Source organism: Pseudomonas sp. NPDC098740, from assembly GCF_044760065.1.
GTDB lineage: Bacteria > Pseudomonadota > Gammaproteobacteria > Pseudomonadales > Pseudomonadaceae > Aquipseudomonas > Aquipseudomonas rossensis.
In genome coordinates this window covers 173,014-230,684 of record NZ_JBIWAM010000008.1, presented here as the reverse complement: position 1 = coordinate 230,684, position 57,671 = coordinate 173,014, and the positions used below count along the sequence as shown (strand labels likewise).

Sequence of the window (57,671 nt, the reverse complement as noted above, 5' to 3'; positions counted from 1 at the left end):
GGCTTCGAAGCGGCAGTGGTTTTCCAGGGCTTCGCCAGCAGCGTGGCGGAAGCTGCTGAAGTCGGCATGCAACGGGTGTTCGCCCTGCACAAAGCCTTCGTACAACGCCTGCAACAGGCGATGTTTGGCTTCGGCCGCCACCGGCCAATCAATCAACGGTAATGCTTCGAGGTGCTTGAGTTCTTCAGCGAGGCCGGTTGCATCAATCGCGGTGCGCAACGCTCGTTCACCCAGTATGGCGCCCGGTGCGGCGTACAGACTGTTGAGAAACAAACGGCTGGACGGCGAATACGGGCTGTAACGCTGGGTGTCGCTGCCGAACATGGCATGCAGCGGACTGATCGCCAATGCTTCGGCACCGCGTTCGCCGGCGACTCGGGCCAGGTCTTCCAGCGCCTGGGTATCGCCGAAACCGCCATCGCCCGGACGGCGCAGCGAGTACAGCTGCACGCTCAGGCCCCAGGTGCGAGGGATCGGACTGCCTACGGCATCGCCGACGCTGTAGCAGCGCGTCGGTGCAACGGCCAAGGTAAATTCCTGTCCGTCGATGCTGACGTGTTGATAACCGACCGGGATCAGGCCGGGCAGTATCGCCTCGGCATCCAGTTTCAAATGAAGTCGCGAGCCATCTTCAAGGTGGATTTCGCACGGTGTTTCGGGCTCAAAGTAATGCGCCAGGCTGAGGCCGACACCGAAGTCTGCGGTGAGTAGCGGTGGCAGGTGCCGGGTCTGTTGCACTTCCTGCAATTGCAGCAGGCTGGCGTCGATTTCCTGGGCGCTGCTGGCGGGGTGGCCGAGTCCGGTGAGGACGTTGCGTAACACTGATGGAGCGACTTTTTGTGGGCGGCCGTTGGCGTCGATCCAGTCGACAGCCAGGCCAGCTCGGCTGGCCAGTATTTCCAGTTGCGCATCGCTCATTGGCGCTCTCCATCCGGGGTTAGCAAAGGGGCTGCGGCCGTGAGGCTGACTAGCGCGCAATACGGGGCAAGCGTGCCCTGATCCAACAGACCGGCTGACTGTGGCGGGTATTCGAACAACAACGAAGCGTCGGCCTGTGGGGAGTGGACCACAGGTGTATCGCTGAGGTTCAGGTCGATGCACAGCAGGCTGCCGTCGCCCAGTCGCCAGCGCGCCGTTATTGCGCCGGCGGCCAGCACCTCGGCGCCCAGTGCTTGAGCACCGGGGAGGCGGGGAATGATCTGCTGATGGCGGATCTGCAACAGTTTGCGATACAGATCGTGCACGGTGGATTGTCGGGTTGATGTCAGATCGGGGCGTGAAGCCTCGAAGGTCTGGCGCGCGTTGGGGTCGGGAATCTGCTCGCGTTTGTGCGGATCAGCAAACGCGCTGAACGCTGCAAACTCGTTACGTCGCCCTTCGCGGACCAGCTCCGCCAGTTCACCGTGATGGCTGGTGAAGAACAGGAACGGTTGCTCGGCGGCGAACTCGTCGCCCATGAACATCAGCGGGATCATCGGTGACAACAGCAGTAATGCGGTGGCTGCCTTGAGCGCATCGGGGTTGGCCAGTTGATGCAGCCGTTCGCCGAAGGCGCGATTGCCGATCTGGTCGTGGTTTTGCAGAAACAGCACGAAAGCACTAGGCGGCAAATGACCGCTGGGCTCGCCACGGGTTGTACCGTGACGGGTCACGTGGCCTTGAAACACGAAGCCCTGGCTCAGGCAGCGGGCCAGTTGTTCGGTGGGGTTTTGCGCATAGTCGGCGTAATAGGCGTCGGTTTCGCCGGTCAGCAGCACGTGCAAGGCGTTGTGGCCGTCGTCGTTCCACTGCGCGTCGAAGCCTTCTTCCAGCAGACTGGCCTGGTTGTGTTCGTTTTCAACGGTCAGCCACACATGCCTGGCTGGATCGGTTTGCTGGCGAACCTTTTGCGCCAGTTCCTGAAGAAAGTCCGGGTCTTCGATGGCGTGCACCGCGTCCAGGCGCAAACCATCGAAGCGGTACTCGAGCAACCACATCAGCGCATTGTCGATGAAGAAGTCCCGCACCTCGCGCCGCCGGAAGTCGATGGCTGCACCCCAGGGGGTGTGCTTGTCTTCGCGGAAGAAGCCCTTGGCGTAGCGATGCAGGTAATTGCCGTCCGGGCCGAAGTGGTTGTAGACCACGTCGAGAATCACCGCCAGGCCATGGCCGTGGGCGGTGTCGATCAGGTGTTTGAGTTGTTCGGGAGTGCCGTAGGAGGCTTGGGGCGCGTAGGGCAGAACCCCGTCGTAACCCCAATTGCGATCACCGGGGAACTGCGCCAGCGGCATCAATTCGATCGCGCTGATGCCCAGCTCCACCAGGCGCGCCAGGTGCTGCTCGACTTCGCTGAAGCCGCCGAGCGCACCGACGTGCAACTCGTAGATCACCGCCTCATTCCACGGGCGCCCGCGCCAGGCGCTGTGTTGCCATTGATAGGCAAGTGGATCGACCACCACGCTGTGGCGGTCGATATCACCGGCCTGCGCGCGGGAGGCCGGGTCGGGCACCTCCAGCTCACCGTCGATGTTGTAGCGGTAACGCGTGCCGGCGGGGCAGCGGGTGTTGATCACGAACCAGCCATCTGCTTGGGGCAGGAGCGGCAAGGACTGTCCATCTTCCAGTTCGACACTGACGTAAAACGCATCTGGCGCCCACAAGGCAAAACGCGTGTGCTCTGCGTCCAGCATGATTGCGCCGTGGGGCCAGGTCTCAAGGGTCCGTAACGGCATCGTTGAAAACCTCTTAATGTTTGCCCGATTTACCCAGCGCCTTGGTCACCAGTTTTTCGTAGAGTTCGGCGTACGGTTCGACCGCCTTGCACCAGTTGAAAGGCGCGGCCATGGCCCGGCAGCGCATGGCATTGAGCAGGTCGGGGAAGGCAAACACCTTGAAGGCCCGGCTCAGGGCTTCCTGATAACTCTCGGCCGTGGATTCGTCGAACAGGAAACCGGTCACGCCGTTTTCAATGGTGTCGGCCAACCCGCCGGTATTGCGAGCCACCGGCAAGGAACCGAAGCGCTGGGCGTACATCTGGCTCAGGCCGCAAGGCTCGTAACGCGAAGGCATCAGCAGAAAATCACTGCCGGCGAACATGCGACGGGCGTCGGTCTCGTTGAAACCGATGCGCACGCCGATCTGGCCTGGAAAACGCAGGGCCAGTTCACGCATGGCTTGTTCTTCTTCCGGCTCGCCACGACCGATGATCGCGATCTGCCCGCCGGATTTGACGATGTACTCGGAGACGGCTTCGGTCAGGTCCAGGCCTTTCTGATAGACCAGTCGCGAAACCACAGCGAACAGCGGACCTTCGCAGGCGTCCAGGCCGAACAGCTTACGCACGTGGGCGGCGTTGACCGCTTTGCCTTCCCAATCGCCAATTTTGAACGGGCAGAACAGGTGGGGGTCGGTAGCCGCGTCCCAGCTTTCATCGATGCCATTGGGAATACCACTGAGCAGGCCTTGCTGGGTCTTGGCGGCAAGAAAACCGTCGAGACCGCAGCCGAAGGCCGGGGTGGTGATTTCCTGGGCATAGGTGGCGCTGACGGTGGTGATGTGGCTCGAATAAGCCATGCCGGCCTTGAGGAACGACATTTTGCCGTAGAACTCCATGCCTTCCTGTTGCAAGGCATGCATGGGAATACCCAGTTCCGGGCACGAGCCAAGACTGGTCACGCCCTGGTAGGCGAGGTTATGAATGGTGAACAGCGTCGGGGTGCGCTGTCCACGCCAGTGCATGTAAGCGGGCGCCAGACCGGCAGGCCAGTCATGGGCGTGCACCAGGTCCGGGCACCAGTGAATTTGTGCAAGGTTGGCGGCGATATCGGCGGCTGCCAGGCCCAGACGGGCGAAACGAATGTGGTTGTCCGGCCAGTCGCGGCCGTTGTTGGCACCGTAAGGCGAACCTTCGCGCTCGTAGAGTTCGGGGCAGATCAACACGTAAATGACCAGACCGTCGGGCATGTCCATGCGCCCGATCTTGCAGGGGGGCAACGCGGCGTGACCACCGAGCTCACCAATGATATGAATTGGGTTTTCGCTATTCAGCACTTGCGGGTAACCTGGGATCAACACGCGCACATCGTGCAAATGCGCCATGGCTCGCGGCAGCGCTGCGGAAACGTCGCCCAGACCACCGGTTTTCACCAGATCGGCGATCTCCGAGGTGACGAACAGCACTTTCTTCTTGTTGGGATTCTGACTGGCCACCGGTGCCAGCGTCTTGGTGCCTGGGACGCTGATCGATTGGTGACTGAGGGCGCTCACGGCGCTCGTTTCGCCGACCTGCTGATGAGCACGTTCTCCCTGAATATCTAAAGCCGCACTGATCATATGAATCTCCCGTGTTGTTGATCTAATTCTTAGGTCTGGCAAACGGTTGTTCGTGGCCAATCCCTGTGGCCGGGCGCAAACGCGCTACGCATCGGTGAGCAAACGCTGCCAACGCGTTGAAGCAGAATGGCTGAAGTGGACATTGCAAGGATTGCACCAGTCGCAACGCACCTCCCTTTAACCTGACCCGTCACCAGCGGCAAAAGTTTCGACTTTCTTTCCGCTTTGTGACCCGCCGGTTTCGCCCCGCGGAACTGAGTCTAGGCCAGAACTTAGAGCGGGGGAGGCCAGATGGAAAAATTGTTCGACAATCGGTTTAAAGAGGTACGGACGTACCGCTTGGAGAGAGAAACGCACCGACGGAGGGCATGTTTTTTTACCGTTTTGCCTCAAAAAAAAGTCGAAATGTCACATGAATGTGCGAAGCGCGGCAATGCTCATGCACCGTTGTGGTGCGCGGCGGTTAGTCCCGTCTTTGGCCGAACCGCTGCCTTACAGCCGGCCATGTTGCCTTGTTATAGTCCGGGCCTCATTTTCTGCCCGGTAAAAGGATCACTGCCATGTCTCAGTACACTGCGTTCACCGTCGAACTGGCCGATAAAATCGCCCATGTGCAGATCAACCGGCCGGAAAAGATCAATTCGATGAATGTCGCGTTCTGGAGCGAGATCATCGAGATTTTCCAGTGGGTCGACGACACCGACGAAGTCCGGGTGGTGGTGCTCAGTGGTGCGGGCAAGCATTTTTCTTCCGGCATCGACCTGATGATGCTGGCCGGCGTGGCCAATGAGCTGGGCAAGGACGTGGGGCGCAACGCGCGCCTGCTGCGCCGGAAAATCCTCGCCCTGCAAGCGTCTTTCAATGCCGTCGACAATTGCCGCAAACCGGTACTGGCGGCGGTTCAGGGTTATTGCCTGGGCGGCGCCATCGACCTGATATCCGCCTGCGACATGCGTTACGCCGCCGAAGATGCGCAATTCTCGATCAAGGAAATCGACATCGGCATGGCTGCCGACGTTGGCACCTTGCAACGCTTGCCGCGGATCATCGGTGACGGCATGCTGCGTGAACTGGCTTACACTGGTCGCGCGTTCGGTGCCGAAGAAGCGCGTGGCATGGGCCTGGTCAATCGCGTTTACAGCGACACGGCCAGCCTGTTCGACGGAGTCATGGGCATAGCCCGCGAGATCGCCAGCAAGTCGCCGATTGCGATCACCGGCACCAAAGAGATGATCAGCTACATGCGCGACCATCGCATCGATGACGGCCTCGAATACGTCGCCACCTGGAACGCCGCCATGCTGCAATCCACCGATCTGCGCGTGGCCATGGCCGCCCATATGAGCAAACAGAAACCCGAATTTCTGGATTGATTAAAAATGACTTCACGCTGGACCACTGCAGTACTGGACACCGACCAGCCCGGCGGCTGGGCCGTGGCGCGCAGCCCCGAAGGCTTTCTGTTCGATGACAATGGCGCGCTGTTTTCGCGCGAATGGCTCAAGCGCCAGGACCTGTCGATCCTTGCTGAACATGGCATCGGTCACCTGGACGGCGAACCGGTCTATTTGTTGGAACTGCGCAGTCACAGCGATGTGCCGGGCTGCAACTGGAAAGGCCTGCGGGCGTTCATGCTCGAAGGCGACCATACGATCTACAAGGTGCTCGGTTATGCCGCGCAAATCGGCACCTGGGCCCGCGAACACCGCTTTTGCGGTAACTGTGGGCAGGCGATGACCCAAGTGACCCGGGAACGGGCGATGTATTGCGAGCCGTGTGATTTACGCAGCTACCCGCGCATTTCGCCGAGCATGATTGTGCTGGTGACCCGGGGCGATGAAGTCCTGCTGGCCCGTTCGCCACGCTTTGTCAGCGGGGTCTACAGCACGTTGGCGGGGTTTGCCGAACCGGGCGAGTCGGCCGAAGACTGCCTGATTCGCGAAGTCCGCGAAGAAGTGCAGATCGAGGTCAAGAACATCCAGTACATGGGCAGCCAGTGCTGGCCGTTCCCGCATTCGATGATGCTGGGTTTCCATGCCGAATACGCCGGTGGCGAGATTGTGTGTCAGGAAGACGAGATCGAAGACGCCCAGTGGTTCAACGTACGCGACATGCCGCCGTTGCCGGCGTCACGCTCGATTGCCCGTTACCTGATCGACGTCTATGTAGCGCGGCGCTTAGGCCACGCTGAACCAGTGTTGCCAAGCTAACCGCACGGTCAAGCCCAGCACCACTGTGATGAACACCGGGCGAATGAACTTCGCGCCGCCGCTGATGGCGGTGCGAGCCCCGAAGAACGCCCCGACCATCACCGACAGGCCCATGCTCAGGCCGATGATCCAGTCCACCTGCCCGGAAAACACGAACACCGACAGTGCGGCAATGTTGCTGACGAAGTTCATGCTGCGCGCCACGCCGCTGGCCTTCACCAAGTCGATGGGGTACATCAGCATCGTGCTGACGGTCCAGAACGCACCCGTGCCGGGACCGGCCACGCCGTCGTAAAACCCGAGGCCGAAGCCTTGGGTCGATTGCCACTTTTTCTTGATCGGTGCGTCGCTGTCCAGCGGCGCTTTCGGCGTGCCGCCAAACAACAGATAGACGCCGCAGCCGAAAACGATCACCGGGAGCATCTTGTTCAGCCATTCCGCCGGCAGGTAGTGAGCGACCACGGCACCGGTCAGCGCGCCCACCAAGGTGCCGACAATCGCGTGCATCCACTGCCTTGGATGGAACAGCTTGCGTCGGTAGAAGGTGAAACTGGCCGTGGCCGAGCCGAACGTCGAACTGAGTTTGTTGGTGCCCAGCACCAGATGCGGCGGCAGGCCTGCGGTCAGCAGCGCCGGAGTGGTCAACAGACCACCACCGCCGGCAATGGCGTCGATGAAACCGGCAATGAATGCGACGAGGGCCAGAATGGCCAGGGTGGTGAGGTCAACGCTGAGTTCGAAAGGCATGGAATCGGCTTATTCGGCGGGGCGCAGGACAGGGCTGCGGGGAAGGGCCGATATCTTACCTATAACCGTTCTTGCGGGCGACCGGTCAAGCGCTATCCATTGTTCGACAGGCAGCTCCTACGTTGGTGTTATGTGTGTCAGTCAGATTTGCGCTCAGGTCCATTCCCGATCTGCCACACAAACGGTGGCTCGGTCCCGTTGATCGCCCAATCCCCGACAATCCGTGCCTTGTAGATCACCGGATTGTGCGACGACACCGTCCGCGCATTGCGCCAGTGCCGGTCCAGCGATTTACCCACGCGCGTATCCGAAGCCCCCAGTGCATTGAACAGCTCTGTGGTCGCTCGCTGGATCAGCTCCGACACCACCACCTGAGCCTTGGCCGATTCGATTTCCGCCGCGACATTCGCTTCTTGTTCCAAGGCTTCATCACCCGAAAATCGCGCCAGATACGCCCGCTGCGCCGGTTGTGCAGCCCTCAAGGCGCTGGCCTCGGCCGCATACACCAGTGCCGCGATTTCACCGACCACTTGCTGCACTTGCGAATCCTGGCTGACGTGCTGCGCATTGCCATGGCTGTAGATGCGTTTGCGTTCACGTACCTGGTGAGCCACATCGCGCAACGCCGCACGACCGATCCCGGCCAGTGTCGCCAGCAGCACCAACTGATAAAACGCGGTCTGGTATTTGAAACGGGTGGCGAAGTCGATGATGTTCTCGGCCTCCACGTCGGCATCGATAAACCGTGAGGTGCCACTGCCGGTGGTGCGCTGGCCGAAACCGTCCCAGTCATCGCTCTGCACGATGCCCGGCTGGCGGGTCCGGACCGCAGCAATCACATCGCCGCCAGTGTCGCTGCGTTGCGCGTAGACGTCGATCCAGTCGGAAAACAGGCTGCCGGTGCTGTAGAACTTCTCACCGTTGAGCCGCCACTGATCACCGTGAGGCGAGACTTTGGTGATGACGTCGCCAATCGCCACGCTGCCGATTTCGGTCCAGGCATTGCCGGCGATGTCACCGTCGACGAAGCGCTTGAACCACAGATCCCGCGCCGGCCCGGGCGCCGAGTTCAAGCGATCCTCGGCAAATGCGAAGTGCCCGCGCAAGGCCTGAGGGACGTTGGAATCGGCTTCGGCCAATTCGATCAGCAGCTCAAACAGTTGTGGCAGGGAGGCGCCGCCACCGCCATATTCAATCGGAACCCGCACCGCGCCAAACCCGGCTTCCTTGAGCCACTGAATCGGTTCGTACGGAAGGCTGCGGGACTGTTCGCGCTCAACGGCACCGGCGGCGATGCGTTGGAAAATCGGCCGGAACCTTGCGGCCAGCGCTTCATAGTCAGTGCCAGTGGACAGCGGATTGATTACCTGGTGTTCGGTCATGGGACGGCTCCTTGGATCAGCAGTGGATGTCACTGGGGATTGCACGGTCCATGCCGGGTAGAGATAGCCAGGATTTGCTGGCGAGTGTGATCTTCGATGAGGCCTGAACTGTTGCTGTAGCAACAACAAAGCAGCAAATTGCCCCGACGCACCGCAAATCACTGTGGGAGCGAGCCGGCTCCGGGCGGCGTTCCGACGAAAGCGGTGGGTCAGTCAACATAGATGTTGAACTTCATAGGCCCTTCGCGAGCAGGCTCGCTCCCACAGGGTGCTCGCCAGGCTTAAGACAGTCGTTCCGCAAGCCACGTTTCAGTGCTGGCACGGTTGCTGCTCTCACCCCAGGACTTCCCTAACGTCCCGAGGACATGCCAATGAGTCAGCAAGCCGTCAAATTTGCCTACTGGGTGCCGAACGTCAGCGGCGGGCTGGTGGTCAGCAAAATCGAGCAACGCACCCACTGGGGCATCGACTACAACCGCAAACTGGCGCAACTGGCCGAGGAGGCGGGGTTTGAATACGCCCTGACGCAGATCCGCTTCACCGCCGGTTACGGCGCCGAGTACCAGCACGAATCCGTCGCCTTCAGCCATGCGCTACTGGCCGCCACCACCAACCTGAAAGTGATCGCCGCCATCCTTCCTGGCCCTTGGCAACCGGCACTGGCGACCATCGACCAACTGACTAACGGACGGGTGGCGGTGAACATTGTCAGTGGATGGTTCAAGGGTGAATTCCAGGCGATTGGCGAACATTGGCTGGAACACGACGAGCGTTATCGCCGTTCCGAAGAATTCATCCGCTCGCTGAAGGGCATCTGGAGCCAGGACAACTTCACCTTTCGCGGTGACTTCTACCGCTTCGACAACTACAGCCTTAAACCCAAACCGCTGGGTCAGCCGGAAATCTTCCAGGGTGGCAGTTCCCGCGCGGCTCGGGACATGGCGGCACGGGTTTCGGACTGGTACTTCACCAACGGCAACACCCCGGAAGGCATCAAGGCCCAGGTCGATGACATCCGCGCCAAGGCTGCGGTGAACAACCATTCGGTGAAAGTCGGCGTGAACGCGTTTGTCATTGCCCGCGACACCGAAGAAGAAGCGCGAGCCGTGCTGGCGCAAATCATCGATCAGGCAGACCCCGAGGCGGTGAATGCGTTTGGCGATGCGGCGAAGCAGGCGGGCAGGGCTTCACCTGAGGGCGAGGGCAACTGGGCCAAGTCGACGTTCGAGGATCTGGTGCAGTACAACGACGGCTTCAAGACCAACCTGATCGGTACGCCGCAGCAGATTGCCGAGCGGATCGTTGCGCTGAAAGCAGTGGGCGTGGATCTGGTGTTGGCGGGGTTTCTGCATTTTCAGGAAGAGGTGGAGTATTTCGGTCAGCGGGTGTTGCCGTTGGTGCGTGAGCTGGAAGCTAAAGCGCAGGTCACGCACACCGCTGCAGTAGCCTGATTTCCTCGGTCTCCCTGTAGGAGCTGCCGAAGGCTGCGATCTTTTGATCTTGCCCTTGAAAAGCAAACTCAAAAGATCGCAGCCTTCGGCAGCTCCTACAGGGGGGATATCATTTCAAGTCAGAAGTTATAGGCCCAGGTCGGACAAGCTTGGATGATCATCCGGGCGACGGCCCAGCGGCCAGTGGAACTTGCGGTCGCTTTCCTTGATCGGCATGTCGTTGATGCAGGCAAACCGATTGGCCATCAAACCGTTCTCGTCGAACTCCCAGTTTTCGTTGCCGTACGAGCGGAACCAGTTGCCCGAGTCGTCGTGCCATTCGTAGGCATAACGCACGGCGATGCGGTTGCCGGTAAAGGCCCAAAGTTCTTTGATCAGGCGGTAATCCAGTTCCTTGGCCCATTTGCGCGTCAGGAAACCTTTGGCTTCTTCGCGGTTGTAGGCAAACTCGGCGCGGTTGCGCCATTTGGTGTCCAGGGTGTAGGCCAGCGACACCCGTTCCGGGTCGCGGGAGTTCCAGCCGTCTTCGGCCAGGCGTACTTTTTCGATGGCCGATTCACGGGTGAATGGCGGCAATGGCGGACGAACTTCGGCATTAAACATTAATAGTCTTCCTATCAAAGTAAAGTTCTAGCAAGTTGTCGGGCTTGGTTAAAGTGTTACAGGTCCAATAACTTTCGCGCCATGCATTGCGCATTATCGGCGGCACTGTGATCACCCATGACAAGCGCCACGGTGATGGCACCGTCGATCAGGATCAGCAGCTGTTTGGCCAGCGTCTCCGGGTCTGTGGCGCCATGTTCGGTGCAGAGCTCGCGCACATAGTCGAGCAGCTTCTGTTTGTGGTCTTTGGCAACCAGGCGAACCGGGTCTTGCGGGTCGCCGGTTTCGCCGCTGGTGTTGATGAATGCACAGCCACGGAAGCCTCCGGAGGCGAACCAGGCCTTGAGCACGGTAAACAGGTTGAGCAGCCGGTCGGCCGGGGTTTCGGCCTGGTCGACTTCGCTTCTGTACCAGTGCATCCAGCGCACATCTCGGCGTTGCAGGGCCGCGACGGTGAGCTCCTCCTTGTTGGCGAAGTAGCGGTAAATACTCTTTCTGGAGACGCCGGCGGTTTTCACCAGAAGATCCATCCCGGTGGCAGCGATGCCACTTTTGTAGATCAACTTTTCGGTGACATCCAGAATGATGTCGCGTGTGTCGTTGCTGGTTATTTCGTTCATGTTGCGAACAGTAGAATGATCGTTCTCCTTGGTCAAGCAGGTATTTCCGTCGCCTACAAAATTGCTATCGCGAGCAAGCTCGCTCCCACAGGGGAACGTATTTCAAATGTGGGAGCGAGCTTGTCTCCGGGCGGCGTTCCGACGATGGGGCCATTACAGTCAGTAACAAGACCCGAACCCATCCATGGTGTAAGCTCTCGGGTTCTTCGGATTCGACCTTTTTGCGAGCCCTATGCCGTCGCTTTTCAAACGCTCTCTGCTGCCCAAACTGCGCAGTTTTCCGCTGACCGCCGATGCCGTCACCATTCTTTCCGGCGCTGCCGAGTTCCGCCGGTGCCTGCTGGAAAAGATCGCCAGCGCCACCCAGCGCATTTACATCGTCGCGCTCTATCTGCAACAGGATGAAGCCGGCCAGGAAATTCTCGATGCCTTGCACGCGGCCAAGCTGGCGCGTCCGGAACTGGACGTGGTGGTGGTCGTTGACTGGTTGCGCGCCCAGCGCGGCTTGATCGGCGCCGGCAAGCAGCCGGGCAACTCGGCCTGGTATCAGGAAACCACCCGGACTCATGCCAGTGAAGTGCCGGTGTATGGCGTTCCCGTGCAGACCCGAGAGCTGTTCGGCGTGCTGCATTTGAAAGGCTTCGTGATCGATGACTGTGTGATCTACAGCGGCGCGAGTCTGAACAACGTTTACCTGCACAAGTTCGACAAATACCGCTACGACCGTTATCACCTGCTGCAGAACAGCGCCCTGGCCGATTCAATGCAGCACCTGATTCAGCACGGTCTGATCGCTTCCAAAGCGGTGCATCGTCTTGATTTGCCGAACCTGCCAACCACCCGCAGCCTGCGCAACGACATCGGCGACTTGCGCAGCCGCCTCAAGCACGCGGCGTATGACACCACGACAGGCACCACGGAAAAGGGCGGTTTATCGGTCAGTCCATTGCTCGGTGTAGGCAAGAACAACCCGCTGAGTCGGGTGATTTGTGAGTTGATCGCCAGCGCTCAGCATCAACTGACCATCTGCACGCCATACTTCAACCTGCCGCTGACAGTGACCCGGGAAATCAATCGGGCACTGGCGCGGGGCGTGAAGATCGACATCATCGTCGGCGACAAGACGGCCAACGACTTCTACATCCCGCCGAGCGAGCCGTTCAAGGTGATTTCGGCGCTGCCGTACCTTTACGAGATCAGCCTGCGGCGTTTCGCCAAGCGTCATCATCGCAGTGTCGACAGCGGCCAGTTGAACCTGCATCTGTGGCGTGACGGCGACAACACCTATCACCTCAAGGGCATGTGGATCGATCAGCGCTACACCTTGCTGACCGGCAACAACCTCAACCCGCGGGCGTTCCGACTCGACCTGGAAAACGCCTTGCTGATTGATGATCCGAAAGGCGAACTGCTGGAGCCGCGTCGTAAAGAGCTGGCGGAGATTTTCGAGAACACTCGCCGCATCGAGCGTTACCAGGAACTGGAAACGCTGCTGGAATACCCGGCGGGGGTGGCCAAGTTTCTCAAGCGCGTGAGTCGTGTGCGGATCGAGCGGTTGCTCTATCGCATTCTGTAAGGCTTAAAGCAAAAGATCGCAGCCTCCGGCAGCTCCTACAGTGGGACGACGTACACCCGTAGGAGCTGTCGAAGGCTGCGATCTTTTCGCAGACAACGCCGACGTTTAGTTCAGCCCCAACTTCCCACGCAACGTCGACAAATCCTCAGCCAGTGTATTCACCGGCCCGACCAGCGCCTTGCGGTCGTTTTCCTTCACCTTGTCATACGTCTCGAAACCGCCGTCTTTGGTTTTGTACTTGGCCAGCGTCTTGTTCACCGTCGCGAAGTTCTTGTCGACTTTGGCAATGAAGGCCGCGTCCTGCTTTTCGATCTGCGGACGGAACAAATCGACGATTTTCTTCGCACCGTCGATGTTACCCTGGAAGTCATAAAGGTCGGTGTGGCTGTAACGATCCTCTTCACCGGAGATCTTGGTCGCAGTGACTTCTTCAAGCAGGGCGGCGGCGCCGCCAACCACTTTTTCCGGGGCGTCGAGCTTGGTCAACTTGCCTTCAGGGTCCTTGGCATAGTCCGGGACCTGGGTTTCATGCTCGCCGCCCATCGCCGCACCGGTGTTCTTGACCCGGCCGAGAATGCTTTGCTGTTCCTGCAGCGGCGTGCGGTCCCAGCGCTCGACGAAGTTGCGGATGATCCGCACGGCCTGTTAGCTGCCATTGGCCGCCCAGGTTGGTTCGTCGCTGCCGGGCTGAAACCAGACGATGCTGTCCATTGACTTGGCATTGTTGGAATCGGGGTTGGCTGAGCCGTCGCGAAAACCGAGAAAGTTGCGCGCACTTTGCGCAGGCATTCCGGGTTTTGCCGGGGCCTGGGGCGGCACGCAGCCTTCCTGTTTCCAACGCACCAGCAGTAAGTCCGGTAGGTTTTTCACGATGTCGCGCAGGGCGTGGATGTTGGTGTCGGTGGTGTTGGAGCAGAACTGCACACTGAGGTCGCCGTGGCGGCAATCGGTTTGGAACCGGTCAGCGCCTGATCGATAGAAACATGCAGCGACTGTTTGATTGAACGCGCGACTTTGCGCATCCAGAACACCATGGAGCTGAGAATGCCCACGGCGACCAGGCCGACCACCCCTTCAAACAGTTCCTGTTGCTTCTGCGGGAACTCGGCACTGACCAGCTCCAGGCCACCGCCCACCAGCAGGGCCAGGGCCGCGGCGAGGAATACGCCGATCCACACCGCCGGCATCCACTGGCCTCGACCGGTCTGCTTGAGGTAGCTGGCGATGATGCCAACGATCAGCGCGGCTTCAATGCCTTCGCGCAGCATGATCAGAAAAGGAACAAGCATTCAGCACCGCGGCGTCATTAGATGGGGTGCTAATTTGCAACATAATGACACTCATTCCCAAATGGCATTCATTGGTATTTACCTGAGCCTAACCTGAACGCATTGTTCAATGCGTCGTCAAAACAGCGGATTCACCCGATCGTTGTACACCTCGATCAACTGATCATAGCGGCGGCCGATCCGCTCGAAGTCATCACTCAGCTGTTGTGGCGAGGCGTTGGCCGCCCAGTCGACTCGCAGCCTGTTAACGGCATCCAGATAGTTCTTGCCGGGTGAACGCACATAGTTCCAGATGTTTTCCGGGTAATCGGCGTTGCTGGTTGCCGGGTTGGCTTGCATGTAACGGGTGCCGTCGTCCCAGGCCTGTTGCAGCATGAGTGTCGCGTCGCTCAGATCACTGGCGGTGAAGGTACGCTCACGCACACGGCTGTCGAGCTTGCGCATGAGGGTTCGTGCTTCCAGCATGTAGGTGAGGATGTGCGCGTACTTGAGTTGATCCCGGGTCTTGAGTTGCTCGAGCTGAATCTGCCGCAAACCGACGTCCTCGGCATCAAGCTCGCGACGCAGTTGGTCAGAAGCATTGAGGTAGTCATTGACTAACGGGATAAACAGGCCGTCGCGCTCGGCCTTGTCCGCAGGGCTGGGCGAATAGGTCGGCCTGGGACTGAAAAAATCGAAGCGCCCGGCTGCTTCGTTGGCGGCCCGCAGAGACGTTTCGAAGCGATTTTGCATCGCTAGCAACTCAGGTACCGTTTTCTGAAGGCTGTTTTTTTGCAACGCGTTCAACTGACAGGAATAAGCATCGTGGACGCTCGGGTAATTGAGCCGTTCGCGGATGCCGATCATCTGGTCGAAGTCCTCGGGAAAGCGTTCTTTCAGGGTCGGGTCGACTTTGCGGTCCCGGTTCAAGTAGTTGGCGTAGGCGTGACGCCAGCGGCTGTCGACTGAATTGAGGCAGGCAATCAGCGGGCGAAGGGCGATGGACTTTTCTCGCTCGGCGAGGTCGGGTTCATGGATCCAGCGCTGAATTGGGGTCAGGAGGGTGCTTTGATGCTCTCTCAACATACCGAGAAAGGTGACTGTCAGCACGGCGGTAATTGCGATTGCCTTAACGCGTTTGTTCATCGATGACCCTCCTGCGCGCGTGATTGCCCATACCATTGCTCCTGCGTGGGGGCGATCCGGCATTCCTGACGGCTGTCGAGGGGCCCACTGCAACTGCGTTTGGAAAAAGGTTGTAATCCTTGATCCGGGCCCATCAACTGACTGCTGGCAATGGTGTAAAACAGGAGCGTCAGACCAATGACCCCAATCATCAGAGCAATCGACGGTGCGCGTTCCAAAGCGGGCAGCCGAACCTTGGGAGGCTTGATGTGCAGCGTTTCCGGCCAGGCGATACGACTCAATCCTCCTAGCGCTAGCAGCACCACGGTGTAGCTGGCAAATGCCGCCGCGCCACAACAGGCCCATGTCAGCGCCCCCATCAACCAGCAGGGCAGCAACTCGCGCAGCACCAGCGGGGCAGGGCGTCTGAAGCTGAGTCGAGGCGAAACAGCGCGACTCAAACGCACGTCCAATGACCAGAACCGGTCCGCCATCGGGCACCAGACCCACAACAATGCCGCGCTCGGCGTAGCCAACACGCACAGCCAGAACAGCATCGCGGCGAAGCTTGCGCCGATACCCGATTTATCACTGAGGTATTCACCGGCTGCCCAGGTAAGTGATGCCCCCAGCAACCCGGCAAACATGGGCCAGGCCTGGCGGGGCTGCACAAGGGGCTTCCAGAAAAATGGATCGCCGTTTGGCATTTGGCGGCATCGGGCCGGGCCCAGGCGCTGGAGCTTCTCGCTGAGGGTGCGGCAGGCATTCCAGTCCGCTTCAAAAAACCTCCGGGCGAAGGCGCTTCGCTCGGTGTCGGTCATTGGCGTCAGTAACAAGCGTGCTGCGCGGCTCTGGGGCTCACGATCATTCAGGTCGGCGAGACGTTCCAGGGTTTCAACAAAAACCTGGTCATCTCGGCGCTGCAACAGTGCCGTCCAATAAGGTGGCGGGCAACGCCCTTCGATTTCGGCTTCGTTCGCGGCGACGTACCAGTGCTGATGTGAACACAGCGTTTCGAACACGTGGACCGACCAGAAGCTCGAATCCACCAGTAAACGGGCCAGGGTTTCATTAAACCAGTCGTGGCGTTCGAACGGCTGCAACCAGTCGGCCTGTTTGAGCGCCACAAAGCGCTCGATGAACGCGTCGACCTGGCCCGCGTCAAGCAACTCGCGCAAGTCCTTTTCCACATGCTTACAGTAAGCGCGAAGCAGCAACTCCAGCGCTTGCGAGGATAAATCCAGGCGTTGCCAGGCACTGAGCCAGTTGAACTGCACCAGCCCCCAGGCGGCCAGCAACATCCCGTCGTCGCGCGGTGACAGGCACATCATCAATAACTGATCTTCGAACTCTCGGGCGCAGTGAGACACCCGTGCCTGCGCCAGACGTTCATCGAGCCGCTCTACCGTAACGTCTGCCAGTAACTGCTCGGCCTGTTGCGCTCCGGCGCGCTGTTCAAACCGTACATGTTCCAGCTCGAAACTGAGCTCCGCTTCAAGTGACGGAGCAAGAGCCTGTCGTACAACCGTGGGTTCGCGGCGGCTCCACTCCATCGCCTGCTCGTAGGCTTCGCGCAGACGCTGAAAACCGGTCGGGTCTTCATCCGGGCGGTGTACCTTGAGAAGCGTTGCGTATTGGCGTTTGATGCTGCGTGAGTCAGCATCGGCTTCCAGCCCCAGAATGGCCCAGCAATTCACCGCCACAGCCCCTGTTCCAGTTCATCGAGCTGTTGCGTCAGTTGCAAGCGCAGTTCGCGTATCGCTCGTTCGTCCTGGGTGTTGAGCATCTGCTGGAAACGGTTGGCCATGTGATCGAGCCGTTGGCGCAAATCGCCGAGACTTTCCTGATACAGCCGTTCAAGGCGCGCAGTCAGCAGGCTGTTGACCTGTTGCTCGCGCGGATGAACCTTGAGGTTGGCCAGCGCAGTCAGGCGTTGCTGAATCTCTTTAGGGGCGAGTACACCGGGATTGTTTTCGATCACCAGGGTCCGACGCTCACCGGTACGATTTATCAGCGCCTCGGCTTCGAGCAGGCCGTTGTTATCGTAAGTGAAGCGTACATCGATGCTGATCTCGCCAGCCGGCGCCACGGGCACCTCGATGTCCATTTCCCCCAGATAAATGTTTTCTTTTACCCAACGACTTTCGCCCTGGTAAATCTTCAACTGCACAACGCGCTGATGGTGGCGCAGGGTCGAGACGGTTTTGACCCGGCTCACCGGGACCACGCAGTTACGCTCGATAATTGGCAGGTAATGACCCGCTTGCGTACTTTCGCCGACGCTGACCGCGACTTCGATGCCCAAGGTGTAGGGGCAAACATCGGTCAACACCACCTCTTCGAGTGCGGCATCCCGTGCCTTCAGGGCTGCCTGCACCGCTGCACCCAGCGCAATCGATTCGTCCGGGTTAAGCGCAATCGAAGGGAACCGACCGAACAACCCGGCCACCATCCGCCGGATCATTGGCATGCGGGTCGTGCCGCCCACCAGCAGGACTTCATCCAGCTCCGATGGCCGAATACGCGCGTCGCGCAGCGCGGTTTCGATCGGTGTGCGCAGACGCACGAGCAGCGGCGCGCAGAGTTCGGCCAACTGTGTCTGGGTGAACGTCTGCTCCCATTGACCGGAGCCATGGCGCAGGACGAAGGTCGCGCTGTCGGCCTGGCCAAGGGCATGGCGCACGCGCTCGGCTTCGCGGCGCAGGCGATGGGCGATAGTCGGTTCCGTCGGTGAGGGCATGTCGCTACAGTTGGCGTGTGCGGCGACAAAGGCCTGAACCAGCACGGTGTCGAAGTCTTCGCCGCCGAGAAAGTTGTCGCCAGCGCTGGCGCGCACTTCCATGACGCCGTCGAACAGTTCGAGGATCGACACATCGAAGGTGCCGCCACCGAGGTCGAACACCAGAAACGAACTGGCGCTGTCGCGTTGATGCAGTCCATAAGCGAGGGCCGCGGCAGTCGGTTCGTTGATCAGTCGTTCGACCTTGAGGCCGGCCAATTCGCCAGCGATTTTCGTGGCTTTGCGTTGAGCGTCGTTGAAATAGGCGGGTACGCTGATCACTGCTTCAGTGACAGTTTCTCCGTAGAGGCGTTCGACGTCTTCCTTCAGGCTGCGCAACACCAGTGCCGACAGCTCTTCCGGGCGGAACGATCGGGTGCCGAGACGAAGTTCATGAGCGCTGCCCATGTGTCGTTTGAACAATGCCGCCGTCAACTGTGGATGAGTCTGCAAACGTTCCTTTGCAGCCTGACCGATCAGCACTCGACCTTCGTCGTCAAGGCCCACCACGCTTGGGGTCAGTAGACTTTCCAGGGCGTTGGGAACCAGTTCGGGCGCGCCGTTGCGCCAAACGGCAACCAGGCTATTGGTGGTGCCCAAATCAATGCCGACGATCATAACGTTTGCAACTCCATGTCTATTCGGGAATTCCCAGCAACAGCCTATCGGCCACAGGGCCAGGTAATTGAGCCGGATTTTGCGCAAGACTGGCTTTTTACTCCGTGCTGCCTAAGATGGCCGACAGATTAATCAGTGCACCCGAGTGACGTTTATGTCGGAAAAAGACACCATCTCCATTCAACTGGTGCGTGAAGCGCTGTTGCAAAGTTGTGCTCCGGGAGCCACCACTGACGAGGTAATGAGCACAGTCGGCATCGATCCGGCACTGCTCGAAAGCAGCGATGCACGCGTACCGGCCACTGCTTATGCAAGGTTGTGGCGCTTGTTGGCCCGGCGCCGGGACGATGAGTTTTTTGGCATGGACCCGCGCAAACTCAAATCCGGCAGCCTGGAGTTTCTCTGTCGCTGCTCCATGGTCCAGCCGAGCCTGGCCGCCGGCCTTACCTCGGGTTTGAGCTTTTTGTCGTTGATGCTTGAACACCTGCCCGCGCAACTGGTTCGTCAACAAAGCCTTGCGGAAATCGTCCTGCTCGAAGACGACCAGGACCCGCGCCGTGCCTTCACTTATTTCACTTACTGGATGATCGTCCACGGCGTCGCCTGCTGGCTGGCGGGGCGACGGATTCCGATCCTGGCCATCGAGTTGCGGTGCCCGACGCCTGATTTCTGCGATGACTACCAGGTGATGTTCTCCGAGAACCTGCGTTTCGACCGGCCGCGCACGCGGATGATTTTCTCGGCCGAGTGCCTGGATTTGCCGATCAAGCGCAGCCCCGAAGAACTCAAGCGTTTCCTGGCCCATGCACCGGCGAATATTCTGGTCAAGTACCGCGACCCGCAGAGCCTGGCCAGCCGGATCAAGCACGATTTGCGGCAACTGCCCGCCGAACACTGGCCGGAAACCGAAGCGCTGGCGCAACAGCTGTGCATGTCGGCTTCGACGCTGCGTCGGCGCCTGGCTGAAGAGGGCCAGACTTACCAGGGGCTCAAGGACAGCGTGCGCAAGGAGTTGGCGATTGTTTGGCTGGCAGAACCGACCATCAGCTTTGCCGAGATTGCTACGCGTTTGGGCTTTGCCGATACCAGTTCGTTCTACAAGGCGTTTCGCAAGTGGTCGGGGTCAAATCCGGGGCATTACCGCAGCCTGATTCTCAACGAAGCCGACTGATCCGAGGGCTTTGGTGTCGGTGCTGACGCCATCGCGAGCAAGCTCGCTCCCACATGGTTTTGTGTTGGATTCACACAGGTGACCTGACACAAATCCACTGTGAGCTTGCTCGCGATGAGGCCTTTAAAGGCGCCACATCCCTTGGATCTTGGCCAAACCAGTCACGCAACTTGATAGCTTTGACCATTGTCCCGCGCCCCGCGCGGAGCGAGTATTTCCCTGTTAATTACGGTTCCCCCAACCTAATAAAAACACAGAGGGATTCTGGCAATGCGCGATTACTTGTCTGCCACATCACAGTTCAATTATCAGCACACCGTCGACGCCGCACTCGCGGGCGATTTGACTGCTCTCAACGCCTGCGTCGAGTGTTGCGACCGGCATGCCTTGCCGGGGCGCATCGCGCTGTTCTGGGAAGGTCGCGATGGCGCCAGCGCGACCTACACCTTCAGCGACTTGCAGGACAAAGCTGCGCGTTTAGCCAATTTCCTACTGGCCCAAGGCGTGAAAAAAGGCGACAAGGTTGCCGGTCTCCTGCCACGTAACATCGAACTTTTGATCACCGTATTCGCCACCTGGCGCATCGGCGCGGTCTACCAGCCGCTGTTCACGGCATTCGGCCCGAAAGCCATCGAACACCGCCTCAGCTCCTCTGGCGCCAAAGTGGTAGTCACCGACGCGGGCAATCGTTCCAAACTCACTGAAGTCGCCGACTGTCCGACCATCGTCACCGTCGCCGGTCCCAAAGGCCAAGGCATCGTCCGCGGCGATTACAGTTTCTGGGCCGAACTGGCGAATTATTCTCCTGTGTGTGAACCGGTCCTGCTGACCGGCGAAGACCCGTTTCTGCTGATGTTCACGTCGGGCACCACCGGTCCGTCGAAAGCGCTGTCCGTTCCGCTCAAGTCCATCGTCGCCTTCCAGAGCTACACCCGTGACGCCGTGGACTTGCGCCCTGAAGACGCCTTTTGGAACGTCGCCGATCCGGGCTGGGCCTATGGCATCTATTTCGGTGTTACCGGGCCGATGGCCATGGGGCATCCGATCACCTTTTACGATGGTCCGTTCACCCTCGAAAGCACCTGCCGGGTGATCAACAAATACGGGATCACCAACCTCACCGGCTCGCCGACGGCCTATCGCCTGTTGATCGCGGGTGGCGACGAGTTCGCCCGCTCGATCAAGGGCAAGCTGCGCATCGTCAGCAGTGCCGGCGAGCCGCTGAACCCGGAAGTGATTCGCTGGTTCGCCGACAACCTCGGCGTGGTCATCCACGACCACTATGGCCAGACCGAACTCGGCATGGTGCTGTGCAATCACCATGGCCTGGAGCATCCGATCCACATGGGTGCCGCCGGTTTCGCTTCGCCCGGTCACCGCATCGTGGTGCTGGATGACGAGTACAAAGAACTCGGCGTCGGTCAGCCGGGCATTCTGGCCATCGATCGCACCCAATCGCCGATGTGCTGGTTCGCCGGTTACGAAGGCGCACCGACCAAGGCCTTCGTCGGCAACTATTACCTGAGCGGCGACACCGTGGAGTGGAACCCGGATGGCAGCATCAGTTTCGTTGGTCGCAGCGACGACGTGATCACCACGTCCGGTTATCGCGTCGGTCCGTTCGACGTGGAAAGCGCGTTGATCGAACACCCAGCCGTGGTCGAAGCGGCCGTGGTCGGCAAGCCCGATCCGGAACGGACCGAACTGGTCAAAGCCTTTGTCGTGCTCAGTGCGCAATACCGCGCTGCACCGGAACTGGCCGAAGAATTGCGCCAACACGTGCGCAAACGACTGGCCGCGCACTCGTATCCCCGTGAAATCGAATTTGTCAGCGAATTGCCGAAAACCCCTAGCGGCAAATTGCAGCGCTTTATCTTGCGCAACCAGGAAATCGCCAAGGCTCAAGAGGCCGCCGCGAAGAACGTTTCAGCTTGAATCCAAGGAAACAATGATGCAGATCGAAAACAAGGTTTTTCTCGTCACCGGCGGTGCGTCGGGCCTCGGTGCGGCCACCGCTGAAATGCTGGTCGCGGCCGGCGCCAAAGTCATGCTGGTGGACATGAACGCCGAGGCCGTTGCGGCCCAGGCTGAACGTCTCGGCGCGCAAAGCGTGGTGGCGGACATCAGCAACGAAGCCGCGGCGGAAGCCGCTGTGCAGGCGACGGTCAAAGCCTTCGGTGGCCTGAATGGTCTGGTCAACTGCGCCGGTATCGTGCGCGGTGAAAAGATCCTTGGCAAGAACGGCCCACACCTGTTGGCCAATTTCAGCCAGGTGATCAATGTCAACCTGATCGGCAGTTTCAACATGCTGCGCCTGGCCGCTGCGGCGATTGCCGAAACCGAAGCAGATGCTGACGGCGAGCGCGGCGTGATTATCAATACCGCCTCGGCTGCCGCGTACGACGGCCAGATCGGTCAGGCCGCGTATGCTGCCTCCAAAGGCGCGATCGTCAGCCTGACCTTGCCCGCCGCCCGTGAACTGGCGCGCTTCGGCATCCGCGTGATGACCATCGCCCCGGGCATTTTCGAAACCCCGATGATGGCCGGCATGACCCCGGAAGTCCGCGCGTCCCTGGCCGCTGGCGTGCCGTTTCCACCACGTTTGGGCAAACCAGGCGAGTATGCCGGGCTGGTCAGGCATATCATTGAAAACAGCATGCTCAATGGCGAGGTGATCCGTCTCGACGGTGCCTTGCGCATGGCCGCCAAGTAAGGAGGATTTGTGATGACTATTTCCAACGATCCCATTGTTATCGTCAGCGCCGTCCGCACCCCGATGGGTGGTTTCCAGGGCGAACTGAAAAGCCTGACCGCACCGCAACTCGGTGCTGCCGCAATTCGCGCCGCCGTTGAACGCGCCGGTGTGGCGCCAGACTCGGTTGAAGAAGTGCTGTTCGGTTGCGTCCTGTCCGCCGGCCTCGGCCAAGCCCCTGCACGTCAAGCCGCATTGGGCGCCGGGCTGGATAAATCGACCCGTTGCACCACCCTCAACAAGATGTGCGGTTCGGGCATGGAAGCGGCCATTCTGGCCCACGACATGCTGGTGGCCGGCAGCGCCGACGTGGTTGTCGCCGGCGGTATGGAAAGCATGTCCAACGCGCCTTATCTGCTGGACCGCGCCCGCAGCGGTTACCGCATGGGCCACGGTCGTGTGCTTGATCACATGTTCCTCGACGGCCTGGAAGACGCCTACGACAAAGGTCGCCTGATGGGCACCTACGCCGAGGATTGCGCGGAAACCAACGGTTTCACTCGTGAAGCCCAGGACGCGTTTGCCATTGCCTCGACCACCCGCGCGCAGCAGGCGATCAAGGACGGCAGCTTCAAAGACGAGATCGTGCCGGTCACCGTGACTGTCGGTAAAGAGCAGGTGCTGATCAGCAACGACGAACAACCACCGAAAGCCAAACTGGACAAGATCGCTTCCTTGAAACCGGCGTTCCGCGACGGCGGCACGGTGACGGCGGCGAACTCCAGCTCGATCTCCGATGGCGCTGCGGCACTGGTGTTGATGCGCCGTTCCGAAGCTGAAAAGCGCGGCCTGAAACCGCTGGCAGTGATTCACGGTCACGCGGCGTTTGCCGACACCCCGGGCCTGTTCCCGGTGGCACCGGTGGGCGCGATCGAGAAGCTGATGAAAAAAACCGGCTGGTCGCTGGACGAAGTCGATCTGGTCGAAGTCAACGAAGCCTTTGCCGTGGTCAGTCTGGTCACCATGACCAAACTGGAAATCCCCCACGAGAAGGTCAACGTTCACGGCGGCGCTTGCGCCCTCGGCCACCCGATCGGTGCGTCTGGTGCGCGGATCCTCGTGACCTTGCTCTCGGCCCTGCGCCAGAAAGGCCTGAAACGCGGCGTTGCAGCGATCTGCATCGGCGGCGGCGAAGCCACGGCCATGGCGATTGAGTGCTTGTACTAACGCCCGAGCGGTTTCTGTAGGAGCTGTCGAGTGAAACGAGGCTGCGATCTTTTGATCTTGTTTTTTAAGATCAAGATCAAAAGATCGCAGGCTGCGCCAGCTCCTACGGGGCATTTACATTTAAGGATTTGGCATGATTCCCAATGACGAACAACTTCAGATCAGCGACGCGGCCCGGCAGTTTGCCCAGGAACGGCTGAAACCGTTCGCCGCCGAGTGGGACCGCGAGCATCGCTTCCCCAAGGAAGCCATCGGCGAGATGGCGGAACTGGGCTTCTTCGGCATGTTGGTGCCGGAAGAGTGGGGCGGTTGCGACACCGGTTACCTGGCCTACGCCATGGCCCTGGAAGAAATCGCGGCCGGCGACGGCGCCTGCTCGACCATCATGAGCGTGCACAACTCGGTGGGTTGCGTGCCGATTCTCAAGTACGGCAACGACGACCAGAAAGAACGCTTCCTCAAACCGTTGGCCAGCGGCTCGATGCTCGGGGCTTTTGCCCTCACCGAACCGCAGGCCGGTTCCGACGCCAGTGGCCTGAAAACCCGTGCCCGTCTGGAAGGGGATCACTACGTGTTGAACGGCTGCAAACAGTTCATCACCTCCGGGCAGAACGCCGGGGTGGTGATTGTGTTCGCCGTGACTGATCCGAGTGCCGGCAAGCGTGGCATCACGGCGCTGATCGTGCCGACCGATTCGCCGGGTTACAAAGTTGCACGGGTCGAAGACAAGCTCGGCCAGCACGCGTCCGACACCTGCCAGATCCTGTTCGAAGACGTGAAGGTGCCGGTGGCCAACCGCTTGGGCGAGGAGGGCGAAGGTTATCGAATCGCCCTGGCCAACCTCGAAGGCGGTCGTGTCGGCATCGCTTCGCAATCGGTGGGCATGGCCCGCGCTGCGTTCGAAGCAGCCCGCGACTACGCCCGCGAGCGTGAAAGCTTCGGCAAACCGATCATCGAGCATCAAGCGGTCGCGTTCCGCCTGGCGGACATGGCAACCCAAATCGCCGTCGCCCGGCAAATGGTGCATTACGCGGCGGCGTTAAGAGACAGCGGCAAACCGGCCTTGGTCGAAGCCTCCATGGCCAAGCTGTTCGCCTCGGAAATGGCCGAGAAAGTCTGTTCCTCGGCGTTGCAAACCCTCGGCGGTTACGGTTACTTGAACGATTTCCCGCTGGAGCGGATCTACCGCGACGTGCGGGTCTGCCAGATCTACGAAGGCACCAGCGATATTCAGCGCATGGTCATTTCGCGCAATCTTTGAAAGAACCTGTAGCAGCTGTCGAGTGAAACGAGGCTGCGATCTTTTGATGTTGTTTTAACGAGCAAGATCAACAGATCGCAGCCTCGTTTCACTCGACAGCTGCTACAGAGATCGAGCTTTTTGCAAAACAGGAGTTAGTTATGAGTTACGAAACGATTTTGTTGGAAACCCACGGTCGCGTTGGCCTGATTACCCTGAACCGTCCGCAAGCGCTGAACGCGTTGAACGCGCAGATCGTCAGCGAGCTGAACCACGCCCTTGATGGCCTGGAAGCCGATTCGAACATTGGCTGCATCGTGCTGACCGGTTCGAAAAAAGCCTTCGCGGCCGGCGCCGACATCAAGGAAATGGCTGAGCTGACCTACCCGCAGATCTACCTCGACGACCTGTTCAGCGACAGCGATCGCGTGGCTAACCGCCGCAAGCCGATCATTGCCGCCGTCAACGGTTTCGCCTTGGGCGGTGGATGTGAACTGGCGCTGATGTGCGACTTCATCCTGGCCGGCGACAACGCCAAGTTCGGTCAACCGGAAATCAATCTCGGCGTACTGCCGGGCATGGGCGGCACCCAGCGCCTGACCCGCGCCGTGGGCAAGGCCAAGGCAATGGAAATGTGCCTCAGCGGTCGCTTGATCGATGCGGTGGAAGCGGAGCGTTGCGGGATTGTGGCGCGGATTGTTCCGGCTGATGAGTTGCTGGAAGAAGCGTTGAAAGTTGCGACGCTGATTGCCAAGAAGTCGTTGCCGATTGCGATGATGGTCAAGGAAAGCGTCAACCGCGCGTTTGAAGTGAGCCTGTCGGAAGGTGTGCGCTTTGAGCGTCGGGTGTTCCATGCGGCGTTTGCGACGCAGGATCAGAAGGAAGGGATGGCGGCGTTTATTGGTAAGCGTGAGGCCGAGTTCGTCGGAAAGTAATTCGGCGTATTCGATGACGCCATCGCGAGCAAGCTCGGCTCCCACAGGATTGCGCATAACCTGTAGGAGCCGAGCTTGCTCGCGATGCTTTTGGGCATCACACCAAATAGTGCTTCAGCTCCCGAGCAATCACCATCCGCTGTATCTCGCTCGACCCTTCATATATCTGCGTAATCCGCGCATCCCGGTAGTAACGCTCCACTGGGTAATCCTCCAGATACCCATACCCGCCATGAATCTGCATCGCCGACGAACACACCTTCTCGGCCATCTCGGATGCAAACAGCTTCGCCTGTGAAGCCTCCGACAGACACGGCTTACCGGCGCTGCGCAACCGCGCGGCATGCAGGATCAGCAGTCGTGCCGCGTTCAACCGGGTGTGCATGTCGGCCAGCATGTTGGCGATGCTCTGGTGTTCGATGATCGGCTTGTCAAACTGCACCCGATCCCGTGAGTAGGCCAGCGCCGCTTCAAATGCTGCGCGGGCAATGCCCAACGCCTGCGCCGCGATGCCGATGCGGCCGCCTTCAAGGTTCGACAGGGCGATTGCCAAACCTTTGCCGCGCTCACCCAACAGGTTGGCTTCGGGAATCGTGCAGTTGCTCAGGGTCACCGCGCAGGTATCGGACGCGCGAATACCCATTTTGTGTTCGGTGCGATCAACGATGAAACCCGCTGTATCGGTCGGCACCAGGAATGCGGAGATGCCGCGCTTGCCCAGGTCCGGATCGGTCACCGCGAACACGATGGCCAGTTTCGCCCGTTTGCCATTGCTGACGAATTGCTTGGCGCCGTTGATCACCCACTGGCCATCGCGCAGTTCGGCGCGTGTGCGCAGGTTGTGGGCTTCGGAGCCGGCCTGGGGTTCGGTCAGGCAGAAGCAGCCGATGGCCTGACCGCTGGCCAGATCCGGCAGCCAGGTCTGTTTTTGTTCTTCAGTGCCGTAGTTGAGGACCGGACCGCAGCCCACGGAGTTGTGAATGCTCATCAGTGCGCCAGTGGCGCCGTCACCGGCCGAAATCTCTTCCACGGCCAAGGCGTAGGCGACGTAGTCGACATAGGTGCCGCCCCATTCCTCGGGCACCACCATGCCCAGCAGACCCAGTTCGCCCATCTTCGCCACCAGGCCGTCATCGATCCAGCCGGCCTTTTCCCAGGCTTGTGCGTGGGGCGCGATTTCGCCGCGGGCAAAGTCCCGGGCCATGTCGCGGATCATGACTTGCTCTTCGCTCAATTCGATATCGTGCATGGCTCAGCTCCCGCTTTGGTCAAAACCCGTGAAGAAACTCGCGACGTGCTCGGCGTCCAGCGCCTGCAAGGTCGGCGGGTTCCAGCGCGGTTTCTTGTCTTTGTCGATCAGCAAGGCGCGCACGCCTTCGATCAGGTCGCCGCGCTCGAACCACTGACGGTCCAGGTGCAGCTCAAGGGCGAAGCAGTCTTCCAGACTCAAGTGCCGACCACGACGGAGCATTTCCAGGGTCACGCCCATGGCCAACGGTGAACGGCTTTCCAGCAGCTCGGCGGTGGTCGTGGCCCACTCGTGGCTGTCGGCGACCGTTACTTCACGCAGTTGCTCAACAATACTCGGCACATCGGGCAGGGCGAAGAAGTGATCGATGGCCGGGCGCAACGCCGCTAGTGGTGCAGCCGGCAGTTGCTGCACGGCGAGTTTCGCCAGCAGACCTTGAAGGTCCTTCAACGGCGTTTCGTGCCATTCGAGCTGATCGAGTTGCTCATCCAGAGTGCCCAGCTTGTCGCTTTCCAGGTACCAGTCGGCCAGGCCGCAATAGAGCGCATCGGCCGCGCGGATTTGCGCGCCACTGACGCCGAGGTAAATACCCAGTTCACCGGGAACGCGCGGCAGGAAATGGCTACCACCGACATCCGGGAAATAACCGATCGCCACTTCCGGCATCGCCAGACGGCTTTTCTCGGTGACCACCCGCAGGTCGGCGCCTTGCACCAGGCCCATGCCGCCGCCCAGGACAAAGCCGTCCATCAAGGCGAGCACCGGTTTGCGGTAATGGTGAATCGCGAGGTCGAGGGCGTATTCCTCGACGAAGAAATCTTCGTGCAGCGTGTCGCCGTTTTTGAAGCTGTCGTACAGCGAACGGATGTCACCGCCGGCACAGAAAGCCTTCTCGCCAGCGCCGCGCAAGACCACCGCGTGTACGTGCGGATCCAGCGCCCAGGCGTCGAGCTGACGCTGCAGGTTGCGCACCATGTCCAGGGTGATGGCGTTGAGGCCGGCGGGGCGATTGAGGGTCAGGTGACCGATGTGGTTGCGAACCTCGGCCAGCACTTCGTTTTGCGTGGCATCCATGGACGAAGTCCCCTTCGATGAAACCTGAGCAGTCATCACTAACTCCCTGCTTTTATTGTTCTTTATAGAGAAGCTCGCGCGCGAGCGATGCTGGATCGTAACAGTGCAAATTTGTGATGTACAACCGGGATCCATGCAGGTTTGGTCTGCATTTTTGCCTTAAGCAATGACTACTGAACGCTCCGGGACAGCACTTCACCAATGCTGCGGCGTCTGGCCTGCAATTCGGTGGCATGAATCAGCTGTTCGAGGTCTTCCGGGGTCACGTCAATGAACGCTTCCATGTCCGCCAGCGCTCGTTTCAGGTCCTGGGCGGTGATGGCCTGGCTGTCTATCGGTGGATGGCCCGCCGGCACCACGGCCACCGGTTCACTGGCGCGTCTTGGGTAACGTATACGCGTCAGGTTGTTGTAGGCCAGGGCGCTGAGCAGCATGGTCGATGCGCCAAGCATCACCGGGCCGAGAGCTTTCCAGTCCAGGGCAATCGTCGCCGGGTCTGCCAACACCAACAGCAGCGCCAAGGCCCCGGCCGGTGGGTGCAGGCAACGCAGCCAGCACATCAGAATCAGCGCCATGCCGGCCGCCAGGCACGCGCTGCCGAGGGTTCGTCCGAGCACGTGAGCGACCAGCAGCGCAACCACCCCGGCGCTGAGGTAGCCGCCAAGAATCGACCAAGGCTGGGCGAGGGCGCCGGAGGACACTGCGAACAGCAACACCGCCGATGCGCCCAGCGGACCGATCAGATGCTGCGCCACTTGCATGCCAAACACCTGGCTACAGAGCCAGACACTCAACATCGTGCCCAGGGACATGCCAATGGCAGCACGACTCCATTCAGAGGGCCGAGTATTGATGGCGGCGGGAAACCAGCGAGCAAACATGAGGCAGACGATCCGTTGAAAAAACCGAGACAAAAAAAAGGCTTAGCTGGGATACCCAGAAAGCCCTTGAAGTTGTTCCAACTATTGGGGGAGGAACGGGCACAGTGTGCCGTTCATTCCTGATGCTGACAAATTCATATTAATGCAGTTTTAGTGCATTAATTTTGCTGTAATGCCACCCGGCGACCGCTCATGAAACACAGGAAACCGCCCATGGCGGTCAGCGCGCTCAGGGCATAAAACATCGTTGGCGCGGGGGTGTGCATCAGCAGGTAACCGCAAATCACTGGGCTCAGGGCACCGCCGAGGGCCGCGAGGTTTTGCGCGCCGTAATAGCTGCCGCGCAGCGCTTCCGGCGCCAGGGTGTCGACGAAGAGGAATTCGGCGAGGTAAATGATCATTTCACCGAGGGTGAAGATGAACATTGCCACGCACCAACTCACAAGGCTGTCGGCCAGGCTGAAACCGATCAACCCGACGATGAACAGACTGGTACCGCCCGCGATCCAGTAACGCAATTGTTCGCGCTTGAGGAAACGGCCGATCTGGTATTGCAGCAGGATCACGCTGATCGCATTGCAGGCGAGCAGGGCAGCCATGGTTTCCAGCGCCCGTTTGGAGTCGTGGGTCACCAGTAGGTATTGCGACAGGTACAGGGTGAAACGGCCGTGGACCACGGTACTGAGCAGGCAGCCGCAGGTAAACATGATCAGCGTGTGGTCGTTTTTCAGGGTGACCAGCGTCTTGAGAAAACTCGCGGGCTGGCCAATTGCGGGTGTCTGGGCCGAGTCCTTCGGGATCCCGATCATCAGGAAAATACTGAAGAACGCGATACCACCGGCTATCAGGAACGGTGCAATCGGATACACGCCGGCAATCACCACGCCCAACATCGGGCCGGTGGCGTAGCCAATGTTGGTCAAGGTGTAGCGCAGGGAAAACGCCTTGGCGCGCTGGCCCATTGGCAGGTTTTCGCTGAGGATCGCCTTCGAGCCGATCAGGAACAGCGCCGAGGCGGTTTCGGTGATCACCAGGGTGGCGGTGGTCAGGTAAAGGTTTTCGGCGTAGGTCAGCAGCACGAAGCCGATGGCGCTGGAGAGCATCGCCAGGATTAGCAGCCGGCGCTTTTCCAGGCGGTCGATGATGTAACCGCCGTAGAGCGCGAGCAGGGTGGCGATGAACACCGCGATGCCCAGCAGCAAGCCGACATCCTGTTGGTTGAGGCCGAGTTTGTTGCTCAGGAACAACGTGAGCAGCGGGCTGGTGATGGCGCGGCTGACGACGATGGTCAGCGAAACGATCATCAACCGGCGGATAACGAGTGAGTAAGTGGCCACGCTGGTGCAAATGTCCTTATTTAATGATCTCTGACTGATCGTTCCCACGTTGATGACGGGCTCGCCATCCTCTGACAGTTGCCGATCCACTTCAAGACGGATGCGCGACATCCAGTGAGCAATCCGCGGATCACCCCGTTGTTCATCGCCATAAGCCTCCAACCGGCAATGACCCTGCACCGACCGGGCCGTGCCGGACGCAGAAATTGGCGGCGACGTGCTCAAGGATTACGAGTGCATCAACCACCGCTACGCGATACATCGCGACAAACTGAATTTTGCCCACTACGACGGCTTTTCCGCCTCGGCCACTCAGGTCGAAGCGGTGGCACTGTTGATCAAGACCGGGCGTTTCGTGGGCTTCCTGCCGCAACATTACGCCGCGTCGATGGTGGCTCAGGGACAATTTCGCGCGGTGCGTCCGGACTTGATCCACATCGTCACCCTGTTCAATCTGATCCTTCGCCGCAACACCGTGCGCAGCCCACTGGTGAAGGCGTTTGTCCAGGCGTTGAAGGTTGATTTGAGGGCATTGGGTTGAAAGGCCGTATGGAGAAAAATTTTTATTTTCCTTCAAGTTTTCGTAGCTCTTTTGGCATGACTTTCAAAGCATATCCAGACACAGTCACAAAGCAAATAACACCCACTGTTCTAGCCGCGAGGAAATCCAACTCAAAAAATTCAATAACCAAAAGAGATATCCAGATTGTATGAAAGCAGGAACAGGCAATGATAAAAATATACATCCTCGCAGCAGAAACTATTTTTTCGAGAGCAAACATATAACCGTCCAAATTTCTAGATAGTAGGCCATCCCAACAGCGCGGAGCGCTATCAAAAAATCCAAACGATCACTTTTCCATCTCCTCATGCACTTGCTTTCCTGTCTGGAGAATGGCTTGTCCTTCCAAGATCAGCGTTTGAGGAGTCATAGTCTTGTATGCGCGCACATAATCCGTCCTGACATATCTAAACAAGCGCCAAGCATCCGGCTTTAGAACGAGTCGGTTAAGACCATACGCAGACATCGCAAGATCTAATGAGCCATACGCAATGTTGCCCTCCCTCTCAGATTGGCCGAATCCCTTAGCTATAGCTTGATAAACCTTGCGGGTCGGCCCTTCCGTATCATTACGGCTTTCTAGTAAGTTGCGCCCGTTCTCATAAATATTATTCACACCATGGAGCATCATTGGCCCACCCGCAAAAATGCATAATGTCCCTGCCGAGCCATAGCAAATCCCCGCACCTGCCAACGTTTGCATCCCCCCAACGACCACTCCCGCGCCTTTTTTGACAACTTCCCACGACTGGCCCAGCAAACTACTCTGTTCGCTCTTTATCTCCTTCAAACCCTGATCAGCACTTTTTCGCCCCTGTGCTACATCATTAACAATACCTCTCGCGTAATAAGAAACTTCGCGATTGAACTGTAAGCGCAATGTGCCATCTTTTATGTGTCGAGAAGCCAGCGTACAGGCTTGATTGGTCAAATTGCCCGCCGCCTTACTGACTGCCCAATAATCAAAACTGCTTGACTCGCAGCGATCTTTTAATTGTCCCATTCGTTGTTCCCCCAGGATCCGTACCCGCTGGTTCCTGCGAGGTGGTGTCTCCACGTGATTTCTCGATAACGAATAGCAACGTGCTCTTGGGGTTCGGAGTCGTTCTGTAAAACCACATGGGGTCATCGGTATGCGCTGTTTGACATTTATTGCCGATTGAATCTTGAGTTGAACAACCGCCGATATCAGTCCTTGAGTCTTTCCTGTGATGGTCATATAGCCGTGATTAGCCATGTAGGTGCCGCTCCTTTTGTCGATGGGGCACCTTATTGAAAACGCCTTCGGGTATATGTAGGGCGTTTCCGGGTATCCAGTCGGACGAGAGCGAACCTGCGGGCGTAACGCGCTACAGAGTGGAATGCAGCAACACGTAATCGTTTTTGTCGAAGCGCCCGCTCAACAAACACGGGCGGCAACGCTCCCAAAAGCGTGCCCTGCAGGGTGCGGTAGTCACTTTTTCATGCCATGCAGCACCAGTGGCGTTGGCTCTTTCTGCACCCGTGCAACGCTGCGCGGCTGAAAGACTGAGTGTCGTAGTGCCGACGCTCAACCGGTTCGAACACCAGAATGTAAAACGACCAAAGCGCAAATCAAGCAACAACCGAAGCCACTGGCCATTGCTGATGCGGAATCGGCAAGTTGCGAGACTCACCACGGCCCATCGGGAAGTACATGAAACCGGCGCGGGCCAGGCGATCGGCGTCGTACAGGTTGCGTCCGTCGAAGATCAGCGGTGCATTGAGCCGCTGCTGGATCAGGCTGAAATCCGGGGCCTTGAACTGCTGCCATTCGGTGCAGATGATCAACGCGTCAGCGCCGGACAATACCGATTCCGGCGTGCCCATCAACATCAACCTCGATTCATCGGGATACAGCTGCTGGGTTTCCTGCATGGCTTCCGGGTCGAACGCGCGGACATTGGCCCCGGCGGCCCACAGCGACTCCAGCAGCACCCGGCTAGGTGCATCGCGCATGTCGTCGGTGTTCGGTTTGAACGCCAGCCCCCACACGGCAAAGGTCCTGCCGCGCAAATCGCCCTTGTAGAACGCGTTGATGCGCTCGAACAGCTTGTGCTTCTGACGCTGGTTGATCGCTTCCACCGCTTGCAGCAGATCGCTGGAACAATGAGCCTCTTCGGCGCTGTGGATCAGCGCGCGCATGTCTTTGGGAAAGCACGAACCGCCATAACCGCAACCGGGGTAGATGAAGTGGTAACCAATGCGCGAATCGGCGCCGATGCCCAGGCGCACCGATTCGATGTCGGCGCCCAGGTGTTCGGCCAGTTCGGCGATCTGATTAATGAAGCTGATCTTGGTCGCCAGCATGCAGTTGGCGGCGTACTTGGTCAGCTCGGCGCTGCGCAGGTCCATGAACATGATCCGTTCATGGTTGCGGTTGAATGGCGCGTAAAGGTCGCGCATCACGTCACGTACATCTTCGCGTTCGCAGCCGATGATGATCCGGTCCGGGCGCCGGCAATCGGCCACGGCCGAGCCTTCTTTCAAAAATTCCGGGTTGGAGACGATATCGAACTGCAGCAAGCGGCCGACCTTGATCAGGCACTTGTCGATGTGCGCGCGCAAGGTGTCACCCGTGCCCACCGGCACCGTGGATTTCTCCACCAGAATCACCGGTTGTTCACGATGACGCGCCACGGCTTCTCCCACCGACAGCACATAACGCAAGTCAGCCGAGCCATCGTCCCGGGACGGGGTTCCCACCGCGATGAACAGCACTTGCCCGTGCTGCACCGCGAGCTTCTCGTCCGTGGTGAATTGCAGCCGCTTGGCTTCCAGACTTTCGCGCACCAGGCTGGCCAGCCCCGGTTCGAAAATACTCACGTGGCCTTGTTGCAGCAGTTCGACTTTCTTCTCGTCAATGTCCATGCAGACCACGTCGTGGCCGACTTCAGCCAGGACAGCCGCTTGCACCAGGCCAACGTAACCGCTACCAAATACACTGATTTTCATGGGGCACTCCTGAGTGCGGATCGACTTGCTGCCGTGCGCCATCAGAATAGGCAAGGCCATATTTCAATTCGCCTATCGTGTTGTATAACGTCACGTCCGGGCGTTTCAGGCGCCAGGCCCAACACCTCTGTTTATTCTGAAAGTCATAGAGCCCCTGTTCAGACTTCTGCCGTTCATCGAGTTTTTTAGTAGAAAGTCCTACCGAAGTGTTCCGCTTTATAGGAAGGATGTTTCAATCCTTAGTTGTTTAATGAACTGTTTCCACTTAAGGCCGTTTCGTTTGATTGACTTACCCGCTACCGACTCAATTCCCTCAAAGACCAATCCGCTGACCCTGTACCTGGCACGTCTGGCGCCCTCCAGCCAACTGACCATGCGTTATGTGTTGCAGGACGCCGCTGACCGGTTGGGCTTTGAAGACATGAACGTCGAGGAGATTCCCTGGCACAACCTGCAACCGGAAGATGTCATCGCGCTGGTGGCCACCTTGCGCACGGACGGCTACGCGCCGAACACCTCTTCGCTGTACGTCAACGCGGTGCGCGGGGTGATGAACGAAGCGTGGCGCATGAGCCTGATCAGTCAGGAACACTTGCTGAAAATGCGCTCGGTCAAGGGGATTGCCGGCACGCGATTGTCCCAGGGGCGCAACCTCAGGCGTACGCTGATCCAGGAGTTGATGGCGGTCTGCGCTGCCGATCCACGGCCACAAGGGTTGAGGGATGCGGCGATCATCGGGATTTTGTATGGCTCGGGCATGCGCAAATCGGAATCGGTGAACCTGGACCTGAACCAGGTCGATTTCGCCGAGCGCAGCCTTCGTGTGACCGCCAAGGGCAACAAGCAATTGATCAAGTACGCACCGGCCTGGGCGTTCGCCAAACTCAATGACTGGCTGGAACTGCGGCGCTCGCTACTGAAGGAGGGCGAAACGGACGATCCGTTCCTGTTCAACCGCATTCGTCGCGGCAGCCACATCACCCGCGAGCGCATCACCAAACATGCGATCTATTACATCGCCCGACAGCGGGGTGCGCAGGTCGGGGTGAAAATCATGCCGCATGACTTTCGACGTTCGTTCATTACCCGAGTGATTGAGGAGTATGACTTGTCGATCGCCCAGAAACTCGCCCATCACAGCAACATCCAGACGACGGCCAACTACGATGTGCGCGATGACAACGAACGGCGTCGGGCCGTGGACCGGTTCGATCTTTGATGGGCGGGGTTCAAGATTCGCTCAGTACGTGGGCATGGCCGATCGTCGAGACGTGAACCGCACTGCCGGCGGGTGGCGCATACAGGCCCGAACTGCGCACCATTAATGATCGACCAGGCTGTTGCCCGGAAGCCAACGTTTCCAACTCCACCGTCAACGTGCAGGTATTGCCGCTGAAATCCCGCTCGGTCACGACGGCGCGGCACCCGGCAGCCTTGGTCGGGCTGGGCTGGATGCTGACGAGTTGCAGTTGCTCGGGACGCAGCATGATCTGCGCCGATTTGTTGTTCCGGTGATTGTTCACCGGTATCCGACCGAGATCGCAATGGGCCCAGCCGGCTTCGATTCTGGCGGGCAAGACCACGGCATCCCCCAGAAACAGTGCGGTTTGTTCATCCTCGGGGTAGCGGTAAAGGTCCAGCGGATGGCCTGACTGCACCAGCCGACCGTCGCGCATCACCGCGAGTTGATCGGCAAACGACAAGGCTTCACTCTGGTCATGGGTGACCAGAATGGTGGTCACGCCGGCGTCTGTCAGCAGCCGTGCGACCATTTTGCGCATGGCGCCTCGAAGTCCGGTGTCGAGGGCCGAAAACGGCTCGTCCAGCAACATCAAGCGCGGCTGTTGCGCCAACGCCCGTGCCAGTGCCACGCGCTGTTGCTGGCCGCCGGAGAGCTCATGGGGCCAACGGTTGGCCATGTTTGCATCCAGTGCCACGCTGTCCATCAACTCTGCGACGCGCTCCTGTTTTGCACCGCCCTTTATCGAAAGCCCGAAACCGATGTTCGCGGCCACGGTCATGTGCGGGAACAAGGCGCCGTCCTGGGGAACATAACCAATCAAACGCTGATGCGCCGGGACTTCGTGGGTGTTGTCGACGAGCGTTTGTCCATTGAGTGAAAGACGGCCCGTATCCGGGAATTCGAAGCCGGCGATCATCCGCAACAGCGTGGTTTTTCCTGAGCCGGACGGGCCGACGATGACCGTTCGGCTGCCCGTTGGCACCGACAGGTTGATGCTTTCCAGCGCTTGATGGGCGCCGTAGGACTTGGAAATGGAATGAAGTTCAAGAGCGTTCATCGGCCAGCCGTTCGTTTGGATTGGTGATAAAGAAGTCCGGTCAACGGAAGCGACAGCAAAATCATCAGCAAGGCATAGGGCGCAGCCGCGGCGTAATCGATTTCGCTGGTCATGGCCCAGAATCCGGTGGCCAGGGTGCGCGTGCCGTTGGGGGCGAGCAGCAGGGTGGCGGTCAACTCATTGGTGATCGCCAAAAATACCAGCGCGGCGCCAGCGGCAGCGCCGGGCGCGGCCAGGCGCAGGGTGATCAGCCACAATGCCCGGGCGGGCGAGCGGCCGAGGCTGCGGGCCATATGTTCCAGCTCTACCGGTGCCTGCGCGATACCGGCGCGCAAACTCACCAGGGCGCGGGGCAAAAACATCAGCAGATACGCCAGCAACACCGTGACAGTCGTCTGGTAAATCGGCCGGGCGAAATGGATGGTGACGGTCACCAATGCCAGGGCCACAACGATCCCGGGCAACGAACTGGTGATGTAGTTGCAGCTTTCCAGCACACGTTGCAACCGGCCCGGAGAGCGAATCGACAGCCAGGCAATCGGAATGGCGGCGCAGGTGGTGACGGCGGCACCCGCAACGCCGAACAGCAACGTCTGTTCCAGCGCCGGCAGAAGTTCGTCCATCTGCCAGACCTGCGTACCGCCGGCTATCAGCCAGTTACCCAAGGTCACCAGTGGCACGCCCAATGCCAGTGCACAGGTCACGATCTGTACGGTCAGCGCGAGGAGGGAGGTTGCGGGTTTCAGGCGCATCACCCGCTGTTCGCGAGCGCTTCCCGACCCGACGCGGGCGTAACGCGCCGTACCGCGAGCGGCCGATTCTGCGGTCAACATCACCAGGCAACACAGGGCGAGCACGCTGGCCAACATGTGGGCGGCGGGGCCGTTGAAGGTGGACTTGAACTGATCGAAGATCGCCGTGGTGAAGGTGTCGAAGCGGATCATCGCGTACAGGCCATATTCCGCCAGCAGGTGCAGGCCCACCAGCAATGCGCCGCCGCAGATGGCCAGGCGCAGTTGCGGCAGCACCACGCGGAAAAATATCGCCCAGGGCTTTAGCCCCAGCGATTCGGCAACGTCTTCGATGGCCGGATCGAGCCTGCGCAGGGTCGCAGCAATCGGCAGGTAGAGGAACGGGAAGTAGGCGATGACCGAGACCAGAACCCCGGCAAACAGCCCGTGAATCGGCGGGACCAGACTGACCCACGCATAGCTGTGAACGAAGGCCGGAACTGCCAGCGGCGCGGTCGCCAACAACGACCACCAACGCCGTCCCGGCAGGTCGGTGCGCTCTGTCAACCAGGCCAGAGACAGGCCCAACGTGACACACAACGGAATCGTGATCACCACCAGTAAAACGGTGTTGATCAACAATTCAGCGACCCGCGGCCGGAACACCAGCGGCACAAGGGTCGCCCAGCCTGTCTGAAACGATACGCCGATGACGAAGGCAATCGGCAGCAGCGACAGCAGCGACACCAGCATCGACAAACCGATCACCCACGCGCCACCACGCCCCGCGAAGAGGCCGCGGGATCGTCGTCGCAAATTCGCGGGTATCGCCTCAGCGATACCCGCTGGCAAAGTTTCAGGCATCAATTAGAGCAGTCCCGCCTGAGTCATCAACTCCACGGCTCTTTTACTGTCGAGTTTTGAAGCATCGACTGTCGGCGCGTCGAGTTGCTGCAAAGGCACCAGTTTTGGATTGGATTCAGCGTTCTTGCCCACGGCGTATTCGAACGATTTGCCGGTTTTGAGGATGGCCTGGCCATCTTTACCGACAATCCACTTGAGGAACGCCTGGGCTTGTTCCTTGTGTTTGCTGGACGCCAGAACGCCGCCACCGGAGACGCTGACAAACGCGCCCGGATCCTTGTGTTTGAAGTAGTGCAGGGCGGTGTTTTTGCTGTTTTCGCCGGTCTTGGCCTGGTCGCCGAAGCTGTAATAGTGGTAGATCACGCCGCTGTCGATTTGTCCGGCGTTGACCGCTTTGAGCACGGCGCTGTTGCCCCGATACGCCGTAAAGTTGGTTTTCATCCCTTTCAACCACTCCAGGGTGGCGGCTTCACCCTTGAGCTCCAGCACGGCGGCGACGATGGCCTGGAAGTCGGCACCGGCCGGCGAAGCGCCCCAGCGACCTTTCCAGCTCGGGGCGGCCAGGTCCATCAATGACTTGGGCAGCTCGGCTTCGGGCAGTTTGCTCGGGTTATAGACAAACACCGTGGAGCGCGCGGCGATCCCCACCCATTTGCCATGGGCCGGGCGGTAAGCATCGCCGACCTGCTCCAGGGTGGCCGGCGCAACCGGTGCAAACAGCCCCGCGTTGTCGACCAGCACCATGGCCGGGGAGTTTTCGGTCAGGAACACGTCGGCCGGGGAGGCGGCACCTTCCTGCACGATCTGATTGCCCATCTCGGTGTCGTCGCCATTGCGCACGGTGACCTTGATGCCGGTTTCCTTGGTAAAGCCCTCGATCCAGGATTTGGTCAGGCTTTCGTGCTGGGCGTTGTAGACCACGATGCCATCGGCATCCGCTGCATACAGGTGACCGGCACTCAGCAACGCGGTGGCCAGCAATGCTGTTTTCAGGAAAGAAGGAAAAGGGGAATTCATGCGTTGGCAGCTCCAGTTTTAAAAATCGTGCGCGCAGACTTGGCAGAATCGACGGGGAAGGGTCGTCGATCAGTGTAGATCAATACGAATCATTTGCATGCTTAAGGCGCGGCAAATGTAAAGTGCCAAATGAGAAAAAAGCGTCAAAATTTCAATAGCAACGCATCACTTGTAGCAGATGGCGAAGCCTGCGTTCGGCTCGGGCCGCGTTCGGACGAAGCAGTCGTGAAATCAGACACTGCGGTCATTCAGTTAAACCGCGAGCTCAGGTTTGACGACTGCTACGCAGCCGAACGCAGGCTTCGCCAGCTGCTACGGATCGCGTTATGGCTTAATTAAGCCGATGGACACCCTTTTTGCATTCCGCCAGCGGCCTGGCTGATAAGCGCGGCGAGGCGTTTGACGTTGTTTTGTTGAGCCGCCACCAGTTCATCTATGGAAGCACCTGAAGGCGTCTGCAATGTGCTGCGGCAGGTGACCAGCGCAGCATCACCTTCGCTCAGATTGCGCAGGCGCCACTTGACGTCGATCAAAGCATATTGACCGGGAACCGAGTCGAAGCGCTGCACGTCCACTCGCACCGACAGGTTATGCCGGGGATTGGCGTTGACCATTTGATCGACCAGCGCGCTACGCAATTCATCCACCAGACTCGCAGCCCACCACTCGGTTTCGAGGATCGCCATGCCACTGTTACCTTGGCGAATGACGATCTGCGGACGATCGACCTGGGGCGGTACGCTGATTCCCTCAATCTGGATTTCCGCACCGCTGCTCCTCGCCGCAAGGCCCGGTTGAGCCGGAATCAGGGTGTGAAATTGAATCGGATCGCTGCGGCAAGCGGCGAGCAGCAACAATGCAGTGACCAAGCTGATCTTCAGCGGATAAACCATGAGTGATGCTCCTGTGGTCATTTGCGCGGCGGCCCCTGCAGGTCCATCGGCGCAGCATTGTCGGGACGACCGCGAATCAGCGATTCCGGATGCCGTCCCAGGTAATCCGAGAGTTCACGCAAGGAGCGCGACATGCGCCCGAGTTCGTCGAGGGTCTGACCTAATTGTTCACGTTGCGGCGAGTCTTCGGCCAAGGTCGAACTGGCCGATTGCAGGGTCTTGCTGACGTCCGCCAGGGTGGTCTGAACGCCGGGCAGGGTCTTGGCGTTGAATTGCGCCAGACCTTTACGCAGTTCGACGAGGTTGCTGTCCAGGTTGCCGGCAATGCGCTCGATCGGCAGTTGGTTGATCTTGTTGACCATGCCCTCCAGTTTTTCCTGTAATTGTTCGAGGCTGCCAGGAACGGTTGGGATAGTGACTGGACGGGCGGTCGGATCGAACACCACTTTCTCTGCTTTGGGGTAGAAGTCGAGCGCAATGTAGAGTTGGCCGGTCAACAGGTTGCCGCTCCGGGCCTGGGCCCGCAGACCGTTGTCGATGAAGGAGCCCATCAGCCGCACGCCCGCGGCTTCGTCGTTGGGGTCATGCTTCAAGACCTCGAGCATTTTGATGTGGGCCTGGCCGAGGCGTTGCGGGTAGATCATGACGCCGACATTGACCGGAAAACTGCGCTTTTTCGCGTCGAAATCCAGATTGACCGACACGACTCTGCCGAACTCTATGCCAAGGAATTCCACCGGCGCGCCGACCCTGAGCCCGCGCAAGGCCTGATCGAAACGCAAACTCAAGAATTGCCCCTTGCCACTGGGCGGGGCGAGGGCGGTTAGCTGGTCTTCGAACAGGTCGAAGGCTTTGTCCTCGGCGGCCGGTTGATCGTTAGGGCTGTATTCCGGAGCGCGGAAGGCGATGCCGCCCACCAGGATGGATGACAGCGATTCGGTTTTCACCGAAAAGCCGTTGGCGCCGACATTCACGTCGATCCCGCTGGCGTTCCAGAACCGGGTGTTTTTAGTGACGTAGGCATCATTGGGCGCGTGGATGAACACTTCGATGTTGACCCCTTTACCGTCGGCGTCCAGGGCATAGGCCACCACTTGCCCCACCGGAATCTTGCGGTAGTAAACCGGAGAGCCAATGTCCAGCGAACCGAGGTCCTGGGTGTGCAGGGTGAAGCGCTTGCCCGGCTCGCCATAGGTAATCGGCGGCGGGTTCTCCAGGCCGATAAAGTTTTTTGCACGAGCATTGGCCTGGCCGATGTCGGCGCCAATGTAGTCCCCGGACAGCAGGGTATCGATCCCCGACACCCCGCCAGCGCCAATACGCGGACGCACAACCCAGAATTGCGAGTCTTCGCGGGTGAAACTTTCCGCCTGCTTGGACAGTTTGATGGTGGCGTTGACGCTCTTCTGATCGTTGCTCAGCTCCACGTCCGAGACATGGCCGATCACCACGTTGCGGTATTTGACCTCGGTCTTGTTGGCCGTCAGGCCGCTGCCGGTTTTGAACGTGACGGTAATGGTCGGACCTTCCTGCATCATGGTGTGTACGACCAGGGAAATCCCCACCAGCACTGCGACGATCGGCACGATCCACACCAGCGAAACGCTGAAGCGGCGGGTCTTGACAGGGGCCTGGCCGGGGGCTTGCGGCCCGTCAGTGGCTTGCGACTTCATCCATGACCTCCTCGTTTTGCGGGTTTTTCCGCTCTTTATCCCAGATCATGCGCGGGTCGAAACTCATCGCCGATAGCATGGTGAAGACCACCACCAGGCCGAAAAACAGAATGCCCACGCGCGGTTCGATATCGCCCAACGCCTGGAACTTCACCAGCGCGGCTACCAGCGCGACAACAATCACGTCGAGCATCGACCAATAGCCGATCAGTTCGACGAAACGGTAAAGCTTTGATCTTTCCTTGCGCGCCCATTGGCTGTTGCGCTGCACGGTGACCAGCAGCAACGTCAGGGCGACGAATTTGATGCCCGGCACCGCGATGCTGGCGATGAAAATGATGAGGGCGATGTCCCAGGCGCCATGCTGCCAGAACTCCAGTACGCCGCTCATGATCGTGCTGTCGGCGCCACTGCCGAGCATGGTGGTGTTCATCACCGGCAGCAGATTGGCCGGGATATAAAACACCAGCGATGTCAGCAGGTAGGCCCAGGTCCGGGTCAGGGAGTTGATCTTGCGCCGATGCAGCGGCGCGCCGCAGCGTTCGCATTCGTGAGGCTCATCGGTCATGTCACAGGCCAGGCCGCAGCTGTGACACAAGCACAGGTTGAGTTCACTGGCAGTCGGTGGTGTGTTCATAGGATGTCCCACAGATCACGGATATCGCGCCCGGCAAGGCGGATCATCATCAGGCTGAGGACAGCCAGGGCAAACAGGCCGATACCCGGCAGCACATCGAGTAATCCTGCGAGTTTGAACACCGCCACCATGGCCCCCAGCAAGCACACTTCCAGCATGCTCCAGGGCCGAAGGGTTTCCAGCCAGCGCATGCAGAATCTGAAACCGGGCGAGCGTCGGGAGCCGAGGGCGAAGCTGAGGACCCAGATCAGCAGGAGTAGCTGAAAAATCGGCGCGATGATGATGGCAATCGCCGCCACCATGGCAATGAACGTGATCGGGCCATGACTCAGGGCCAGCACTGAATCCCACAATGTCGCGCTGTTTTTCAGGCCCTTTAGGCTGATGCTCATGACCGGATAGAAATTGGCGAAAATCCACAGCACCGCGGCGGTGAAGGTCAAGGCCAGTCGCTGCTCCACCGACAGGCCGTTATAGCGCTGAAGCACGCCGCCGCAGCGCATACACAGGGTTTTCTGATGTTTGGCGAGCGTGACTTTTTCATACACACAGTCGCAGTGCTCGCAGATGATCAGTGGGTCAGTCGTAGCCATAGGCTGCACTCGCCAGGACGCAGGGAAGTCAGAGCACTCCCTCAATATAGAAGCGCCTAGCGATTGAGCAAATTAAAAGGCTGTTCAATGGGATGCGGACGGACGGTGATCTCCTGTAGGAGCTGCCGAAGGCTGCGATCTTTTGATCTTCAAGATCAAGGTCAAAAGATCGCAGCCTTCGGCAGCTCCTACAGGGGAATGGCGTTTGATCGAAGGTAGGAGGGCGGTCAGCCGAGCAGTTCGCGCAGGCGATACCAGAACATGCCGAGGGCCAGCAGTGGAGAGCGCAGCATAGGCCCACCGGGAAAGGTCATGTGCGGCACGGCGCTGAACACGTCAAAGCCCTGACTGTGTCCGACGTGGATCGCTTCGCCCAACAGCTTTGCGCACCAGTGGGTCACGTTCAGGCCGTGACCGGAGTAACCTTGGGCGTAAAACACGTTGGGATGCTGGCTCAAGCGCCCGACCTGTGGGAAGCGATTGGCGCTGATGCCAATCTTGCCGCCCCATTGATAGTCGATACGCACGTTGGCCAGTTGCGGGAAGACCTTGAGCATATGCGGGCGCATGTAAGCTTCGATGTCCGCCGGATCACGCCCGGAATAATGACAGGCGCCGCCGAACAGCAAACGTCGATCTGCCGAGAGCCGGTAGTAATCCAGGCCGACTTTCTGGTCGCAGAGCGCCAGATTTTGCGGGATCAATTGCGCTGCCTGTTCGGGCGCCAACGGCTCGGTGGCGATGATGTAGCTGCCCGCCGGGAGAACCTTGCCGCTCAGTTTCGGTTCGAGCTCTTCCAGGTGAGCGTTGCACGCCAGCACCAGACTGCCGGCGCGCACCGTGCCGCCGGCACAGCGAACCTGCACCGTGCTGCCATGGATCAACTCCAGCACCGGGCTTTGCTCGAAGATCTGCACCCCTAAGGATTGCGCCAATAGCGCTTCGCCAAGAACAAGATTGAGCGGGTGCAAGTGACCCGAGCCCATATCGACGAGACCACCGGCATACACGCCTGAGTTCACCACCTGCTGCCGGATCTGCTCCGGCCCGACGAGTCGGGTTTCGTGGGCGTAACCCGATTCGGCAAGGCCTTGCTGCTCAGCCTTGAACGCCGCGAACTGCGCTTTAGTATTGGCCAGTTCACAGAACCCCCAGCGCAGGTCGCAATCAATCCCGTGTTCACGAATGCGGTTGCCCACGAGCGCTACCGACTCGACGCCCGCACGCTCAAGGTAGCGCACGCCTTCTTCACCGACATGACGGGCAAAACCGCTGACGTCATGGCCGATACCGCGGATCAACTGACCCCCGTTGCGCCCGCTGGCACCCCAGCCGATCCGTCGGCCCTCCAGCAAAATCACCGAGAGTCCGCGCTGCGCCAGTTCGATCGCCGTGTTAACGCCGGTAAAGCCGCCGCCGATCACACAGACATCGGCCTCAAGGTCCGCGGCCAGTGTAGGGTAGGGCGCCATTCCATTGGCTGACGCCGCGTAATAGGAGCGAGCATGTTCGTTGCTGTACTGGTTCATTGGTTGGACTTCACTTTGCTCCAGGAACGGGTCATCAAACGCATGATTGCCTGGGGTGGGGTGGTCGAAATGTAGAGCTTGTCGAGGACTGCCTGAGGCGGATAAACCTCAGGATTGTTGACCAGCTCTGGGTCCATGTCTTGCTTGGACGCCGGGTTCGGGTTGGCGTAACCGACTGACGCACTGACCTTGGCAATCACTTGCGGATCGAGCAGGTAATTGATGAAAGCATGCGCCTCTTTCTGGTTGCTGGCGTCTGCGGGAACCGCCAACAGGTCGAACCACAAGTTACTGCCTTCCTTGGGAATCGCGTAGGCGATGTTCACGCCGTTCTTGGCTTCCTTGGCCCGGTTCGCGGCCTGGAACACATCACCCGAGTAACCGAAAGCCACGCAGATGTCACCGTTGGCCAAGTCCGACACGTACTTGGAGGAGTGGAAGTAGGTGATGTAAGGGCGGATGGTCAACAGCTTGGCTTCAGCTTTTTTGAAGTCTTCAGGGTTTTCGCTGCGCGGGTCCATGCCCATGTAATTGAGAACGGCCGGGAATACTTCATCGGCCGAATCCATCATCGACACACCGCACTGGCTGAGTTTCTTCAGGTTCTCCGGTTCGAAAAACACGGCCCAGGAATCGATGCGGTCAATGCCGAGCACTTGCTTGACCTTGTCGACGTTGTAGCCAATGCCGTTGGTGCCCCACAGGTATGGGACCGAGTGTTCGTTGCCCGGATCGTTTTTCTCCAGCAGCGCCAGCAGTTTCGGGTCGAGGTTCTTGAAGTTGGGCAGCTGCGAACGATCGAGCTTCAGGAACGCGCCGGCTTTCACCTGGCGAGCGAGGAAGTGGTTGGACGGCACCACCACGTCATACCCGGTGCGGCCGGCGAGCAATTTGCCCTCCAGGGTTTCGTTGGAATCGAACACGTCGTAGATCACCTTGATCCCGCTTTTCGCCTGGAAGTCGACGAGAGTGGTCTCGCCGATGTAATCGGTCCAGTTGTAGACGCTGACGGTTGGCTGGGCCTGCGCAACGGCGCTGAACAATAACGCCAGGGCGACCGGCACCACGGATTTCAATAGACGCATTCGACACCTCTTATAGTTATTGGATTCTTCCGGAGTTTCTTTGGTGTTCTTGCGGCCTCATCGCGAGCAAGCTCGCTCCCACAGGGGAATGCATTCCAAATGTGGGAGCGAGCTTGCTCGCGATGAGGCCCTCACGGGCAGCGCAGATCTCAGACGCTGAGCAGCAGGAACTCTCGCTCCCACGAGCTGATCACCCGTTTGAAGTTCTCGTGTTCGGCACGCTTGACCGCGACATATCCGCGGACGAATTTGCTGCCCAGATAACGCCCGATGGTTTCGCATTCTTCCATCTGCGTCAGAGCGTCTTCGATGGTGATCGGCAGGCGCAGGTTGCGGCGTTCATAGGCACGACCCTGGACCGCAGCACTCGGTTCGATGCGCTCGACCATGCCCAGATACCCGCACAACAGGCTTGCTGCGATCGCCAGATAAGGGTTGGCGTCGGCGCCCGGCAAACGGTTTTCCACGCGCATCGCGTCCGGCGTTGAAGTCGGCACACGCAGACCCACGGTGCGGTTTTCTTCGCCCCATTCGACGTTCACCGGCGCCGAAGTGTCCGGCAGGAAGCGACGGAACGAATTGACGTTCGGCGCAAACATCGGCAGCACTTTGGGGATGTACTTTTGCAGGCCGCCGATGTGATGCAGGAACAGCTCGCTCATCTGCCCGTCGGCATCGGCAAAGATCGGCTGGCCGGTGGCAATGTCCACGACGCTCTGGTGGATATGCATGGCGCTGCCGGGTTCATCGCCAATCGGTTTGGCCATGAAGGTCGCAGTGACGTTGTGCTTGAGCGCCGCTTCGCGCAGGGTGCGCTTGAACACGGTGATCTGGTCGGCCAGATCCAGTGCGTCACCATGACGGAAGTTGATTTCCATCTGCGCCGGGCCGTCTTCGTGGATCAAGGTATCGAGGTCCAGACCTTGAAGTTCACACCAGTCGTACACGTCTTCAAACAGCGGATCGAATTCGTTGGCAGCGTCGATGGAAAACGACTGACGACCACTTTCCGCACGGCCCGAACGACCCAGCGGTGCCTTGAGCGGCAAGTCCGGATCTTCGCAGCGCTGGGTCAGGTAGAACTCCATTTCCGGCGCGACAATCGGCCGCCAGCCTTTGTCGGTGTACAGCTGCAGGACTTTTTTCAGCACGTTGCGCGGTGACAGCTCGATCGGGTTGCCGAACTTGTCGAAGGTATCGTGAATCACGATAGCGGTGGGCTCGATGGCCCATGGAATCACGTACACCGCGTCGGAGACGGGCTTGCACACCATGTCGATGTCGGCCGGATCGAGCAGGTCGTAGTAGATGTCGTCGTCGACAAAGTCCCCGGTTACCGTTTGCAAAAGCACACTTTCCGGCAGGCGCATGCCTCGCTCATGCAGGAACTTGTTGGTGGGTGCAATTTTGCCGCGTGCGATGCCGGTCAAGTCGCTGACCACACACTCGACTTCGGTAATCTTGTGATCTTTCAGCCACGTGAGCAGCTGATCGAAAGGGACATTCATAAAGACCTCGTTATTGGTTTTATTTACGCCGGGGAGGCTGGTTTCATCCACCACACACTTCCCCTGTGGCGCGTTGACGACTATCTTGGGCGAGCCTTGACGTTCCATCTATCCACTTTCAGCAGCACCAAAACGCACCAAACGAGTGCGTAAGGTCACCCATGACAACCTGCAACCCCCTGCAAGTCCAAGCGTTCGACACCGCCGATGTAGCCGAGCAAATCCGCGCCACACCGGGTTGGGTGCAGTATTACCAGCAAATGTCACCGGGGCATTTCGCCGGGCGCGTGCGCTACCTGGACCTGCAAGGCGTAGAGATTTACGAGGAACAGATGAACACCCGGGTCGAGCAGAATTTCAGCGCGCCCGAAGGTGCGCTGGCGTTCTGTTTCGATCGCAGCGACAACGCGCTGTACGTGTTGAATGGCGAAAGCCGCAACATCTGGATCACCCCGGAGAACTACCAGGAAATCGCCGTGGTGTTCGGTCCGGAGTTCGTGCAGCGTCACGGTTTGAATGTGGCCAGGCTGGAAGGTCTGTTCATGGCGCCACTGAACTCGGGACAGAACGCATTGTTCAGTCGCTGGCTCAGCGGGACGTTGACCCGACTGGCGCAGACGCTCGATCCGCCGAGCAAGGAGGCGTTGACCCAGCAGTTGCTGGAAGACTGCCTGTACATCCTCGACAACGCGTGTATTTGCCTAGATCGCGGAGGTTTACAGCGCCGCGCCGAAGAACGTGCAGTGATGAAACGCATCGGTGAATGGGCGGCTGACACCCCGGAAGAGACCCTGAATCTGCTGGAGCTTTCGCAAATTGCCGGGGTTTCATTGCGGCAGTTGCAGCATGCATTCAAGGCTTATACCGGGATGACCCCGACCCTTTGGCTGCGCTTGCGCCGACTCAACAGCGCACGCCGCGAATTGCTCAGTCGCACAGCGATGGACACCACCGTTGCCGAAGTAGCGATGCATTGGTCGTTCTGGCATTTGGGCCGATTTTCCAGCAGTTATCGCGCGTTGTTCAACGAACTTCCCAGTCAGACGCTTGCCCGCAAGCCCTGTGGCGCAACAGGTCGCGGGTAAGCCTGGGACAGGTCAGATGGGCGTCACGCAGGAGGGACCGGCTTGGCCAATTCGATGCCGGCCGCACCCAATCGCTTCAGGATTTCAAAGAGCAGATCGCTCTTGGTCGTACTGACAATCCGTGGGCTGCTGACATAACCGGTGATGGTCAGGGTGATGCCTTCAGGGCTCAGATTGCTGAATCGGACAACGGGGGCGGGTTTGTCGAGGATGGTTTCATGTTCGCAATAGGTGGTGTACAGCAGGGTTTTGACTTGTTCGGGGTCGATATCCAGAGGGAACACCAGTTCGAGTGTGGCCACCCCTTGGGCGCTGCCGCCCATGGTCACATTGCGCAGGTTCTGGGAAATAAGCTGCGAGTTGGGCACGATCACGATCGAGCGATCACTGAGTTGTATCTCGGTGGCCCTGACATTGATCCGCCGGATATCGCCTTCGACCCCGCTGATGCTGATCAGGTCGCCGACCTTGACCGGTCGCTCGGTGAGCAGGATTAACCCGGATACGAAGTTCTTGACGATCTCCTGCAAGCCGAAGCCGATCCCCACCGACAACGCACTGACGATCCAGGCCAGATTCGTCCATTTGACGCCCAATGAAGACAACGCCAGCAGAATGACCAGCGCGTACCCGATATTACTGAACAGGGTGCTCAGCGACGCCCCCATGCCGGGGTCCATATCGGTTTTCGGCAGGAATTCGTTATCCAGCCATCTGCGCAGCGATCGAATCAGATAAATACCGATCAACAGCGCGAGGACCGCATTCAACAGATTGCCCGGAATAATATTCAGCTTGCGCAGGCCATCGCCGCCGAGGATGGCTGAAACCCTGTCAGTCAATTGTCCAAAGGTCGCTCCAATCCCCCCCACAAACGTTGTAATCACGGCAATTAGCAGTAATGCCGCTCTGCCAATACCCGACACAACAACCTCGATTTGTTCAAGCCGTACGTCGCCGATACCCAGCAGCTGTTTGATCGTTTTGCCGCTTGGGTGCTTTGGCGAAAACAGGTAATCACACAGGTCCTTGAACAACTGCGTCAGCAAATAGAAGCTGGCAATAACGATATAGAGCCAGACAATTTCGTAAGTGATGAATCGGGCCAGGGAGATGTAGCCAACCAGCAGGCCAAAAATCGAGATCAACATGGCGATACTGACGCCGGTATAAATCAGTCCCGCCAGCGTAGTACCTGACTCAGGGTGTTCCCCGGCAATGACCATCGCTCGGCGGGTTTTACTGACGCGTAGCAATAACGCACCCATTATCAAGATGACGACTAATGACACGACGCCCCGGCTGAACAGAACCACCTGCGAACTCATACCCGTCGCATTGGTGACTTGTACCAGCGAGATGAGTATCAGCATTGATCCGGCCAGCAGCGCCGGAAAAGGGCTTATTGCAAGTGCTACTTCATCGGCGATGCCAGGCAACCGCCATGAGGGATTGCGTTTAGACAGGAGGGCCCTACTCAGACCGATAATCAGGGCGCAGGCGTAAGCGACTTTCTCGACATCGTCGAAGTAACCTTGCAGTGGCTGAGGTAATGGTTGAAGCCAGGTAGCCGCCGCGGAGATGAGCTGGATTGCGCAACCTGCGCTCAACATCGTGGCAAGTACCGTCGCTATCGCCAATGAACTTCTGCGCAGACGACCTTCCGGTACTCGATGGATGCAGATCCATGTCAAACCACGCTCTGCCAGCCTTCGCCCCGGCGTCCAGAAGGCCAGGGCCAGCAATAACAACGTGACCGTCGCGGCACGCCGGCCGGGTTGCCAGACGGACTGAATGGCACTGTTGGACTGGTCAATCAAAAACGTCAGACGGTTTTTATCTTCCTGCAGTGGAGAAAATAGCGGCAACCAGAACCGGGGGCTGAGGAAGCTGGCGGTGCGCTGGGCCAGTTCGGTTTCCAGTTGGGTACGCCGAATGCTGGCAATCTGAGTGATGAGGTTAGTCGCGCCTTCTTTGATGGCCAGCAGTATGTTGAGATCGTTATCCACCTTGTCTTTTTGAGCAGTGAGATAAGACCTCTGTTTCACGAGATCGGACTTCTCCATGGCAACGCTGGTGGCAGATGCCGTCCCGAGCACACTGAGTTGTGCTTGCAATTGCGCCTGCTCGGGAAGTAACACCGCCGCCAACTTGTCCGCATCACTGAAGAGCAACTGAACGTTGTCCTGAAAGCCTATCAACTGGGTGTAGTTACTGGTCAGTGACACTTGCTGTTTAAGGTTGTCCAGCCTTAATTGCAGTGCTTCCAGATCGCTTTTTGACACCGTAGCGGGAGCGCTGGCCTCATCGTTGCTTGACGTGTTGGGTAGTTCATCCGCCGACAGCTCGCCGATGTTCGCCCCCATCAGCGCGAACACAACGAATATGAGTAATTTCAATGCAGGACGCAAAGGCATGCCTCCAGCGGCTTTAGCCATTCAGGTTAGGTCATGGCATGTGCTGGCGCGAAAATTAGTTCCGCACGCTGACCACAAATAGGGAAGGGGGCGGGTGAGAAGGGGTGATCTACAATCTTTTATGCTGAACCACGCTCAGGATCACGAGGTGTGACGTATTGAGCGGTCTGTCTACCGACCCAGTGTGCTTGCAGAGTGCCGGGCCCTGTCGGAGGTCATCATGAAAAGGTTGTCATCCATTAGCCTGTGCATCTCACTGTCGGTTTCCTGGACCCAGGGGTGGGCGGAAACGGTCGTGCCGATGAAAGGGCAGAGTTCGCAACAAACCCAAGTGGACATCACCGATTGCCACAACATCGCGGCCAGTCAGAGCGCCTCGGCTGCACCGCCTCCTAGCGGTGGAAGGCTGAAGGGGGCCGCGGTGGGCGCTGCCGCCGGTGCGGCGGGGGCCCAGGTGCGTGGACGTCAACATGACGAGTTTTATGATCGTGTCGACGATGACGCAAAGCAGGACTATCGCCAGAATCGCGCCAAGGAAACCGCCGCGGCAGGAGCGGTCGTCGGAGGCTCGCGTCAGCGTCAGGAGCGGCGGGCGCAAGAGAAAACCAGTGCTTCGACCAGTTCTACCGCCTATACCAGCTGCCTGCAGGGTAAGGGGTATCAGGTCAACCCTTGAGCATTTTCCTGCCGTTGTTCGAGCAGATGGACCATCAGGCAGGCATACAGCGTCACGAGGATGAACAAGCCCATGCGGATGGCGAACGCTGTGTAAACGTCCTTGCCTGCTGCGCTGTCCTGTACCGACTGACCCAACAGGATGATCAGCGTGATCAGCGTATTGAGCCAAAACCCCGTGGTAAACCGCGTCGGGCTCAGGGCATACAGCTTGCGCGCCAGCACCAGGCCGAACAGCAACATCCACAGAAAGAACATCCACAGATGCACAAACAGACTGAGGGCGCTCCAGAACAGGATCGCCAACAGGCCTGCGAGCAAGGTTGAGCCGAGCAACTCGCGACCGGCATTGCGGGCGCTCGTCGTGGAGCTTTGCTGACCGAGGCTGACGGCCTTGAGGATGATGGGCAGATAACCGGCCGGGTCGATCAGTGCCAGCAGGAATGTCGGTAACACGATCAGGGTTGCACGCAGCGCAACCCGACTGGCTTCCTCGGCCGGCAGGGGTGGGGCCGCCGGCGGGGAAGGGGCATTGGGTGGATCCGGGAATAACCCATGACTGAACGCCACGACGACAACGGCGAGCAGCAAACCCTTGACCAGTGCGCCGATGACCATCGCCGCCAGATCGAATTCGGCGATACCGGCCGAGGAAATCATGGTCAGGCCAATCACCAGGAAGGTCATGATTAAGGTGTTGCCGCCGCGCAGGCCAAAGCGGAAGACCAGGAACAGACCGACGCTGATCAATAGCACGCCGCTGATGGGGTAATAACGCAGGACCGGGATCAATAGCAGGCCGATGCCGGTGGTCAACATGGCGGCCAGTGCGAGAACCAGTCCGGCCTTGAACGGCAGCGGGCGATTGACCGAGGCCAGCAACAGCAGGCAAAGCACCGGCGCCATAAAAGGAATCGGCAAGCCCAGGCCGAAACTGGCGGTGAGGCACAACGCTGTACCGGTGGCCAGGCGCATTGCGCGTTGATCCCGCGGCGTGCGCCGAGTAGACATACCCTTAATAGGCATAGCTCAGCCAGCTCATGAACCCCACAAACACGCGGCCGAGTGGGTTCAGCGGATTGCCCTCGGTGGGGAAGGCCATGACTTCGGCCTGCCCACCGGCACGGATCCCCCTACTGTCACGCAACGTGTTCAATGAGTCTGGCGAAAACTCGATAATGACCGGGAAACGCTGGGCCGGACGCAACCAATCGCGGCTGTTCTGCACGCTGGGCAAGGTGCCAGGCGGGGGGGGCTGCCCCACGCTGACGCCGTAACCCACGCTGCGCACGCGCCCCTCGAAGACCTCGCCCGGCAGAGCATCCAGAACAATCGAAACCGGCGTGTCGAGCTTCACCAGACCGAGGTTGTTCTCGGTCATGTCCGCACTGATCCACACATCATGAATGGCGATCAGGGTCATGACCGGGCTACCGGCAGCAGCGAATTGCCCAGCGTCAGTACGCAGATCCGTAATCAGTCCGGCCGAGCGAGCGCGAATCTGCGTGTTGGACAGATCCAGTTCGGCTTTGGACAACGCCGTGGCGGCACTGCGCAGCAAGGCGTTGTCTTCCTCGCTGCCACCTTCCTGCTCACGCGCTCGCTGCACTTCGGCGCGGGCAGCGGCGACCTGACTCACAGCCTGTTCGCGGTTGGCGCGAGACACTTCGAGCAGCCGTACGGAAATGGTGCCGGGGTCTTCGCGATACAAACCCTCAAGACGCTGATTGTCCTGGCGCGCCTTGAGCTCATTGGCCTGTGCGGCCCGCAAGTTGGCTTGCGCCGAGGCAATGCCGGCGGTGCTCGCACCGATCTGTCGGCGGGTCGATTCAAGATCGGCACGTGCACGGTCGACGGTAATCTGGTACGGCTGAGGGTCCACCTCGAAAAGGATTTCGCCGGCCTTGACGTCCTGGTTATTGCGCACGTTTACCCGGGTCACGCGGCCTGCCACTTCCGAGGCGACCGGAATCACAAAGGCACCCACCCGGGCCTGTTGTGTATAGGGTGTGAAACGATCCGCCAACAGGTACCAGGTCAGACTCAGGAGGATCAGTAGGAGGATCCACTTGATGCCTTTTTTCGCCGGGTCGGCAGCCGGTGCTGGTGCCTGGGCGACTGGGGGCTCGGACGTGGAAGGGGCGGTTTCACTCATTGGTCTTTTACCTTGTAAGACATTGGAATGGCAGGCTGTGCAGGGGGGGGCTCTTTCAGCAGATCGCCCCAGTCAGTGCGTTTTTCCATTTGCTGGCGGGTGGTTGGATCAACTTTCGGCTGGGCGCTGTACCAGCCACCGCCCACGGCTTTGTACAAGGCAATGACATTACTCACGGCATTGCTGCGGGCGACCAGGTAATTGTCCTGTTGTTCGAGCAAGGCACGCTGCGCATCCAGCACCCGCTGGAAGTCCGAATAACCTTCGCGATATTGCGCGCTGGCCAACACCAGCGAACGCTTGGCGGCCACTTCGGCCTCACGCAGGATGCGTTCGCGCTCCAGGGATTTGATCAGGCCATAGGCCGCATCGTCCGCCTCGCGTGCCGCCTGGCGAACCTTGTCGCGGTAAGCCTCGATCAGCTGTTGCAACCGCGCATCCTGCACGCGCACGTTGTTGCTGATCTGGCCGTGATCAAACAGATTCCAGCGCAGACTGGGGCCGCCGATCAAATCCAGATTCCGGGGCGTGCCACTGAGCGTGTCGGTTGACCAGACGATGCTGCCCAGCAAGGTCAGCGACGGATAGAAATCACTCTCGGCCACACCGATCAGCGCTGACTGGGCAGCGACATTGAGCTCGGCAGCGCGCACGTCGGGCCGACGCAGCAGCAGGTTGGCCGGTACATCTTGCAACACGGCACGGTCGACCAGCGGGATCAATCCCTCGTACTCGAGCAGTTGCGGCAGTGCGCCGGGCGGCTGACCAATCAACACCGCCAACGCATTGCGGGTGCGCTGGAGCTGATCTTCGAAGTTGGGGATGGTGCTCAACGTGCCCAAGTACTGGGTTCTGGCTTGTTGCAGGTCGAGCTCGGCAGTTTGGCCACTGTTGAAGAGCTTTTCGGTGATCTCGAAGTTGCGTTTTTGCTGTTTGGCGTTTTCCCGGGCGACGCGTAAACGCGCTTCGGTGGTGCGCAGCGAGAAATAGGTATCGGCCACTTGTGCGCGCAGCAGTACGAGCACGTCGTCATAGTTGGCCTGGGCGGCGAAGTAGCTGGCATCGGACGACTCGATGGCGCGACTGAACCGACCCCAGAAGTCCAACTCCCAACCCACATCGAACCCCGCGCTGTGTTGCCAGAAATGGCTGTCTTGCGGGTTGGTCCCGCCGGATTGCCTGCGGTTGAAGTAAAGACTGTCGACACTGGCTTGCTGCAGTTGCGGGTAAAGACCACTTTGAGCAATGCCGAGTTGGGCGCGGGCTTCCATGACGCGCAGGCCGGCGATTTTGAGGCTGGAGTTGCGTGCATCCGACTCGGCAATCAAGTGATTGAGGACCGGATCGGCGAAGACTTGCCACCACTGACGAATGTCTGGGTTCAGGCTGCGTTGGCTGGATTGCTCGAGGGCAGGGGTGCTCCAGTGTTTGACCCATTCTTCGCTGGGCGGCTGGAAGTCCGGCCCAAGCCGTACGCAGCCACTGAGGCCAAGTACGCCAAGCAGCACGAACCGGCCAGGCCAATTCAGCAGGGTTGTACCTGGATGCATTACGCATTTCCTGACCAACACAGATCACTGGAGCATAGCCGTCCAAATGGGCACACGGCTGCTACGCTTTTTTAAGCGTCATCAAATCTACTGTGATCTGTTAGAAAGGTACGATGATTATGAATAACACCCCGGGTGTTGTTGAACCCCATTCAGCCGGTTGGCGCTTTAAGTTGGGAATAGTCATTATCTGCTTGATGCTGGGTTCCTGGCTGTTGGTGCCACTCGCAGCGGCAGCCGATGTGCCGGGTTCAAAGATCGCTGCACTGACCGGCGTTCTGTTCATCAGCAACAAAATCCTGCTGATTCTCGCCATTGCCATCATGGGCAAGTCCGGATTCCAACAGTTAAAACGCAGCCTGTTCGGTTATGTGTCCTCACTTGCACCTAGCACGGAAGTTGAAGTGAGCCCATGGCGTCATAGAGTTGGCATCGTGATGTTCTTTGTGCCGCTGATTTCCTCCTTTCTTGAACCCTACATCGACAGCATTTGGCCAGGGCTCAGACCCAACCTCTGGCAAGTTCAAGCGCTGGGTGACGTCATGTTGATCAGTAGCTTTTTCGTATTGGGGGGGAATTTCTGGGAGAAAGTGCGCGCCTTGTTTATTCGCACCGCTCGTGTCGCAAACACAAGTGCGGCGTGAATAACAACAGTGGGCGAGGGTAGTGAGTACTCGTGCGTTCAAGCACTAATGGCTAGCTCTACTAAAGAGCTATTTAGCATAGTTATTATTAATCGTGCGCCCTATAACAATATAAAATATGTATACATTGCTCGCTATTTTAAAGGCTGGAGGGCTCAATAAGCATGACTACCAACACCTTTGATAAACACATCCCCAGCGCTGAGGCTGTAGTCGCAGCACTGAACCTGGACCACATGGAAGGCTGTTTCTACCGTAGAACCTTTCAAACCGATCACCACACGATGGTTGAGACCGCTGGGGGCCGGCGCTACCTGATGACATCCATTTACTACTTGCTGACCAAGGATTCGCCGATAGGTCATTTTCATCTGAACCAATCGGACATCGTGCATTACTACCATGTGGGAGATGCGATTCAGTACAGCCTGATTTTTCCGGACGGCACATTAAAAACGGTTGTGATGGGCAGCGACATAATCGCCGGACAATGTCTGCAGTTGCATGTACCTGGTGGCGTCTGGAAAGCTCGCAGCTTACAAGCGGACTGGCGGGATACGGCCTGATCAGCGAAGCGGTTACACCAGGGTTTGATTTTGCAGATATGGCGTTGGGCATACAGCAGCAGCTTACCGAGCAATTTCCCGAACACGCGGAGCTGTTTGAGAAGCTGATGGGAGAATGAGTGGCTGAGGCGATTTGATCGCTGCCAAATCTGCGTGCAACCGGGCTAATCTCGAAACACCTTGTTACGTGTAATGTATATTATGTTAAATGATGTGTCAGGACGGAACTTTTACCAAAGGTTCTTTTAAGCTACCAATCCCGATCCCTGTTCGAGCCAACCCAATACCCCGGCTCCAGCAATCGACACTCGAAACGTCTGATCATGTAAGACCCACCCGGGCAGCTTCGCTCAGAGTTCGTTGACAGGCACCCAGATCAAAGCGTCAGCCGGCTACCGCTGCGGCGACAAACAGCCCTTCGATCCTGCTAACGATCTACATCTACGGCTATCTCAACCGCATCAAGACCGGCGCAGCGAACTTCGCCTACGGGGCATCGAAGGACTCTATAGATCTCAGAAATCACCTGCATCGTTGCGTCTTCGATCGTTCCTTCATTACGGCATAAAACCCAGCCGTGATCTGCAATCGCTCGCTCGAACGCCTTGGTACAAGCGACATGTTCTTCCAGCTTATGGATCACAGTACTGCTCAGCCCACGCCGTCGTGCCGCTGCCCTCGCCCATGAAATATCAGGGGCGGTGACAACCCCAACATGCAGGTCTGGCACTCGCACGTTTCGATCAATGTTCAACTGTAGAATCTCTGCAAACGGGACTATCCGGCGAAATGCGGCATCAGACGGGTACCAGCGATCGATCAAGATGATGCTGCCTGGTGGCTGTTTAGCCAGCACGTGGTGGGAAATCCATGTACGGCTATCAGCAAAGCGCTCACAAACCTCCAACTCCAAATCCCGGGTGGGATTTCTGACGAGTTTGTTAACGAGGGTCATTGTTTCACCCCTAAAGGGATCGCTTTTTCTCTCGCAAAGTCGGATCACCTTTTTGTTGTCTGCCCTCAGTACTTTCGTAACGGCCTCCAACAGTGTGGTTTTGCCGGCTCCTTTGGGCCCATCTAGAGAAACAAACAGCGGACGATTCATTCTTCACATAACGATTGATATACGGTTTTTTTGCCCGGTTCGTTCGCTGGAACCGCTTGGCGCGACTACGCGAATCGAGTGGAGGGTCCTTATGAGCAGACATTGATGAACACTCTAACCTGATTTCTGGCTAACGGGTCTCAAAATCCAGGGTTACAGCCGCTTATCAACATCTCCGGTGTAACCCGCATCCCCGCACACGTAAGTTTCCTCGCCGTGCAGTAACTGATCGACCTGTGTCACGTCCGCTACATTTGCTGCGATGCACCAAGCCGGATTCGGCGTCGACGCCGATGTGCGCTTTCATCCCGAAGAAATATTGGTTTCCTTTCTTCGTCTGATGCATTTCAGGATCGCGTTTACCGTCCTTGTTCTTGGTCCAACTCGGCGCATGAATGATCGTCGCATCGATAACCGTGCCGTGACGCAGCAGCAAACCACGATCACCCAGATTGCCATTGATAACCTGCAAAATCCGGCCCGCCAACTCATGTTTCTCCAGTAGGCGCCGGAAGTTGAGGATCGTGGTTTCATCGGGAATTCGATCCAGATGCAGCCCCGAGAACTGGCGCAGGATCGTGGTCTCGTAAAGTGCTTCTTCCATCTCCGGATC

The 57,671-nt window shown here is 58.9% G+C and carries 46 protein-coding genes and 8 pseudogenes (2 of these 54 only partly in view); 16 read left to right on the top strand and 38 right to left on the bottom strand.

Annotated features, from left to right (window positions below; translation table 11 throughout):
• The 3 genes in view from malQ to glgA are tightly spaced (at most 13 nt apart) and all read right to left on the bottom strand, a layout consistent with a single transcriptional unit that may run on beyond the window.
• Nucleotides 1–918, bottom strand: partial view of a 4-alpha-glucanotransferase gene (gene malQ, locus ACIQU2_RS13000; protein ID WP_403141124.1) — the 5' portion only. The gene continues 1,161 nt to the left of window position 1, outside the view; only the first 918 of its 2,079 coding nucleotides appear in the window; its start codon is at nt 916–918; the stop codon falls past the left edge of the window.
• Complete coding sequence (treZ, locus tag ACIQU2_RS12995) at nt 915–2,711, bottom strand: malto-oligosyltrehalose trehalohydrolase (protein ID WP_403141121.1); 1,797 nt, start codon at nt 2,709–2,711, stop codon at nt 915–917. Before treZ ends, malQ begins: the two co-directional genes overlap by 4 nt.
• Before the next feature lie 13 nt (nt 2,712–2,724).
• Entirely contained in the window at nt 2,725–4,311 is a 1,587-nt protein-coding gene (glgA, locus tag ACIQU2_RS12990) for a glycogen synthase GlgA (RefSeq protein WP_347805006.1), read from the bottom strand.
• Nucleotides 4,312–4,871: 560 nt separating this feature from the next.
• Here glgA and ACIQU2_RS12985 point away from each other — a divergent pair.
• Together ACIQU2_RS12985 and nudC are read left to right on the top strand one after the other, a co-directional pair.
• Nucleotides 4,872–5,684 (top strand): crotonase/enoyl-CoA hydratase family protein, encoded by an 813-nt coding sequence (locus ACIQU2_RS12985; protein ID WP_403141118.1) that lies wholly within the window; start codon nt 4,872–4,874, stop codon nt 5,682–5,684.
• 6 nt (nt 5,685–5,690) lie between these two features.
• The gene (nudC, locus tag ACIQU2_RS12980; protein ID WP_403141117.1) at nt 5,691–6,521 is read left to right on the top strand and encodes an NAD(+) diphosphatase; all 831 of its coding nucleotides are present in this window, start codon (nt 5,691–5,693) and stop codon (nt 6,519–6,521) included.
• Here nudC and ACIQU2_RS12975 read toward each other — a convergent pair.
• Together ACIQU2_RS12975 and ACIQU2_RS12970 are read right to left on the bottom strand one after the other, a co-directional pair.
• Complete coding sequence (locus ACIQU2_RS12975) at nt 6,489–7,268, bottom strand: TSUP family transporter (RefSeq protein WP_046046975.1); 780 nt, start codon at nt 7,266–7,268, stop codon at nt 6,489–6,491. The genes nudC and ACIQU2_RS12975 overlap by 33 nt on opposite strands.
• A 137-nt stretch (nt 7,269–7,405) precedes the next feature.
• A complete protein-coding gene (locus ACIQU2_RS12970; protein ID WP_403141115.1) occupies nt 7,406–8,650 on the bottom strand; it encodes an acyl-CoA dehydrogenase family protein in 1,245 nt (414 codons plus the stop codon).
• A 371-nt stretch (nt 8,651–9,021) separates the two neighbouring features.
• Here ACIQU2_RS12970 and sfnG point away from each other — a divergent pair, with 371 nt between their 5' ends.
• Entirely contained in the window at nt 9,022–10,101 is a 1,080-nt protein-coding gene (gene sfnG / locus ACIQU2_RS12965) for a dimethylsulfone monooxygenase SfnG (RefSeq protein WP_403141113.1), read from the top strand.
• Nucleotides 10,102–10,227: 126 nt separating this feature from the next.
• Here the strand turns inward: sfnG and ACIQU2_RS12960 are convergent, their stop codons facing one another.
• Nucleotides 10,228–10,704 carry a DUF1348 family protein gene (locus tag ACIQU2_RS12960; protein WP_403141110.1) on the bottom strand — a complete coding sequence of 159 codons (477 nt, stop codon included), beginning with the start codon at nt 10,702–10,704 and terminating at the stop codon, nt 10,228–10,230.
• A gap of 56 nt (nt 10,705–10,760) precedes the next feature.
• The gene (locus ACIQU2_RS12955; protein ID WP_403141108.1) at nt 10,761–11,324 is read right to left on the bottom strand and encodes a TetR/AcrR family transcriptional regulator; all 564 of its coding nucleotides are present in this window, start codon (nt 11,322–11,324) and stop codon (nt 10,761–10,763) included.
• A gap of 232 nt (nt 11,325–11,556) precedes the next feature.
• Here ACIQU2_RS12955 and pssA point away from each other — a divergent pair, with 232 nt between their 5' ends.
• Nucleotides 11,557–12,900: a CDP-diacylglycerol--serine O-phosphatidyltransferase gene (gene pssA, locus ACIQU2_RS12950; protein WP_403141106.1), complete on the top strand. Its 1,344-nt coding sequence runs from the start codon at nt 11,557–11,559 to the stop codon at nt 12,898–12,900.
• A gap of 105 nt (nt 12,901–13,005) precedes the next feature.
• On the opposite strand, the gene ACIQU2_RS12945 is transcribed toward pssA, so the two are convergent.
• The 6 genes and pseudogenes from ACIQU2_RS12945 to ACIQU2_RS12920 all read right to left on the bottom strand — a co-directional run bounded on the left by ACIQU2_RS12945 (nt 13,006) and on the right by ACIQU2_RS12920 (nt 18,690).
• Entirely contained in the window at nt 13,006–13,386 is a 381-nt protein-coding gene (locus ACIQU2_RS12945) for an imelysin family protein (RefSeq protein ID WP_403141260.1), read from the bottom strand.
• Nucleotides 13,381–13,824: pseudogene (locus ACIQU2_RS12940) on the bottom strand (Dyp-type peroxidase); the annotation flags it as partial. The gene ACIQU2_RS12945 and the pseudogene ACIQU2_RS12940, both read right to left, overlap by 6 nt.
• Before the next feature lie 26 nt (nt 13,825–13,850).
• A pseudogene (locus ACIQU2_RS12935) lies at nt 13,851–14,189 on the bottom strand (FTR1 family protein); the annotation flags it as partial.
• A 117-nt stretch (nt 14,190–14,306) separates the two neighbouring features.
• A complete protein-coding gene (locus ACIQU2_RS12930; RefSeq protein ID WP_403141103.1) occupies nt 14,307–15,314 on the bottom strand; it encodes a DUF3829 domain-containing protein in 1,008 nt (335 codons plus the stop codon).
• Nucleotides 15,311–16,990, bottom strand: a complete 1,680-nt coding sequence (locus ACIQU2_RS12925; RefSeq protein ID WP_403141100.1) for a hypothetical protein — start codon at nt 16,988–16,990, stop codon at nt 15,311–15,313. Before ACIQU2_RS12925 ends, ACIQU2_RS12930 begins: the two co-directional genes overlap by 4 nt.
• Nucleotides 16,987–18,690: a molecular chaperone HscC gene (locus tag ACIQU2_RS12920; protein WP_403141097.1), complete on the bottom strand. Its 1,704-nt coding sequence runs from the start codon at nt 18,688–18,690 to the stop codon at nt 16,987–16,989. Before ACIQU2_RS12920 ends, ACIQU2_RS12925 begins: the two co-directional genes overlap by 4 nt.
• 154 nt (nt 18,691–18,844) lie before the next feature.
• Here ACIQU2_RS12920 and ACIQU2_RS12915 point away from each other — a divergent pair, with 154 nt between their 5' ends.
• From ACIQU2_RS12915 to ACIQU2_RS12890, 6 genes are all read left to right on the top strand, one after another.
• Complete coding sequence (locus ACIQU2_RS12915) at nt 18,845–19,861, top strand: AraC family transcriptional regulator (protein ID WP_403141094.1); 1,017 nt, start codon at nt 18,845–18,847, stop codon at nt 19,859–19,861.
• A 270-nt stretch (nt 19,862–20,131) separates the two neighbouring features.
• The gene (locus ACIQU2_RS12910; RefSeq protein WP_403141093.1) at nt 20,132–21,796 is read left to right on the top strand and encodes an AMP-binding protein; all 1,665 of its coding nucleotides are present in this window, start codon (nt 20,132–20,134) and stop codon (nt 21,794–21,796) included.
• A gap of 16 nt (nt 21,797–21,812) precedes the next feature.
• A complete protein-coding gene (locus tag ACIQU2_RS12905; RefSeq protein ID WP_140678923.1) occupies nt 21,813–22,574 on the top strand; it encodes an SDR family NAD(P)-dependent oxidoreductase in 762 nt (253 codons plus the stop codon).
• Nucleotides 22,575–22,586: 12 nt separating this feature from the next.
• Nucleotides 22,587–23,780: an acetyl-CoA C-acyltransferase gene (locus ACIQU2_RS12900; RefSeq protein ID WP_403141091.1), complete on the top strand. Its 1,194-nt coding sequence runs from the start codon at nt 22,587–22,589 to the stop codon at nt 23,778–23,780.
• A gap of 133 nt (nt 23,781–23,913) precedes the next feature.
• Nucleotides 23,914–25,041, top strand: a complete 1,128-nt coding sequence (locus ACIQU2_RS12895; protein ID WP_074876733.1) for an acyl-CoA dehydrogenase — start codon at nt 23,914–23,916, stop codon at nt 25,039–25,041.
• Nucleotides 25,042–25,181: 140 nt separating this feature from the next.
• Nucleotides 25,182–25,955 carry an enoyl-CoA hydratase gene (locus ACIQU2_RS12890; protein ID WP_403141088.1) on the top strand — a complete coding sequence of 258 codons (774 nt, stop codon included), beginning with the start codon at nt 25,182–25,184 and terminating at the stop codon, nt 25,953–25,955.
• Between the two features lie 97 nt (nt 25,956–26,052).
• Here ACIQU2_RS12890 and ACIQU2_RS12885 read toward each other — a convergent pair whose 3' ends face one another.
• The 4 genes from ACIQU2_RS12885 to ACIQU2_RS12870 all read right to left on the bottom strand — a co-directional run bounded on the left by ACIQU2_RS12885 (nt 26,053) and on the right by ACIQU2_RS12870 (nt 30,496).
• Entirely contained in the window at nt 26,053–27,204 is a 1,152-nt protein-coding gene (locus tag ACIQU2_RS12885) for an acyl-CoA dehydrogenase family protein (protein WP_059402381.1), read from the bottom strand.
• A gap of 3 nt (nt 27,205–27,207) precedes the next feature.
• Nucleotides 27,208–28,314 carry an enoyl-CoA hydratase/isomerase family protein gene (locus ACIQU2_RS12880; protein ID WP_403141084.1) on the bottom strand — a complete coding sequence of 369 codons (1,107 nt, stop codon included), beginning with the start codon at nt 28,312–28,314 and terminating at the stop codon, nt 27,208–27,210.
• A 134-nt stretch (nt 28,315–28,448) separates the two neighbouring features.
• The gene (locus ACIQU2_RS12875) at nt 28,449–29,159 is read right to left on the bottom strand and encodes an HPP family protein (protein ID WP_403141081.1); all 711 of its coding nucleotides are present in this window, start codon (nt 29,157–29,159) and stop codon (nt 28,449–28,451) included.
• A 158-nt stretch (nt 29,160–29,317) separates the two neighbouring features.
• A complete protein-coding gene (locus ACIQU2_RS12870) occupies nt 29,318–30,496 on the bottom strand; it encodes an MFS transporter (protein ID WP_403141078.1) in 1,179 nt (392 codons plus the stop codon).
• Nucleotides 30,497–30,692: 196 nt separating this feature from the next.
• Here ACIQU2_RS12870 and ACIQU2_RS12865 point away from each other — a divergent pair.
• Nucleotides 30,693–31,037: pseudogene (locus tag ACIQU2_RS12865) on the top strand (LysR substrate-binding domain-containing protein); the annotation flags it as partial.
• 310 nt (nt 31,038–31,347) lie between these two features.
• Here ACIQU2_RS12865 and ACIQU2_RS12860 read toward each other — a convergent pair.
• From ACIQU2_RS12860 to ACIQU2_RS12840, 5 genes and pseudogenes are all read right to left on the bottom strand, one after another.
• Nucleotides 31,348–32,061, bottom strand: a complete 714-nt coding sequence (locus ACIQU2_RS12860; protein ID WP_403141075.1) for a DUF4225 domain-containing protein — start codon at nt 32,059–32,061, stop codon at nt 31,348–31,350.
• Nucleotides 32,049–32,295: pseudogene (locus tag ACIQU2_RS12855) on the bottom strand (hypothetical protein). The gene ACIQU2_RS12860 and the pseudogene ACIQU2_RS12855 overlap by 13 nt, the downstream one beginning before the upstream one ends.
• A 112-nt stretch (nt 32,296–32,407) precedes the next feature.
• A pseudogene (locus tag ACIQU2_RS12850) lies at nt 32,408–32,648 on the bottom strand (glycosyltransferase); the annotation flags it as partial.
• A gap of 3 nt (nt 32,649–32,651) precedes the next feature.
• The gene (locus ACIQU2_RS12845; protein WP_347805286.1) at nt 32,652–34,031 is read right to left on the bottom strand and encodes a UDP-glucose/GDP-mannose dehydrogenase family protein; all 1,380 of its coding nucleotides are present in this window, start codon (nt 34,029–34,031) and stop codon (nt 32,652–32,654) included.
• A gap of 16 nt (nt 34,032–34,047) precedes the next feature.
• Nucleotides 34,048–34,149, bottom strand: a pseudogene (locus ACIQU2_RS12840) (hypothetical protein); the annotation flags it as partial.
• A 162-nt stretch (nt 34,150–34,311) separates the two neighbouring features.
• Between ACIQU2_RS12840 and xerC the strand changes: the two are divergent.
• Nucleotides 34,312–35,250 carry a tyrosine recombinase XerC gene (xerC, locus tag ACIQU2_RS12835; RefSeq protein ID WP_403141071.1) on the top strand — a complete coding sequence of 313 codons (939 nt, stop codon included), beginning with the start codon at nt 34,312–34,314 and terminating at the stop codon, nt 35,248–35,250.
• Between the two features lie 10 nt (nt 35,251–35,260).
• Here xerC and ACIQU2_RS12830 read toward each other — a convergent pair whose 3' ends face one another.
• The 10 genes from ACIQU2_RS12830 to ACIQU2_RS12785 all read right to left on the bottom strand — a co-directional run bounded on the left by ACIQU2_RS12830 (nt 35,261) and on the right by ACIQU2_RS12785 (nt 46,861).
• Nucleotides 35,261–36,331 (bottom strand): ABC transporter ATP-binding protein, encoded by a 1,071-nt coding sequence (locus ACIQU2_RS12830; RefSeq protein WP_403141068.1) that lies wholly within the window; start codon nt 36,329–36,331, stop codon nt 35,261–35,263.
• Nucleotides 36,328–37,926, bottom strand: a complete 1,599-nt coding sequence (locus tag ACIQU2_RS12825) for an ABC transporter permease (protein ID WP_403141065.1) — start codon at nt 37,924–37,926, stop codon at nt 36,328–36,330. Before ACIQU2_RS12825 ends, ACIQU2_RS12830 begins: the two co-directional genes overlap by 4 nt.
• Before the next feature lie 3 nt (nt 37,927–37,929).
• Entirely contained in the window at nt 37,930–38,943 is a 1,014-nt protein-coding gene (locus ACIQU2_RS12820) for an iron ABC transporter substrate-binding protein (RefSeq protein WP_403141062.1), read from the bottom strand.
• 335 nt (nt 38,944–39,278) lie between these two features.
• Entirely contained in the window at nt 39,279–39,836 is a 558-nt protein-coding gene (locus ACIQU2_RS12815; protein ID WP_403141060.1) for a membrane integrity-associated transporter subunit PqiC, read from the bottom strand.
• A 17-nt stretch (nt 39,837–39,853) separates the two neighbouring features.
• Nucleotides 39,854–41,509 carry an intermembrane transport protein PqiB gene (locus ACIQU2_RS12810; protein WP_403141058.1) on the bottom strand — a complete coding sequence of 552 codons (1,656 nt, stop codon included), beginning with the start codon at nt 41,507–41,509 and terminating at the stop codon, nt 39,854–39,856.
• The gene (locus tag ACIQU2_RS12805; RefSeq protein WP_403141055.1) at nt 41,490–42,146 is read right to left on the bottom strand and encodes a paraquat-inducible protein A; all 657 of its coding nucleotides are present in this window, start codon (nt 42,144–42,146) and stop codon (nt 41,490–41,492) included. The genes ACIQU2_RS12810 and ACIQU2_RS12805 overlap by 20 nt, the downstream gene beginning before the upstream one ends.
• Nucleotides 42,143–42,739 (bottom strand): paraquat-inducible protein A, encoded by a 597-nt coding sequence (locus ACIQU2_RS12800; RefSeq protein WP_347806501.1) that lies wholly within the window; start codon nt 42,737–42,739, stop codon nt 42,143–42,145. Before ACIQU2_RS12800 ends, ACIQU2_RS12805 begins: the two co-directional genes overlap by 4 nt.
• A gap of 227 nt (nt 42,740–42,966) precedes the next feature.
• Nucleotides 42,967–44,268 (bottom strand): FAD-binding oxidoreductase, encoded by a 1,302-nt coding sequence (locus ACIQU2_RS12795; RefSeq protein ID WP_347806500.1) that lies wholly within the window; start codon nt 44,266–44,268, stop codon nt 42,967–42,969.
• Nucleotides 44,265–45,353, bottom strand: coding sequence for a polyamine ABC transporter substrate-binding protein (locus ACIQU2_RS12790; RefSeq protein WP_403141052.1), 1,089 nt, complete (start codon nt 45,351–45,353; stop codon nt 44,265–44,267). The genes ACIQU2_RS12795 and ACIQU2_RS12790 overlap by 4 nt, the downstream gene beginning before the upstream one ends.
• A 149-nt stretch (nt 45,354–45,502) precedes the next feature.
• Nucleotides 45,503–46,861: a glutamine synthetase family protein gene (locus ACIQU2_RS12785; protein WP_282378368.1), complete on the bottom strand. Its 1,359-nt coding sequence runs from the start codon at nt 46,859–46,861 to the stop codon at nt 45,503–45,505.
• Nucleotides 46,862–47,022: 161 nt separating this feature from the next.
• On the opposite strand from ACIQU2_RS12785, the gene ACIQU2_RS12780 reads away from it, so the two are divergent.
• The gene (locus tag ACIQU2_RS12780; protein ID WP_403141050.1) at nt 47,023–47,946 is read left to right on the top strand and encodes a helix-turn-helix domain-containing protein; all 924 of its coding nucleotides are present in this window, start codon (nt 47,023–47,025) and stop codon (nt 47,944–47,946) included.
• A gap of 23 nt (nt 47,947–47,969) precedes the next feature.
• Here ACIQU2_RS12780 and ACIQU2_RS12775 read toward each other — a convergent pair whose 3' ends face one another.
• Nucleotides 47,970–50,357, bottom strand: coding sequence for a DUF3772 domain-containing protein (locus ACIQU2_RS12775; RefSeq protein WP_403141258.1), 2,388 nt, complete (start codon nt 50,355–50,357; stop codon nt 47,970–47,972).
• A 226-nt stretch (nt 50,358–50,583) separates the two neighbouring features.
• On the opposite strand from ACIQU2_RS12775, the gene ACIQU2_RS12770 reads away from it, so the two are divergent.
• Entirely contained in the window at nt 50,584–51,039 is a 456-nt protein-coding gene (locus tag ACIQU2_RS12770; protein ID WP_403141046.1) for a hypothetical protein, read from the top strand.
• On the opposite strand, the gene ACIQU2_RS12765 is transcribed toward ACIQU2_RS12770, so the two are convergent.
• Genes ACIQU2_RS12765 through ACIQU2_RS12755 form a run of 3 tightly spaced genes read right to left on the bottom strand, consistent with a single transcriptional unit; the run spans nt 51,024 to nt 54,743 of the window.
• The gene (locus ACIQU2_RS12765; protein WP_403141255.1) at nt 51,024–52,049 is read right to left on the bottom strand and encodes a DUF2955 domain-containing protein; all 1,026 of its coding nucleotides are present in this window, start codon (nt 52,047–52,049) and stop codon (nt 51,024–51,026) included. The two genes, ACIQU2_RS12770 and ACIQU2_RS12765, sit on opposite strands and share 16 nt — an antisense overlap.
• Nucleotides 52,050–52,053: 4 nt before the next feature.
• Entirely contained in the window at nt 52,054–53,193 is a 1,140-nt protein-coding gene (locus ACIQU2_RS12760) for an HlyD family secretion protein (RefSeq protein WP_403141045.1), read from the bottom strand.
• Nucleotides 53,190–54,743: an efflux transporter outer membrane subunit gene (locus ACIQU2_RS12755; protein WP_403141042.1), complete on the bottom strand. Its 1,554-nt coding sequence runs from the start codon at nt 54,741–54,743 to the stop codon at nt 53,190–53,192. Before ACIQU2_RS12755 ends, ACIQU2_RS12760 begins: the two co-directional genes overlap by 4 nt.
• A 119-nt stretch (nt 54,744–54,862) precedes the next feature.
• Between ACIQU2_RS12755 and ACIQU2_RS12750 the strand changes: the two genes are divergently transcribed.
• A complete protein-coding gene (locus tag ACIQU2_RS12750) occupies nt 54,863–55,387 on the top strand; it encodes a transporter suffix domain-containing protein (protein WP_403141039.1) in 525 nt (174 codons plus the stop codon).
• Between the two features lie 164 nt (nt 55,388–55,551).
• Nucleotides 55,552–56,072, top strand: a pseudogene (locus ACIQU2_RS12745) (cupin domain-containing protein).
• A gap of 308 nt (nt 56,073–56,380) precedes the next feature.
• Here the strand turns inward: ACIQU2_RS12745 and ACIQU2_RS12740 are convergent.
• Entirely contained in the window at nt 56,381–57,058 is a 678-nt protein-coding gene (locus ACIQU2_RS12740; protein WP_403141037.1) for a dTMP kinase, read from the bottom strand.
• Between the two features lie 159 nt (nt 57,059–57,217).
• Nucleotides 57,218–57,671, bottom strand: a pseudogene (locus ACIQU2_RS12735) (IS5 family transposase); its annotated part runs 24 nt beyond the window's last position; the annotation flags it as partial.

Coding starts and splice junctions, on each gene's coding strand:
- treZ (WP_403141121.1), bottom strand. CDS start 2,711: ATGCCGTTACGGACCCTTGAGACCTGGCCCCACGGCGCAATCATGCTG.
- glgA (WP_347805006.1), bottom strand. CDS start 4,311: ATGATCAGTGCGGCTTTAGATATTCAGGGAGAACGTGCTCATCAGCAG.
- ACIQU2_RS12985 (WP_403141118.1), top strand. CDS start 4,872: ATGTCTCAGTACACTGCGTTCACCGTCGAACTGGCCGATAAAATCGCC.
- nudC (WP_403141117.1), top strand. CDS start 5,691: ATGACTTCACGCTGGACCACTGCAGTACTGGACACCGACCAGCCCGGC.
- ACIQU2_RS12975 (WP_046046975.1), bottom strand. CDS start 7,268: ATGCCTTTCGAACTCAGCGTTGACCTCACCACCCTGGCCATTCTGGCC.
- ACIQU2_RS12970 (WP_403141115.1), bottom strand. CDS start 8,650: ATGACCGAACACCAGGTAATCAATCCGCTGTCCACTGGCACTGACTAT.
- sfnG (WP_403141113.1), top strand. CDS start 9,022: ATGAGTCAGCAAGCCGTCAAATTTGCCTACTGGGTGCCGAACGTCAGC.
- ACIQU2_RS12960 (WP_403141110.1), bottom strand. CDS start 10,704: ATGTTTAATGCCGAAGTTCGTCCGCCATTGCCGCCATTCACCCGTGAA.
- ACIQU2_RS12955 (WP_403141108.1), bottom strand. CDS start 11,324: ATGAACGAAATAACCAGCAACGACACACGCGACATCATTCTGGATGTC.
- pssA (WP_403141106.1), top strand. CDS start 11,557: ATGCCGTCGCTTTTCAAACGCTCTCTGCTGCCCAAACTGCGCAGTTTT.
- ACIQU2_RS12930 (WP_403141103.1), bottom strand. CDS start 15,314: ATGAACAAACGCGTTAAGGCAATCGCAATTACCGCCGTGCTGACAGTC.
- ACIQU2_RS12920 (WP_403141097.1), bottom strand. CDS start 18,690: ATGATCGTCGGCATTGATTTGGGCACCACCAATAGCCTGGTTGCCGTT.
- ACIQU2_RS12915 (WP_403141094.1), top strand. CDS start 18,845: ATGTCGGAAAAAGACACCATCTCCATTCAACTGGTGCGTGAAGCGCTG.
- ACIQU2_RS12910 (WP_403141093.1), top strand. CDS start 20,132: ATGCGCGATTACTTGTCTGCCACATCACAGTTCAATTATCAGCACACC.
- ACIQU2_RS12905 (WP_140678923.1), top strand. CDS start 21,813: ATGCAGATCGAAAACAAGGTTTTTCTCGTCACCGGCGGTGCGTCGGGC.
- ACIQU2_RS12900 (WP_403141091.1), top strand. CDS start 22,587: ATGACTATTTCCAACGATCCCATTGTTATCGTCAGCGCCGTCCGCACC.
- ACIQU2_RS12895 (WP_074876733.1), top strand. CDS start 23,914: ATGATTCCCAATGACGAACAACTTCAGATCAGCGACGCGGCCCGGCAG.
- ACIQU2_RS12890 (WP_403141088.1), top strand. CDS start 25,182: ATGAGTTACGAAACGATTTTGTTGGAAACCCACGGTCGCGTTGGCCTG.
- ACIQU2_RS12885 (WP_059402381.1), bottom strand. CDS start 27,204: ATGCACGATATCGAATTGAGCGAAGAGCAAGTCATGATCCGCGACATG.
- ACIQU2_RS12880 (WP_403141084.1), bottom strand. CDS start 28,314: ATGACTGCTCAGGTTTCATCGAAGGGGACTTCGTCCATGGATGCCACG.
- ACIQU2_RS12875 (WP_403141081.1), bottom strand. CDS start 29,159: ATGTTTGCTCGCTGGTTTCCCGCCGCCATCAATACTCGGCCCTCTGAA.
- ACIQU2_RS12860 (WP_403141075.1), bottom strand. CDS start 32,061: ATGGGACAATTAAAAGATCGCTGCGAGTCAAGCAGTTTTGATTATTGG.
- ACIQU2_RS12845 (WP_347805286.1), bottom strand. CDS start 34,031: ATGAAAATCAGTGTATTTGGTAGCGGTTACGTTGGCCTGGTGCAAGCG.
- ACIQU2_RS12830 (WP_403141068.1), bottom strand. CDS start 36,331: ATGAACGCTCTTGAACTTCATTCCATTTCCAAGTCCTACGGCGCCCAT.
- ACIQU2_RS12825 (WP_403141065.1), bottom strand. CDS start 37,926: ATGCCTGAAACTTTGCCAGCGGGTATCGCTGAGGCGATACCCGCGAAT.
- ACIQU2_RS12820 (WP_403141062.1), bottom strand. CDS start 38,943: ATGAATTCCCCTTTTCCTTCTTTCCTGAAAACAGCATTGCTGGCCACC.
- ACIQU2_RS12815 (WP_403141060.1), bottom strand. CDS start 39,836: ATGGTTTATCCGCTGAAGATCAGCTTGGTCACTGCATTGTTGCTGCTC.
- ACIQU2_RS12810 (WP_403141058.1), bottom strand. CDS start 41,509: ATGAAGTCGCAAGCCACTGACGGGCCGCAAGCCCCCGGCCAGGCCCCT.
- ACIQU2_RS12805 (WP_403141055.1), bottom strand. CDS start 42,146: ATGAACACACCACCGACTGCCAGTGAACTCAACCTGTGCTTGTGTCAC.
- ACIQU2_RS12800 (WP_347806501.1), bottom strand. CDS start 42,739: ATGGCTACGACTGACCCACTGATCATCTGCGAGCACTGCGACTGTGTG.
- ACIQU2_RS12795 (WP_347806500.1), bottom strand. CDS start 44,268: ATGAACCAGTACAGCAACGAACATGCTCGCTCCTATTACGCGGCGTCA.
- ACIQU2_RS12790 (WP_403141052.1), bottom strand. CDS start 45,353: ATGCGTCTATTGAAATCCGTGGTGCCGGTCGCCCTGGCGTTATTGTTC.
- ACIQU2_RS12785 (WP_282378368.1), bottom strand. CDS start 46,861: ATGAATGTCCCTTTCGATCAGCTGCTCACGTGGCTGAAAGATCACAAG.
- ACIQU2_RS12780 (WP_403141050.1), top strand. CDS start 47,023: ATGACAACCTGCAACCCCCTGCAAGTCCAAGCGTTCGACACCGCCGAT.
- ACIQU2_RS12770 (WP_403141046.1), top strand. CDS start 50,584: ATGAAAAGGTTGTCATCCATTAGCCTGTGCATCTCACTGTCGGTTTCC.
- ACIQU2_RS12765 (WP_403141255.1), bottom strand. CDS start 52,049: ATGTCTACTCGGCGCACGCCGCGGGATCAACGCGCAATGCGCCTGGCC.
- ACIQU2_RS12760 (WP_403141045.1), bottom strand. CDS start 53,193: ATGAGTGAAACCGCCCCTTCCACGTCCGAGCCCCCAGTCGCCCAGGCA.
- ACIQU2_RS12755 (WP_403141042.1), bottom strand. CDS start 54,743: ATGCATCCAGGTACAACCCTGCTGAATTGGCCTGGCCGGTTCGTGCTG.
- ACIQU2_RS12750 (WP_403141039.1), top strand. CDS start 54,863: ATGAATAACACCCCGGGTGTTGTTGAACCCCATTCAGCCGGTTGGCGC.
- ACIQU2_RS12740 (WP_403141037.1), bottom strand. CDS start 57,058: ATGAATCGTCCGCTGTTTGTTTCTCTAGATGGGCCCAAAGGAGCCGGC.